At 32.9% G+C, this 57,671-nt stretch carries 45 protein-coding genes (1 of these 45 running past the window's edge); 11 read left to right on the top strand and 34 right to left on the bottom strand.

The window, feature by feature from the left end; all coding sequences use genetic code 11:
- The 6 genes from BUA03_RS14000 to BUA03_RS13975 all read right to left on the bottom strand — a co-directional run.
- Positions 1-154: the beginning of a Fic family protein gene (locus tag BUA03_RS14000; protein WP_066076194.1), read on the bottom strand. Its footprint begins 1,334 nt before the window's first position; 154 of the gene's 1,488 nt are visible here — the first part of the coding sequence; the start codon lies at positions 152-154; the stop codon falls past the left edge of the window.
- A 365-nt stretch (positions 155-519) separates the two neighbouring features.
- A complete protein-coding gene (locus tag BUA03_RS13995; protein WP_066076191.1) occupies positions 520-804 on the bottom strand; it encodes a DUF6922 domain-containing protein in 285 nt (94 codons plus the stop codon).
- A gap of 354 nt (positions 805-1,158) precedes the next feature.
- Positions 1,159-1,710, bottom strand: a complete 552-nt coding sequence (locus BUA03_RS13990; RefSeq protein ID WP_066076188.1) for a hypothetical protein — start codon at positions 1,708-1,710, stop codon at positions 1,159-1,161.
- Between the two features lie 117 nt (positions 1,711-1,827).
- Positions 1,828-2,325: a hypothetical protein gene (locus BUA03_RS13985; RefSeq protein ID WP_066076185.1), complete on the bottom strand. Its 498-nt coding sequence runs from the start codon at positions 2,323-2,325 to the stop codon at positions 1,828-1,830.
- A 77-nt stretch (positions 2,326-2,402) separates the two neighbouring features.
- The gene (locus tag BUA03_RS13980; RefSeq protein ID WP_066076182.1) at positions 2,403-3,278 is read right to left on the bottom strand and encodes a hypothetical protein; all 876 of its coding nucleotides are present in this window, start codon (positions 3,276-3,278) and stop codon (positions 2,403-2,405) included.
- Between the two features lie 2 nt (positions 3,279-3,280).
- Positions 3,281-5,086 carry a DUF3696 domain-containing protein gene (locus BUA03_RS13975; RefSeq protein WP_066076179.1) on the bottom strand — a complete coding sequence of 602 codons (1,806 nt, stop codon included), beginning with the start codon at positions 5,084-5,086 and terminating at the stop codon, positions 3,281-3,283.
- Positions 5,087-5,197: 111 nt separating this feature from the next.
- On the opposite strand from BUA03_RS13975, the gene BUA03_RS13970 reads away from it, so the two are divergent.
- Positions 5,198-6,211 carry a helix-turn-helix transcriptional regulator gene (locus tag BUA03_RS13970; RefSeq protein WP_066076176.1) on the top strand — a complete coding sequence of 338 codons (1,014 nt, stop codon included), beginning with the start codon at positions 5,198-5,200 and terminating at the stop codon, positions 6,209-6,211.
- Here BUA03_RS13970 and BUA03_RS13965 read toward each other — a convergent pair.
- The 18 genes from BUA03_RS13965 to BUA03_RS13875 all read right to left on the bottom strand — a co-directional run bounded on the left by BUA03_RS13965 (position 6,208) and on the right by BUA03_RS13875 (position 31,906).
- Entirely contained in the window at positions 6,208-7,140 is a 933-nt protein-coding gene (locus tag BUA03_RS13965; protein ID WP_139255672.1) for a DNA-processing protein DprA, read from the bottom strand. The two genes, BUA03_RS13970 and BUA03_RS13965, sit on opposite strands and share 4 nt — an antisense overlap.
- A complete protein-coding gene (locus tag BUA03_RS13960) occupies positions 7,140-8,396 on the bottom strand; it encodes a hypothetical protein (protein WP_066076171.1) in 1,257 nt (418 codons plus the stop codon). Before BUA03_RS13960 ends, BUA03_RS13965 begins: the two co-directional genes overlap by 1 nt.
- Before the next feature lie 15 nt (positions 8,397-8,411).
- Complete coding sequence (locus BUA03_RS13955; protein ID WP_082854261.1) at positions 8,412-9,734, bottom strand: McrC family protein; 1,323 nt, start codon at positions 9,732-9,734, stop codon at positions 8,412-8,414.
- Positions 9,727-12,408, bottom strand: coding sequence for an McrB family protein (locus BUA03_RS13950; protein WP_066076164.1), 2,682 nt, complete (start codon positions 12,406-12,408; stop codon positions 9,727-9,729). Before BUA03_RS13950 ends, BUA03_RS13955 begins: the two co-directional genes overlap by 8 nt.
- Before the next feature lie 26 nt (positions 12,409-12,434).
- Positions 12,435-12,719 (bottom strand): hypothetical protein, encoded by a 285-nt coding sequence (locus BUA03_RS13945; protein WP_066076161.1) that lies wholly within the window; start codon positions 12,717-12,719, stop codon positions 12,435-12,437.
- 11 nt (positions 12,720-12,730) lie between these two features.
- Positions 12,731-15,709, bottom strand: coding sequence for a type I restriction endonuclease subunit R (locus tag BUA03_RS13940; protein WP_066076158.1), 2,979 nt, complete (start codon positions 15,707-15,709; stop codon positions 12,731-12,733).
- Positions 15,710-16,310: 601 nt separating this feature from the next.
- On the bottom strand, positions 16,311-17,183 hold the full coding sequence (locus BUA03_RS13930; protein ID WP_066076152.1) for a hypothetical protein: 873 nt from the start codon (positions 17,181-17,183) through the stop codon (positions 16,311-16,313).
- A 15-nt stretch (positions 17,184-17,198) separates the two neighbouring features.
- A complete protein-coding gene (locus tag BUA03_RS13925) occupies positions 17,199-19,088 on the bottom strand; it encodes a phospholipase D-like domain-containing protein (protein WP_066076149.1) in 1,890 nt (629 codons plus the stop codon).
- A gap of 49 nt (positions 19,089-19,137) precedes the next feature.
- Positions 19,138-20,394: a restriction endonuclease subunit S gene (locus tag BUA03_RS13920; RefSeq protein ID WP_066076146.1), complete on the bottom strand. Its 1,257-nt coding sequence runs from the start codon at positions 20,392-20,394 to the stop codon at positions 19,138-19,140.
- A complete protein-coding gene (locus BUA03_RS13915) occupies positions 20,394-22,133 on the bottom strand; it encodes a type I restriction-modification system subunit M (RefSeq protein ID WP_066076142.1) in 1,740 nt (579 codons plus the stop codon). The genes BUA03_RS13920 and BUA03_RS13915 overlap by 1 nt, the downstream gene beginning before the upstream one ends.
- A 71-nt stretch (positions 22,134-22,204) precedes the next feature.
- Positions 22,205-23,158 carry a hypothetical protein gene (locus tag BUA03_RS13910; RefSeq protein WP_066076139.1) on the bottom strand — a complete coding sequence of 318 codons (954 nt, stop codon included), beginning with the start codon at positions 23,156-23,158 and terminating at the stop codon, positions 22,205-22,207.
- Positions 23,155-24,795: an AAA family ATPase gene (locus tag BUA03_RS13905; RefSeq protein WP_066076136.1), complete on the bottom strand. Its 1,641-nt coding sequence runs from the start codon at positions 24,793-24,795 to the stop codon at positions 23,155-23,157. Before BUA03_RS13905 ends, BUA03_RS13910 begins: the two co-directional genes overlap by 4 nt.
- Before the next feature lie 45 nt (positions 24,796-24,840).
- Positions 24,841-26,103, bottom strand: coding sequence for a DUF2130 domain-containing protein (locus tag BUA03_RS13900; RefSeq protein ID WP_066076133.1), 1,263 nt, complete (start codon positions 26,101-26,103; stop codon positions 24,841-24,843).
- A 295-nt stretch (positions 26,104-26,398) separates the two neighbouring features.
- The gene (locus tag BUA03_RS13895; RefSeq protein WP_066076360.1) at positions 26,399-27,025 is read right to left on the bottom strand and encodes a hypothetical protein; all 627 of its coding nucleotides are present in this window, start codon (positions 27,023-27,025) and stop codon (positions 26,399-26,401) included.
- Positions 27,026-27,226: 201 nt separating this feature from the next.
- Positions 27,227-27,850, bottom strand: a complete 624-nt coding sequence (locus BUA03_RS13890; RefSeq protein ID WP_139255671.1) for a P-loop NTPase family protein — start codon at positions 27,848-27,850, stop codon at positions 27,227-27,229.
- Between the two features lie 199 nt (positions 27,851-28,049).
- Positions 28,050-28,991 carry a transcriptional regulator gene (locus BUA03_RS13885; RefSeq protein ID WP_066076129.1) on the bottom strand — a complete coding sequence of 314 codons (942 nt, stop codon included), beginning with the start codon at positions 28,989-28,991 and terminating at the stop codon, positions 28,050-28,052.
- 79 nt (positions 28,992-29,070) lie between these two features.
- Positions 29,071-29,358: a helix-turn-helix domain-containing protein gene (locus BUA03_RS13880; protein WP_066076127.1), complete on the bottom strand. Its 288-nt coding sequence runs from the start codon at positions 29,356-29,358 to the stop codon at positions 29,071-29,073.
- An 886-nt stretch (positions 29,359-30,244) separates the two neighbouring features.
- Complete coding sequence (locus BUA03_RS13875; protein ID WP_066076125.1) at positions 30,245-31,906, bottom strand: helix-turn-helix domain-containing protein; 1,662 nt, start codon at positions 31,904-31,906, stop codon at positions 30,245-30,247.
- Between the two features lie 372 nt (positions 31,907-32,278).
- On the opposite strand from BUA03_RS13875, the gene BUA03_RS13870 reads away from it, so the two are divergent.
- A complete protein-coding gene (locus BUA03_RS13870) occupies positions 32,279-32,920 on the top strand; it encodes a hypothetical protein (protein ID WP_066076122.1) in 642 nt (213 codons plus the stop codon).
- A gap of 590 nt (positions 32,921-33,510) precedes the next feature.
- Here BUA03_RS13870 and BUA03_RS13865 read toward each other — a convergent pair.
- The 7 genes from BUA03_RS13865 to BUA03_RS13825 all read right to left on the bottom strand — a co-directional run bounded on the left by BUA03_RS13865 (position 33,511) and on the right by BUA03_RS13825 (position 42,115).
- The gene (locus BUA03_RS13865; protein WP_066076357.1) at positions 33,511-34,356 is read right to left on the bottom strand and encodes an RteC domain-containing protein; all 846 of its coding nucleotides are present in this window, start codon (positions 34,354-34,356) and stop codon (positions 33,511-33,513) included.
- A gap of 1,125 nt (positions 34,357-35,481) precedes the next feature.
- Complete coding sequence (locus BUA03_RS13855; RefSeq protein WP_066076355.1) at positions 35,482-36,015, bottom strand: hypothetical protein; 534 nt, start codon at positions 36,013-36,015, stop codon at positions 35,482-35,484.
- Complete coding sequence (locus tag BUA03_RS13850; protein ID WP_066076117.1) at positions 35,999-36,748, bottom strand: ImmA/IrrE family metallo-endopeptidase; 750 nt, start codon at positions 36,746-36,748, stop codon at positions 35,999-36,001. Before BUA03_RS13850 ends, BUA03_RS13855 begins: the two co-directional genes overlap by 17 nt.
- Complete coding sequence (locus BUA03_RS13845) at positions 36,732-37,073, bottom strand: helix-turn-helix domain-containing protein (protein WP_066076114.1); 342 nt, start codon at positions 37,071-37,073, stop codon at positions 36,732-36,734. Before BUA03_RS13845 ends, BUA03_RS13850 begins: the two co-directional genes overlap by 17 nt.
- A gap of 1,445 nt (positions 37,074-38,518) precedes the next feature.
- A complete protein-coding gene (locus BUA03_RS13835; protein WP_169807428.1) occupies positions 38,519-40,567 on the bottom strand; it encodes an ATP-binding protein in 2,049 nt (682 codons plus the stop codon).
- Positions 40,568-40,804: 237 nt separating this feature from the next.
- Complete coding sequence (locus tag BUA03_RS13830) at positions 40,805-41,473, bottom strand: hypothetical protein (protein WP_066076104.1); 669 nt, start codon at positions 41,471-41,473, stop codon at positions 40,805-40,807.
- Between the two features lie 387 nt (positions 41,474-41,860).
- Positions 41,861-42,115: a helix-turn-helix transcriptional regulator gene (locus BUA03_RS13825; protein ID WP_066076101.1), complete on the bottom strand. Its 255-nt coding sequence runs from the start codon at positions 42,113-42,115 to the stop codon at positions 41,861-41,863.
- A gap of 1,072 nt (positions 42,116-43,187) precedes the next feature.
- On the opposite strand from BUA03_RS13825, the gene BUA03_RS13820 reads away from it, so the two are divergent.
- The 3 genes from BUA03_RS13820 to BUA03_RS13810 all read left to right on the top strand — a co-directional run bounded on the left by BUA03_RS13820 (position 43,188) and on the right by BUA03_RS13810 (position 50,102).
- On the top strand, positions 43,188-46,124 hold the full coding sequence (locus BUA03_RS13820) for a SusC/RagA family TonB-linked outer membrane protein (RefSeq protein ID WP_245792674.1): 2,937 nt from the start codon (positions 43,188-43,190) through the stop codon (positions 46,122-46,124).
- Between the two features lie 188 nt (positions 46,125-46,312).
- Complete coding sequence (locus tag BUA03_RS13815) at positions 46,313-47,527, top strand: RagB/SusD family nutrient uptake outer membrane protein (protein WP_245792672.1); 1,215 nt, start codon at positions 46,313-46,315, stop codon at positions 47,525-47,527.
- Positions 47,514-50,102 carry a S9 family peptidase gene (locus BUA03_RS13810; RefSeq protein WP_066076091.1) on the top strand — a complete coding sequence of 863 codons (2,589 nt, stop codon included), beginning with the start codon at positions 47,514-47,516 and terminating at the stop codon, positions 50,100-50,102. Before BUA03_RS13815 ends, BUA03_RS13810 begins: the two co-directional genes overlap by 14 nt.
- A 46-nt stretch (positions 50,103-50,148) precedes the next feature.
- Here the strand turns inward: BUA03_RS13810 and BUA03_RS13805 are convergent, their stop codons facing one another.
- The 3 genes from BUA03_RS13805 to BUA03_RS13795 form a co-directional block, all read right to left on the bottom strand.
- Positions 50,149-50,400, bottom strand: a complete 252-nt coding sequence (locus BUA03_RS13805) for a hypothetical protein (RefSeq protein WP_126564146.1) — start codon at positions 50,398-50,400, stop codon at positions 50,149-50,151.
- 116 nt (positions 50,401-50,516) lie between these two features.
- Positions 50,517-52,025 carry a MauE/DoxX family redox-associated membrane protein gene (locus BUA03_RS13800; protein WP_066076085.1) on the bottom strand — a complete coding sequence of 503 codons (1,509 nt, stop codon included), beginning with the start codon at positions 52,023-52,025 and terminating at the stop codon, positions 50,517-50,519.
- A gap of 100 nt (positions 52,026-52,125) precedes the next feature.
- The gene (locus tag BUA03_RS13795; protein ID WP_066076083.1) at positions 52,126-53,031 is read right to left on the bottom strand and encodes a helix-turn-helix domain-containing protein; all 906 of its coding nucleotides are present in this window, start codon (positions 53,029-53,031) and stop codon (positions 52,126-52,128) included.
- Between the two features lie 347 nt (positions 53,032-53,378).
- Here BUA03_RS13795 and BUA03_RS16555 point away from each other — a divergent pair, with 347 nt between their 5' ends.
- The 6 genes from BUA03_RS16555 (at position 53,379) to BUA03_RS13765 (ending at position 57,522) form a co-directional block, all read left to right on the top strand.
- Positions 53,379-54,023, top strand: a complete 645-nt coding sequence (locus BUA03_RS16555; protein WP_139255669.1) for a hypothetical protein — start codon at positions 53,379-53,381, stop codon at positions 54,021-54,023.
- A gap of 356 nt (positions 54,024-54,379) precedes the next feature.
- On the top strand, positions 54,380-54,583 hold the full coding sequence (locus BUA03_RS13785; protein ID WP_066076077.1) for a hypothetical protein: 204 nt from the start codon (positions 54,380-54,382) through the stop codon (positions 54,581-54,583).
- Between the two features lies 1 nt (position 54,584).
- On the top strand, positions 54,585-54,941 hold the full coding sequence (locus tag BUA03_RS13780) for a hypothetical protein (RefSeq protein WP_066076074.1): 357 nt from the start codon (positions 54,585-54,587) through the stop codon (positions 54,939-54,941).
- Between the two features lie 322 nt (positions 54,942-55,263).
- Positions 55,264-55,842: a hypothetical protein gene (locus BUA03_RS13775; RefSeq protein ID WP_066076071.1), complete on the top strand. Its 579-nt coding sequence runs from the start codon at positions 55,264-55,266 to the stop codon at positions 55,840-55,842.
- A gap of 180 nt (positions 55,843-56,022) precedes the next feature.
- Positions 56,023-57,003, top strand: coding sequence for an alpha/beta hydrolase family protein (locus BUA03_RS13770; RefSeq protein ID WP_245792670.1), 981 nt, complete (start codon positions 56,023-56,025; stop codon positions 57,001-57,003).
- Positions 57,004-57,327: 324 nt separating this feature from the next.
- The gene (locus BUA03_RS13765; protein ID WP_066076068.1) at positions 57,328-57,522 is read left to right on the top strand and encodes a hypothetical protein; all 195 of its coding nucleotides are present in this window, start codon (positions 57,328-57,330) and stop codon (positions 57,520-57,522) included.
- Positions 57,523-57,671: the final 149 nt, after the last annotated feature.

Raw genomic sequence — 57,671 nt, 5'->3', positions numbered from 1 at the left:
TTTCCTCCGATTCGTCAAAATTTGAGGTATAAATACGAGGTGCAATTTTTTTTATTTGGCCTTCTGCTTCCAGTTGACTTAATTGTCTGTTTAAAGCGATATCGCTTGTTGCAAAAATTATCTCTTGAAGGTGGATTGGGATGTTATTTTCCATTATAATTGCTTTTGAGAGTCAAAATTAGTTGTTATTTTCCACTAAAAAGCAATTTAACGCAAAAATTTTCCATTATAAACTATTTGTTAGCTGATTTTAATTTCCACTAAAAGCGACTTTTACCAGAAAATGAAGTGTTATTTTCCAGTAAAGCTTTATTTTTCGCAAAAAATTTCCAGTAAAAAATGGCTGTTGTTTTTTAAATTTGTAACAAATGAATTCTAAATTAGTTGCGAAACTAAATGACTGCCCGTGATATTTAAAGGGATTATTGTTTTGACTTGCTACTTTTTTTTGGAACTATTCGAAAAAGTGTTTGAGGGATTACTTTATTCTGATACCTGTTGGGGCAGGGAAATCTTTACCTATTTGAAACGTGCAAAAGTGGGTACATTGTATCTTTTTGCGACCATTGCGCAAACTTCGTTACTAATACGCTCCTTTGTGGTTTTAAGGTACTTAAGGATTGGTGTTTTGGAATAATACTGTTCTAGTTTAACAATATCTGTTGCAAAAGTTTCTTGGTTTGTGGCAAACAAAGCTCTTGGAATTATAATATCTTTATCTCTGGAGAGATTAAGTTTACTATGATCCATATCCCAAAATAAGTGTTTTGGAAAAATTGTCGCTATGTTAATTGATTGTTTCACAATACAAAATTAGTCATTTTTTTTAATACCATCCGTTAATAAATGCTCAAACTGGTGTTAATTCACGTATTCAAACAATTATAAACTACTAAGATCGCGTTTATTATACTAATTTTAATATGCGAATGTATCTGTAATTATCTCTTTCAAATCGATGTCGAGAATTATTGCATTTTGTTATTGAGATGGGAATCTTCGCACTCAAAATCATAGCGGATCGTAAAATAATATTAATAGGATTTTTTCTAATTAAAATGAAATTAGCGAAATGAAGCAAACGGCAGTCATGAGTTAGGAATACTTGGAATAAACGAGGATTTGTATCAGCTGAGTGAGATAATAATAATTTTAGTTCTAAAATAATGAAATATCATATTTATATTCTGGTCTCAATCCTTGAATTTTATAATTATTTAATTCATATTCTAGATGTTCATTCATAAACTCTTCTCCCAGATCTTCATATAGTTTCATGAATTTAAGAGCAATTACGTTTAGTGAATTTGCGGGTATGTGTTCTTTTCTTACTAAACTAGCTTTTCGGAAAGATGTACAAATTAAAGTGTAAATTTCAATAATCATTTTATCACTACTTTTTTCTGTTGGTGCTATATTATTATACTTCCCGATTTCTCTAAACCTAATAACTACACTTCTATCAAACTTATCTAAGAATGAGATTGGTTCTATCGGTTTGTTATTTAAAATATATACATTAAAAAAAAACAACGGATAAATTATGGTCATCAGCAATCTAACAACAATGATTAGTAAATATCTATAAAACCAATTTTTATTCTCATTCTGTTTTAAAGCGTATTTATCTTCTTTTTTTAAATATATGGCAAGAGGGCCATTAAAATTAAGGATTAAACCTAGAGTTATATATAGCAGAAATATTATCATAAAATCTTAAATGTCAATGTTGAATCTAATTACATTATATCTACCATTATTCAGTTATATTGTTGTACTATCAGAATTCATATTATGGCTGCGAATTTGTTCATGATTTGATTAAATTTAAAATGGCATATTCGATTTATCTATTTCTATTTGAATATTTTTATTTAGGCCTTTTTCGTTACATTTGAACTTTGTACATTCATAAATATCATTTACAATTCCTTCTTTGATATCAAAAATTAAATCAAAATAATTATTGGATTTATTTCCAATAAAGGTATAACCCTTGCACTTAAAATTACATTTTTCAGAATTACAGTAGCCGCTATGCATATGCAAAAAAGTATCTCCATATTTTAGAAATTCATCCATTGCATCATCTAGTTTGCTTATGAATTTTTTCTTATCAAAGTTCTGATAAGTACGGTTATCTTCTAAAATAGAATTTAACATGTCGATATCTAAGTTTTGTAAAAAATACAGAATTGCATCGGCTTGTGTATTTAACTGTCGTGGCTCTTCAACAGTTATTAGATATTTTTTATTATGAGTGACATAAGTAACATCACCCATAAGGGCAAGCTCTTTTAGTATTTTTAGTTTATCTGGATCCATTTAGATAATTGTAATTGACGTGAAAATTTAATTAATAACATAAGTGCCGCTCGTCGATTTAGACTTGCCTAAATCATTTAAATTCTTTTCTTTAGCTCTATCAAATGATTGTTGATCCTCTTGTAACTAAACTTATCAAAAATTGAATCAACCGTTATAACTGAATTGGATTTTCTTTTAGTATTAAAATTAAAACCCACACCACATCCCATCAGGAAAAAATTAGAATATAAAATCCTGTCATGTGAATGATATTGTATGTATTCAAACGATAACTTGTAATCACCTTGGAATACATTTAGTAGCTTTCTTTTAATTTTTTCAATATCAAATCGCTCTGATTCTCGTTTGAAATTAAGATAATTCGTGAAAAATTCAATTTTCGTTTCAGTATCTGGTTTTATTACATTCTTCAATAGCGGAATTATATTTTCTTCAATAGGTTTGTTTCCTGAATTTTCAGCAAATAAATAGCCGTCATTTATTATGATTTTATTTTTTGGAATTGTCTTCAATTCTTTAAAATAATCCCAACTTCTAAAACTTTCACTTAAATCAACTTTTAAATTTTCACAAATAGAAATTATGGATTCTATGGTTTTTTCATAATTTTCATAACAAAAACAAAGAGCTCCTTTCTTTTCCGCTTCTTTAAACCATGTTTCTTCATTGATTGTAAAAATGAGAGTTTGTTCACATTTTGAGTGTGCAAAAAAATGTTCTTTTATAGAAATTATTGGTATTACAGGGAAATCTTGTGACTTTAAAGTAATTAAATTAATATTATATAATTCGAGTTCTTTGGGAGTTTCAAATACGTAATCAATATACAAATTTACATCACCATAAGTTTTTAAAATCGAAGTTAAAACCGTTTTTCCTTTTGTTACAGGTGTTTCAGCAAACTCTGAATTAAATTTATCCAAGAATGCCTTCTCTACATATAGCTCCATACTTAATTGTTTTGTTCCTGATTCAGTTTCATTAAGTCAAATTGCAACTGTGTAGCTTCATCATAAAAACCTGGTCCAAATGTATCACTTAGATTACCGTTTTCTCTGATTTCAATAGGCTTCACCTTAGGCTCATTTGCAGTCACATATTTATCAGCATTGAAATAATAAATAATCGATTTGTCGATTCCAATTGATTTTTTAGCTGTTAAAAACTGCAGCTTACGTATCATGTATTCACTATGAGTTTCAATTATGAAATTCAATTCGGGGTAATAGTTGATAATCTCGACAAAAACATCTGCTAATTTTGATTGTAAGTTAGGGTGTAAATTTGCTTCCGGCTCTTCAATAATTATTGTTTTTTCATCAGTAGGAAAACTAATTGAAAATTCATTGCTTTCGTCACAATTCTCAGAAGTCTTTGCTTTTATTTTCATTCCTTCCTTTGGTTCTGTCAATGTAACTATTTTAAGAATGATAGGGATAATTTGTGAAAATCCAAATCCCACATCAGATAATGCTACTTTACGGTCATTAATAGTCAAATAGACTATAGATATGATATTTTCAAAACGCTCAACTGATAGTTCACCAGGAATCTCTAAAATTTCAAATATGATTTTAAGAAAAGTGATGTTTTTTTGTGACTTATTAAAAAAATCAACTACAATGCCGTCAATATCATAGTCTGAAGTATTTGCTAAAACTCTTTTTTGACTTGCTCTATTTGCGGATATATATTGTAGTTTATTAAACTCGCTTTTTAAATTTGATCCGTATTTACTAAATTGTTCGAAAAATGTTTTTTGATAACCAGTTTCTCGAAAAGGAGGTTCACTATTGTTGTCAAAAAGTTTAATTTTAAACAATAACTTCCCTAACTCTGTCTCCCTAATTTCGATAAAATCATTCCCGTGGGTTGCTTGAAAATGAGTTTTTATTATTTCTTTTACAACATTATTTGCACGTTTAAGACAATACTCTAATGCATTGTTAAAATCTGTTGGTATTCCGGTTAATTTGTGATTTCCATCAAAATAAATATCTCCAAATTCTTTTTTCTGCAAATCTATTAGTTCTTCTTTATGATAGGCAGTTGCGTTTATACTGTTGATAATGATATCATAAAGCAAATAATTTTTTTCTAATTTATTTATCGTATTTTTTAAGACAATAGTTCCTATAGTTGGTGTTTGAAGGTTTGTTTGGTCAGAATCAGAAAATCTTTCAGGATTTTTTCTAAATATTTCTTCAAAATTTTCCAGGTTAATTATGTCTTCATTTGGTGAATTTTCAAAATTAACAAGTAATTTTGTCTCATGAGTTTCCCATGGGTCTATCGTTCGGTATGTAGATCCTAGTAATTTATTATTATAAATTAAAGAAAACATAATGTCAATATTAAATTTTAATCTACAATTGGTTCCATCACTTTTGAATACCAATAGGTTTTCATTAGAATTTGTAATATCTATTTGGAATAAGTCACCGTTATTCTTCATATCATTAATGAAATAATTATCAACAAAATAACTGTCATCTAAAAATTCTAAATTATTATCAAAACGAATTTTTATTTTTTTATCATTCAACTCCCAATTCGTGACTTTAGCAAAACTTTCAAGATTGTGTGATCCCCCATTAAAATTTAATTTAGAAACACCGTTCTTCAACAACAGCAATAGTTTTGTAAAAGAACTTTTTCCAGCATTATTTGGGCCAACAAGCAGCGTTATTGGTCTGATTTCAAATTCAGTAAATTCTTTGAATACTCTAAAATTTTCAATTCCTATTTTCTTAATCATGTTCTGTTGATTTTAATGCAAAATAAACCTATATCTACGCAGCTTTACTGCATAGTAAAATTTATTCCGTAGTATTGTACCAAATCTAAACAATTTAAATCATTTTATATTATGGCTGTTACTAAAAAACCACTTATTCGCTACAAAATTTTAGATGCTTGTTTTAAGAATCCCTATAAGAATTTTACAAAAGAATTATTATTGGATGCTGTTAATGATAAACTACTAGATTTATTTGATGATGAAACCCAATGTGTTAAACTTCGTCAATTGCAAGATGATATTGCCTTTATGAAAAGTGCTGAAGGCTGGGGGATTGAATTGGCAGATATAAAAGATGGTAAAAAAAGGATTTACAGGTATGAAGATTTAGATTACTCTATCAACAATGCTCCCTTGAATGAGGTGGAAATGGATCAATTTCAGTCGGCTATACAAGTGCTTTCGCAATTTGAGGGAATGCCACAGTTTGAAGGGATTCAGGAGATTATTGCAAAGCTTAAAACAGATTTGAAAGTGTCAACTAATGAGAAGCCGTTTATTGGTTTTGATCGTTCGCAAGATTTAAAGGGAATAGAATATTTCAGTACGCTGTATAATGCCGTACAAAATAAAACTACTTTAGAAATTACCTATAAAGACTTTAAAACGGAAGAGCCTTACACTTATATTTTTCATCCACATTACCTAAAAGAGTATAATAATCGCTGGTTTTTGTTTGGTTTCCATCCCGAAAGTTATAAATGGGACTGGAATGTAGCTATTGATAGAATAGTGTCAGTAAGGCCAATTGTTATTCCTTTTGTGGTTAATGAAACTATCGATTGGCAAGAGTATTTTTCGGACATGATAGGTGTTAGTAAAGGAGTAAATGCTGTTTTAGAAAATGTTGAGTTGCATTTCAACCAATTGACTGGAAAGTATATGGAGAATAAATCCATACACGAAACCCAAAAGCATAAATGGCTTGATGAGTTTACTTTAGAACTGAAGATAAAAGTAATGCCCAATTACGAATTAGAGCGATTGATTTTGTCTTATGGTGAAAGTGTTAAGGTTATAGAACCTCAACATTTGAAAGACAGGATTAAGGAAAGATTATTGAAAGGATTGGATAATTATTAATTTATTGAATTTTCAAAAATTGTATAATCTGCTACGTTGTTGATTTTAATAATTTCTGAAGTTTTTAGGTTTTCAGGTTTCTTAATATCACATATTTTAAGCAATCCTTTTTTTCCGTCTAGTACTAATAAGCGATTGGCGCTAAACTCTTCCGATATTTGGTATTCTGAATTTGGTTCAAAAGCAATGACACCAATAGGTCTTTTTAATTCAGAAAAAGTTTTAAGCGTGTATTTGGATCCGCCTGTTATAGAGCTTTGAGCTAGAATTAATCCATTAGACAAACCAGCCTGAATTCTACTTGCTTTGCTGCCAGAAAATTGATCTTCTTTTTTATTAGGCTCTTGTTCTGATATGAGCAATCCATTATTTGCCAAAACCATCGATGCAAGTTCTTTAGTAACTTTTGAAGATGTTTTTTCAAAATTTAACCCGCCTGATAGTACACCTATGACATTTGGAGCAATTGTATTGTTAATTAATATAGCACTTTTATCAATTCCGTCAACCAGACCGTTACAGATAGACCATTTATCGCTGAAGTACGTTCCTAATTTAGCTGCAATCTTATTTCCTAAGTCAGTTGATTTTCTTGTGCCAATTATGGCAATCACCTTTGAAAGTAAATTAAGATTTCCTTTCAAATAAAGAATAGGAGGAGGGTCTTTTATTTCAAGCAATTGTTTAGGATAATCTTTGTCGATAATGGTTCGTATTGTAATATCAAGTTCAGTACATTCCTGTATTATTTGTTCAGCATATATAATATTTTCTTCAAGATCATCTAAAGTGATTTTGTTACTGATACCACAAAGCATTTCATGATTGTTTTTGTAGCTATGTATCAGATGAATATTTTGCTTCATAAAAGCCGCTCCAATACCTTTAATCAAAGAAATAGCTATTATATATTTGGTTTCAGTTTTCATCAATTTATTTTTGTAGATAATCCACACCCAGTTTTATAGGAACAATTATGAAATTTAACTCCGTCTTCTTTTCGAATACTTATTTTCATGTCATTATTGCAACGAGGACACTTTTTAGAATGGATGGGTAAAATTAAATAAAACAAAGCGATAAATAGAATGTTTTTTGCTCCTCTAGCTTTCAACTGTGTTACAATTTCATATGCTGTTGCAGATGATGTAAATTGATCATCAATAACAATTATATTTTTGTCTGTTAGATCAAATTCTGTTTTAGTGGTGAGGAACTTGGAAATAAATGCTCTTCTAGAAGTATAATCAGGTCGGTTTCTTAAAGAGCCATCGACCTCATCTCTCCATTCAAATAGTTTTATTTTAGTAATTGCACTACCTATTAAGTCAAATATTTCTTTCATCTTATTAGGAGGAGAGGTCGTTTTTTTATCTGACACATAGGTTAAGTAATCCCATTGATATTGTGGTAAACTTTCTAATCTCGACAAATATGAATTTAAACCATTAACTAAGGTATTCAAAAACTCTTGGCTTCGTTTAGGATTGTCTATTTGATAGTATTTATCGGCTCTTGCATATTTATCACATTCGCCATCTTCTTGTCTGGCTAAGCATCTGAAAGCAATAAAACCATTTTGTGTTTTAATATCTTTAAACGCAACCGACCTATATGAATCACTTCCAGTAAATGCGGCTTCAATTGCCAATAAACGACTTAAAGGGCTATCAATTATTTTATTAATACTCGAATAGCTTTTAGCATAAAATGTAGGTCCCATTTTTAACGGTTTCCAATCTTGTCCAATACCATCACGTTCGTCAACTTCTGAAGCTTTATAAAACTTTGTGTGAACTGTTCTGATGTTTAACCTTCTGCCTAATTCTATATCTAAAAAACTATCTCCAATGAGAATAAAATTGTCTCTGTCGATATATAATTCTTTAAGTTCTTGATTTGTTTTTATGAATTCTAATGTTCTGTCTGGGTTCGGTTTATCAGCAAGAAACACAAATTCAACATTAAATATTTCGACAGCTATTTTTTGAACATATTTTGGATGAGAATCAGAAACTATAATCACTCTATTTCCTAAACTTTTTTGTTGATTGATAAATTCAATTGCACCATCAAATACTGGGATAGTATTAAGAATAGTATCGTCAAGCCCGTCCTTCATTCTTTTGAATTGGGGATGAGCCGTGTTAGTTAAGGTTCCGTCTAAATCAATAAGTAATATCATCCTCTATCTTTGTTATTAAGTCTTAGTTATCCAATTTTCAATATGTTCATTTATTTTTTCTTGCCATTCTCTTATGTCTTTCTGAACAGGAATTTTTAACAAACTGCACTCCTCGTCTTTTTTATCATGTAACCTATGATGATAATTACCTGTGATTATTTTTTCATTCTTGTCTGGATAGAGTAGAGCTGTTTTCTTTGCATTATAATAATGTAAATAGGCAAACATTTGACGTAAATCATCATTTGATGGTTTGTCGTCATTCATATTTTTCCATTTGGTATCTAAAACATAATTTTTAGTTAGGTACTTAATGAAAATATCAGCCTTAAAATATGACTTTGTCTGATTGTTGCTCTTCCAGAATTTCGCAACTTTCTGATCTTCAATCTCAAATAAGGGATTTGACTTAATACTGTGAAAAACGAATTTTTCCCATAAAGCGTTCATGTCAAACATTAAAGCAACGACTTCATCAACACCAGTTATTACATCAGGATGAAAATTTAATAGGATCATTTTTGAAATTAGTAACGATAATTTATAAGGTTGAGTTTTTCTGTTTAGATTAATTTTATCAAAAGTACTTTCCATAACATTTACATTATTAAGTTCAGGAAAATTCATTAATAATCGATTAATTCTACTTTTCAGAGCCTGTAAACCGTTTGTTTGCTGTAAAACCTTTAAGGTTTTATATAAAATGGCATGTAAATGATGTTGCGTATCATATTCTGTAGTATGTACATAAAACCGTTCCTTATGGACCAAGTTATATTGTATTTGTTTAGAAAAAATTAAGTTTCCAGATAGCGATTTTTTATTATCTTCAATCTCGCGGTATTGCTTGATTAGACCTTTGTGTAATAATGTTTCTATTTCAATTATAAAAAGTTCATAATATATGTCTAAAAAGCTATTAGGTAATAATTTTAGCGAACTAAAACTCGTTGCATTGACATCAAAAGCATTGACCACTTGAAGCATTTTTATTAATAAGTTTCTCCAGCTATCTTTCTCTTCTTTTTCAGATTCTACATTCCAACTTCGATCTGCTTTTGGCAAAACCTCTATTACAAGATCTTTTAATTGTAATACGCCAACAAACTGACAAAATCGCACTCCATTTCTAACCAAAGTATAAAATGGGAATGAGTTTTTGTCTGCGGTTAGTTTGGTTAATTGGCTTAAGTTCAGAAAAGTATTAGGTTTGTACTTTCCGTCTCCAAAATAAATTTCTAATGCATCTAAATGTTTCTTTTCAAATAGAATACCATTATATTTTTCATTAACTATTAAACTATCGTATTCAAATATTGTGATTTGTTTCCTATTCATTACTTTCAGGAATACTTACCTTATTCATTAATATATTTAAAGCATTGTAAAAAATTGCATCATCATTAAATTCTGTGATACTATAATTATAAGTTTCTCTGCCCACATAGTCGTTCCCATTAAACTCTTTATCGTTAGCAAACAAGTCCTTATGGTTTTCTACTTTTATTTTTGTCACAAAACCAGACCCCAAAACTAGACCTATCTTATTGTAATCACCATAGAAATACTCTTGTAAGAGCGGAATAATGTTTTTATAGAATGCTGATTTTACCTTAGTCTCTATAATTTCTTTTTCATCCAAAATAAAAAATGAATGACCTATTAAATGATCCCTACCCAATAAAACTTCAATTCTTTTATTTATAGTTTCAAGAATATCATAAGCAAACATTCCATTGAACGAATATCTCGATTTGTGTGTGTCAAATAATTCATATTTAGGCATCATTTCTACAAAATCAAATCTACGGCGCAATGCAGTATCTAAAGCTTCGACGCTTCTATCTGCGGTATTCATTGTTCCCAAAATATAAACATTCTTAGGAACGCTAAATTCCTGTTTGCTGTACGGTAAAATTCCTGTTATGGCCTCGCTATTACCTTCTCTTTTACTTTCTTCTACAAGCGTGATTAACTCTCCAAATATTTTGGAAACATTTCCTCTATTAATCTCATCAATAATTATAACAAAATTTTTATTAGCGTTATCACTATTCTCTACTTTAAACGGATAGTTAGCTTTAATGTATTCGCCTATCGCGGTAGTATATGGTTTCCAGTCTCTGATTAGATCGTTAATTACATAATCCCTTACCATTTCTTTGGTAACTCCCATTTTTGTAGCTTTTTCGGTTTCTGGTATAGCTACAGCAGTTTCATTACTGTTGATTATTACTTTAAATTTCTTCTTTTGTGTGGGTGTTTCTAACATAATAGATCCTTCATTTAGAACCTCTTCTACAAATTTAGAATAGGAATCTTCAAATGTTTGCGACGCTTTCTTTTCCGACGCTTTTAAACAAAGCTTTTTAAAAACGCCATTTTCAATCTCATAAACTACTTTTCCTTCATTTGTTTTTTTAGGTTTTATTCCTTCAATAAAATCTTCATAACTCATGTTTTGATGAAAAGTAGTAAATACAATTTGGCCTTCTTTTACTTTCTTGTCGTATAGTCTTTTAACTTCCAATCTATCGTTCCAATCCAAGATCTTTACTTCGTCATCGTCGATTATTTCTAGGGCTTTGTTAATAGAATTATAGGTTTTTCCAGTTCCTGGTGGACCATATAGTATTTGATTGAAGGACTGTTTCATGTAATTAGAATTATTATTTGTATCAAAAGGAACTGTACTGTGCATTTTCTCAATGATATTTCTTATTTCGTCACCAATATTTTCGTCAATATATTTAAGAGCTGCAGTTACATTATCTACTATGTCATCCTCTCGTAAATTGTAGCTTTTACTGTAACCTATACTTTTAGAACCTTGCCAATCAATCCATTCTAGTTTCTCTGGTAGTTTTTTTATCATATTGAAGAAAATTTCTTTTTCTGTCTTCATGCCTTCGAAATGAACATCAACAAAAACTTCGCTTCCTTTTTTTCCTCGTGTGCTAACTTCATAGTGAGCAATTCTATCACCAATAATTCCTTTCTTATCAGTAACCCAAACGAAGGTTTGTTTTGGTTTATGTTCTAATATTTGAAATTCAACGTATTCTGTCTTAAAATGAATTTTAAGACTTTCAACTAACTGCTTAAATGTCATTTCTGATTTATTTTTATTTAATTGGTTTATAAATTTTAAATAATGGGAATTAATCAAAGAATTTGGAATTCCCCTTTCAGTTCGATCATTAAAATCTATATATTCCTTATTTTGATTTTTTAAAATTTCATAATCTTTTTGGACTTTTTGAGAAAGTGCTTCAATATCAGAATAATCAGCATTAACTTCAAATAAGCTATAATCAAAAAACTCTTCTATTCTTCTAATGATTTTGTCGAATTTTCCTCTTTTAGCTTCAAAGTTATATATAGATTCATGCTCTTTATTCTTATTTCTAATAGCACATAAGAAGTTATAAAATGGTTCTTTTAAGTTTGTTTTTTCTAGGATATCTGTTTTAAAATTATTTCTCAAAATAGCATATTCTAAAAAATTTGATAATAAACCTTGAAAAGCAGAATCTTCAAATTTATAACCACTTTCTAAATATCCTAAATCAATGTTTTTTTTGTCACCTTCTAATTTTATCAGTTGAGGAGCTTTTTTTTCTATTTCAACAATACAAGCCTCTTTGGTTTTTCCTGCACTTCCGGTTGTCACACCATCATGTGTAAATTTAATTTTGTTATCTTCAAGTTGAAGGAATTTGTCTAAAACATATTGAATAAAATTGCTATCTGTTTCCCCATTTCTAATTCCAATTGTGTTGCCATTGTCCCTGATATAATTAAAAAGGCCCAATTCATATTTTACACCATTGTAATTTAGATCTATTTTGCGACATATATTTAAACCCTTAAACTTGACCAAGCCGTGATCTGTTATGTTTGTGAAACCATTTAATTCTGTGAAATTTTTATTTGGATCAAACAAACACTTATAAAATTCAGTAATTATTGGTATTAATTCAGGCGTTGTTGTTTCTGATAATTCATTCATATCTAATTGTCAATATTATTTTATTATTACAAATAAACCCAGAAAGTCACAGGATTTATAATTGATACATTTAGGATTTGTCTAACTTCACAATTTTGCAGAAACCATTCAGACATAGTATTTCCTCCTCTAATTCTCGGTGTATTTATTGGATTTGCTGTATATAAAGTTCCTGGAATAGGTTCTCTATTATTTCCTAAATAGATGGTAATTGGTTCCAAATGATTTCCAACTAGATCAATAAATTGATTGGAAAGATTTAGAAAACCTTGTTCAAATGGAGCTGTAGTTAGAGTAGTAGTCGTGTGCATATTTATAGTTTTTAAATCCCCCTAACTCTCTTATCATACAAATCCGTAAACCACATTTTTTTGAACATGATATTGGCACGATCTTCTGATAGTTTGTTGTAGAGTTCCAGCTTGGTATTGATAAAGTTTAATAACTCGTTATCTATTTCCTCACTGAATTTGTCTTGGATGTTGTCTTTGGAATTGTTTTTATTAAAGAAGCCCATCAATTCTTCGTTAGAATAGATTTTATCTTTCATTTTAAGAAATTCTATTTTGTCTTCCTCTGTGAGTTCTAGTCCAAAAGTATCATTGAGTACTTTGATGATGTTTGTCAGTAAATCCAGTTCATCTTCTTCTTTGCCGGCAACTCCTCCTGGAGTCATTCCGTAGGCTTCCCCGTTCTCGGATACTAAGGCTAAGTCCGTCGTGTACATATGTTGTATTTTGTAGCTGTCTAATTCTACTTCGCCTAATACATCCAAAGGCAAATTAGCCTTTACATAAGGCAGCATTTTCATCAAAGCAGTCAGGAAGACATAGTATTTCTCCAGTTCTACATCTGTAAAAGTGATAATTTGACTTAAAAAGCGATACAGTTTTAAAAAGGTTTGTGCATCTGACTTGAAGTTTACTTGGTCTTCTTCGTTCAGCGTATCCACGAAGCGTTTGCTAACTGTTTTTAATAATGGATTTAGCTTCTCGTAATTATTTCCTTTACGGAAAAAGATCTCAGCAAAGGCATTAATTTCATTTTCATGGAACACATTGAAGTCATCAATTTTATTTTGTACAGTATATAAACTATTGGGATCGGTTTGATTGTCTTCTTCCATGAAGTTCTCGCCATAGAAATGCTGAAAATCAGCTTGCACCATTTCAGGGTCATTTACAAAGTCTAGCACCATTGTACTTTCTTTACCACGCATAGTTCTATTCAACCGGCTTAAAGTTTGAACCGTAGCAGCACCGCCTAATTTTTTATCTACAAACATGGTATGCAATAAGGGTTCGTCAAAACCAGTCTGAAACTTATTTGCCGCAATTAAGAATCTAAACTGAGGTAGTTTTAAGGCTTCAGGTATCGATATTTTACCCTGCAATTGATTCATACTCGTTTCGGTATATTCCTCATTGGTTTCGTGGTCTTTTACTGTTCCTGAAAATGCCACTAAGGCTTCGTACGGCAATTTCATTTCCCTCATGATATCATCAAACTTGACTTTGAAACGTACGGCATGTAATCTCGATTTGGTTACGAGCATGGCACGTGCTTTCCCTTGAATTTCATTTTGGGTTTGACTCACAAAATGTTCAATCATTATTCGTGCTTTTCGTTCAATGGCATGATCTTGTAAATCGACATAGGAACCTAATAAACGTACTGTTTTTTTCTTTTCGTATTCTTTGTCGCTGATCTCAGTACGCTTTATGATTTTATAATAGCGTTTGAATGACATATAATTTTTCAATACATCGCGAATGAAACCTTCCTTAATGGCTTGTTCCATCGAGTAGGTATCAAAGGCTTTTATTTTACCATCTTTTTTTGTACCAAATAATTCCTCGGTTTTTGGTTTTGGAGTAGCGGTAAAAGCAAAAAAGGAAATATTAGGTTGCTTTCCTTTTCGTTTTATTTCGTCTGCAACAATATCATCAATATCTTGGGAAACATCCTGTTCTTCAGCTTCTTCAAGCGACAATGACTTTTTTAAATGTCGCGCTGCCTCTCCAGATTGTGAGCTGTGGGCCTCATCAATTAGTACTGCATACGTTCGATTAGGAATACTAGCAATAGTCTCTGAAATCACAGGAAATTTTTGAATCGTGGTTACAATTATTCGTTTGCCTTCCTCTATTGCCTTTTTTAGATCTTGACTTGTTTTATTTTCATCTATGTAAGCCACCAATCCCGGCGTATTATCGAGTTGACGGATGTTGTCTTGTATTTGCTTGTCTAAAACTCTACGGTCATTGACAATTATTACCGAATCGTATAAGGCTTTGGTATCGGTATCTTTTTGATAAAAACCACTCAAGCGATAGGCTAACCACGTGATGGTATTTGATTTTCCTGAACCTGCAGAATGTTGAATTAAATAATTTTTACCCACACCTTCTTCTTGAACAGCATTCAATAAGCGTTGCACGGCTCTTCGTTGGTGAAAACGAGGAAATAATAATTTAGTTGATTTCTTTTCCTTTAAACTTTTGGTAACGCTGTCATATACTTTTTCTACATCCGTTTGTACATTGATGTAGTTTTGAATTAAATCTAATAAAGAATCCTTCGTTAAGACATCTTCCCATAAATAAGAAGTGGCAAAACCGTTTTCATTATAATTATCTAATTCTTTATTGAAAGGTAAAAAGAAAGTCGCTTTTCCTTTTAATTCAGTGGTCATGAACACTTTTTCAGTACCAACTGCAAAATGGACTAAACAACGTTTGAATTCCAAGAAAGGTTCTCCTTTAGGATCGCGATCTTGCATGTACTGTTTGATAGCGTTGTGGTGATTTTGTCCTGTTAATTCGTTTTTTAGTTCTAAAGTAACCACCGGAATACCGTTAATAAACAAAACCAAATCAATAGCATTTTCATTCCTTTTAGAATACTTTAATTGTCGAACTATGGCCAACCGATTTTTTCCATACCACTGCTGGTGTTCTGGTGATTTATCGTTCGCCGGCTGAAAATAAACCAGATCAAATTTCTGACCTCTGTCTATTACTTTTTTACGCAGTAAATCCAGCGTTTTGTCTTTATTGTCTTTGTAGACCTTGGCAATATTTGCAATGATCTTTTCATCTACTTTATCACCATATTGTTCTTCTTTTAAAAGAATGTATTTTTCTGGTTGTGTCTCTTGAATAAAACCAATAACCTCAGTAGGAATGAGGCATAATTCCTTATCGTATGCTGTTGGAGCTACTTCGTGAAAACCACCATACTCAGTCAAGTATTTTACAATATGTTCTTCTAGATGAATTTCTCTAATGCCTTGTGCCATATTAATCGTTTAATTTAGTAAGGAGTAGATCGAGTTCTTCTTTCTTATCTTCAATTTATTTCAAGATTGAAATTTACTCCAGTAATTTTTCTTTTTCTACTTTTAAATCCTCTATTTCTGATTCCAATTGTGTATTTGAATTTTCCTGTAATTCTAAAACAAGTTTTTCAATTTCTTGTCTTGATAAGTTTTCATGCTTGTTTAAATAATCAATAACTACTTGAAAATTTGGGTGATAATATCTTTCTAAGTAACCAAAAGAGTTACGCGAGAACGGAAACCGCAATAAAAATGTATATCATTTGACACCAAACGATAATTAATATTTCTTTCATTTGTTATAGTTTTATTTCAATCGACTAATACTACATCTTACTCGTCGATTAAACCTATAACACGGCATCCATTTTCTTTAACGATGCATTTTTCTATATATTTAGTTTTTAACTTGTTGCCATTTCATAACTATTTTACCTCCTCAGAAATTAACGATAGGCTTGGAGTTTTTCTATTTATGATCCAATGTTATTCAAATCCAATTTACTTGCGTGCCGTCAGCTATTTTTTTAAATATAAAAGAGTAGAAATTACTTTTAAAATCCTAATATTTTTTCCATTCTAAACTTTTAAAACCGCTCTCTAGGGACCATTTACGCCATACAGCTTCGAGAATCTCATTATCTCTTTGACCTTGCATGTGTTTATAATTTAGCATTTTATCATCTTTATCTCTCTCATGCGTTTCATAAATATGTAAATTAGTAAATTTATTATTTTCTGCTTTTATTGGTTGTAAACACAATGATTTATCTTTTTCAAGAGCAGTTTTAATGTCTGTTTTATTAGCTATACAATACGCTCTTACTTTTTCAATTTCGGGACTACCAAAATAGAATTGACTATTGCCTTTTTTATTAAAATATTCTAAGTATCCATCTGTGAAGATATAGATATGATTATCATAATTTATATATGTAGTGTCAACACCATCTGTTAAAAACGTTTCTTTTTTGACGATGCCATCATTTTGATTTTTTTCAATCAAAATACTTATTAAATCAAGGCCTTGATTTCTTATTGTAGTGTAGGATGAATTTACTTTATTTTCAAAATCTCTAAGCTGCTGATTCAAACCTTTATTTTTATATTCACCAGTTGAATTAATAAATTGTTGTTTTGCTCCAAGACCACTGATTTTATCAATATCAATTGACGCTATCATTTTGTCAGAAAAAGAAGTGTAGTAAATGGATGATTTGTCTCCAATTTTTTCACCAGGTTTTACACACTCATTTTTAAAATAGGATATTAAATTTTTAATTTCTACAATATCCTTGTTGGGTTTATTGTCAATGCGACTGGACATATCTGATATAATAACTATATTTTGATATGTCAATTTTTTATTTTGGGGTTCAGAGCCACAAGAGGCTAATACAATTAATCCCAAAAGTGTATAAAAAGATTTGTACATGATATTAAAAATAAATTAATTATTAGAAGCTTGGTCAATTTCTTTAACTCTGTAACCCACTTCATTAGATGCGTAAAATTCAGGAAGAAATTCTATAAAACCAGATTTATATGCGGAGATTACACTACTCAAAATCACATCTGTAAATAATTGACCACTTGTTATTCTTGCACTAAAGTCATCAAAAATAGCTTTAATTTGCTTTTGTAATTCTGAATATTTAGCTTCAATTTGTGTTTGAATGGTATTGATATCCGTTTCAATTCGAATACGTTTGTCATTAAGACTTTCAATTTCAATGTTTTTTTCTTTTAATAGATTAGTGATGATTTCTTTATCAGCATTGAGTTCAATCATTTCCATATCCAATATTTGAATCTTCCTGTTTTTTTCAGCGTCAACAATTTCTCTTCTTGAATTTTTATAAGCGTTACTTATGTTATCAATTAAGAAATGTGTTAAAAAAAGTGGAAACATACCAAAAACAAATATCAACCAAAATTCACCATGTTTTACTACCTCCCACAATTGCATTGTGGACACTTCGCCGACTAGTAACGATTTTATTTCATCTGTGTTAATAGCTACCATAGTTGAAACTAAAATATCAAATACTACTAAACCTATCCAAAACATTGCTCCATTAACCCATTTATTAGTACTACCTAGTAATTTTAAATTGGACAGTAGTACGGGAATTAAAAAAAACAAGCTAGCAACAAAGCCGAATAATGGCCCTTGGAGTTTAAATATTTTAGTTATTGCGTTTGCATCTACAAGTTGTGGAAGACCCGGATTTATACCCGCTTCTAATGATTTACGAATTAAATTTCCTTCAAAAAACACTTTGTAAACTGCTGAAGCAAAAAATATAGACAAATAAAAAGCAAATATGGTGAGAGCTATTAAAATAAAAATAGTTCCAACACTCCAGAATTTTTTAATTATAAAAGTTTGTTCCAGATTGTTTCTTTCTAGTTTATTTTTTTCAATATCCTTATTAATTTGCAGCAATCCTTTTTGGCCTGTATTTGGATTTCCTGATTCAAAAATTGATTTTTCCTGTTTTAAATCCTCAATTTTTATATTTAATTGTTTGTTTTCAAGTTCATTATCTCTTTTTGCGACACTAATTTTTTCTTGTTTTTCATTTTCTAGGTTTGTTTTGTTGCTTTCATAAGCAATTGAAATGTTCGAAGCTAAAACATTTTTAATATTTCCAAGTCCTTCGTCTGTAGCATAAGTTCTTATTCGCTCTTTGATAGTATTGTACTCTGTTCTAAAAATATCGATATTACCTTTGTTTTCTCTCGATTTTTCGTAGCCATCAGCTTTGTATTTTTCAGTATCAATTTGAGCAGCAGAATATACTAAACTATGAAGCTGTTTTGAAAAGGTATCGATAATATTCATAGGTTGGGCTTCTGGGATTGTGGTTTCGGACATAATAGATTGTTCGCTAACCGCTATTTTATGATCAATATTATATTTTAGGCGTTCAAACTCTGACAAGAATTGGGAATAGATAGCAATATCATCTGAAACTTGAATGTTCTCAACATTGTTATTGCTTGCATTCAAAGAGTAGTTATAGGAACCATTAATTGATATTTTACTGTCAATTAAACAAAATTTATGATGCATTATTCCACGAGTGTCACCCGTGTCAAATGCATGAACACTAATACCAGCACCTTTAAGCATTAATTTAACAGTTTCGTTTTGAGCATTTGAAGACAAGATAATATCGACTACCACCTTGCGATTATTTGCTTCAACAATAGCCATTGCAATTTCTCTGTCAGTAAAATATGCCATTGCAAGATAGATGCATTGCCGTGCATTATTAATTTCAGAAATAATTCTTTGCTTTATCTCCGTTCCATTTGTAATTAGGTCGCTCATATTATTTTGTTTTAATTTTGGTAGGTATTATGTCCATTTTCATTCTTATCTATTTTTTTGGCTCCACCCAATCTCTAACATCAATTTTACCAGTAACCGCTTCCGAAATTAATGACTGACGATAAGTTTGGAGGTTTTTAATCTGATCTTTTATTTTGTTGGAAAGCGAATCGTTCTTCTCTAAAATTTCAGTTAATTTAATTCCAATAGAATTTTGTTCGTCGAAACTAGGAAAAGGAATTTGAAGGTTTAATATTTTTTCAACTGATAACCCAGGTTGTGCTGAAGCTTGAGAATATTGATTAAGATTCATTAATCTTAAAAGTTCTCCAAGCCAAAAAACATTCAGTTCTTTCATTGAGGATACCACAACTGCATGTTCAGTAGCCCAAAATCTTCCAGCAGCATAATTTATATTCCCACATAAATTTCCTTGTCTACCAATAAGTGGAAAATAACCATCTTGATTATATTCAGAAATAAAACCTCTTACTCCATTTCCACCATAAACAGGGTAAGTTCCTTCTTCTTCTATTATTTCTGCAGAAATGAAGTTGCCACTTTTCATTACCACAATATGTTTTAGTTTCACAACACCCCAATGCTCCGGAATATCACCCAACCAATCCACACCGCTATTTTTCATTTTAGCGTTTCGTTTGAGTCCTTTGGTCACGGCTTCGTTAATTACGGCTTGGCGTTTTTCTTTGAGTAAAGTAATAAGCTGTTTTTTCTTTTCGATAATTGCATCGATAAGATTGGTTTTGTAGTCTAGGAAAGTGGCTATTTGGGTTTGTTCTTGGACTGAAGGTTTTAGTAAATATAGATTTTTAACATCACCATCATTAACGCCTGCTTGAGCGCCGCCGGTTTGGTGTGTCAAAATTTGACTTCTCATATTTAAAAACATATAATACAAGTATCTACTATTTGCTTTACTTAGATTTTCATCAATTGCAACAACTGATTGATTTGCACAAGCTTGAAAAGTTAGATAACCAATGTTTGCACAAGTTGCACCAGTTAAGGCGATTAATACTGTATTTGGTTTAATCCACTTTGCCGAACTATTAATTAACCCTTCTTCAGAAATAAATTTCTCCGCAGTGGTAATTTCACAATTTTGTAATTTTCCTGACGGAAGCCATGGAATTTCTCCCTTTTCCCAATAACTTTCAACAACTGTAGATGGAGTTCCTCCTGCATAAGTGTTAGCAACATGCTTAACTTTACAATAATCCCAATTTTTTGGAATTTCTGGATACCAAGTTATATCAGTGGTTTTATAATTTTCGTAACTCTTCATTAGGCTAATAATTCTTTTAATAAACTGGTAATATCACCCTCCAAAGTTTGAATTTCGGTTTTTACTGCTGCCGCTGCGCGCAGTCCTTTATATTCGTAAAAATTCTTGGTAAAGTTTATCTCGTAACCAAGACGTGTTTTGTCAAAATCTATCCAAGCATCGGGTACATGAGGCAGTACTTCTTTTTCAAAGTATTTTTCAATATCAGAACCTATAGGCACGTTTTCTTTGTCTCGTTTTTTGCTGTCGGCTTTTGGATTTTTATTTTTGTCCAATTGTTTCTTGCCTTTGGCATCGTACAAAGGCTGTTCTACCGTGAGTTGGTAAAAACCAAAATGGTCGTTGTCAAAGATTTTGGAGTCTTTGGTCGACGAGAATTCAGTATATAATTCTAAAATTTGGGCAATATGGTTGTCGGTAATTTCATTACGCTTGTTCCCTAAACTTTTTTTATTCGAACGACAAAAATCGACTGCATTTATTAATTGCACTTTTCCTTTGCGTTGCTTTTCTTTCTTATTGGTCAAGAACCATATGTAGGTGTTAATTCCAGTATTGTAGAACATGTCCTTTGGCAAAGCCACAATACATTCTAACCAGTCATTCTCGATAATCCATTTACGGATATCGCTTTCGCCACTACCAGCATCACCAGTAAATAGAGGAGAACCATTAGTTACAACTGCAATGCGACTGCCTTCGCGTTCCATTTTGGAAATCATGTGTTGTAAGAATAATAATTGACCGTCAGAACTACGTGGTAAACCCGCATAAAAACGCCCTGCTGGGTTGAGTGATTCGTTGGTAATAAAGTTTTGGTCTTTTTTCCACGTAACACCGTAAGGAGGATTTGCCATCATATAGTGAAAATGCTTTCCTGGAAACTGGTCTTCAGAGAAAGAGTTTCCGTGTTTCACGTTATTTGACTCTTCACCTGTAATCAAAGCCTCAGATTTGGCAATTGCATACGATTGCTCATTGAGTTCTTGCCCGTAGGTTTGAATCGAAGGTTTTTTGGCTTGTTCTGCCAGTAGTGTATCTAAAATATATTTTTTTCCAAGATTCACCATACCACCTGTACCACAAGCTGGGTCAAAAATCGTGCGGATGATTCCTAGTTGTGATAATTCGGCTTTTTCATTTGCAAACATAATGGCATTCATCAACGCAATTACATCTCTAGGGGTAAAGTGCTCTCCAGCGGTTTCATTGGATTGCTCGTTTGAGATTCTAATCAATTCTTCGAACACATAACCCATGCCGTGATTGTCGATTTTATCGGTATGCATATCAATCTTGCATATCGCATCAATCATTTCATACAGCAGTTTATTTTTGATCAAACGTCCTACGATTTTATCAAACTGAAAGTTTTCTAAAATATCACGTACTTCTTGATTGAAGCCGTTAAGGTAATTGTTGAAATTGATTTCGATATTACGAGCATCATCCTTTAGGGAATGCAACGTATGATTAGAAGTGTTATAAAATTTTAAGCCACCCGCTGCTTTACGCAAAATAGGGTCTAGTTTATCGTCGGCTACTTTGTCTTTGAAATTTTGGTGGGTAGAACGAACGTTTTCGTTCACCCCATCCAAAATACAATCCAATCGACGGATGACTACAAAAGGAAGCACAACATCACCAATTTCATTTTTCTTGAAGGCATCCCGCAATACATCGTCGGTGATTTGCCAAATGAATCCTACTTCTACTTTTTTGTTATTATTGGTACTCATGTTTTGTTTTAAATTTTGTTACGCAAATGTAAGGTGTTGGTGTGCGGGTTTAGTGCGGTGGTTTTAGAAAGTTATAATTCTTCAAATAAACCATTTTCCAGTATATTGCCAAACTTATTAGTTATTAATCCTATTTTAGTCGGTACCGCATTATATTTATCTCTAATATTTTCTAAGAGTTTATTTATTCTTTGGAAGCTATCTTTAATGTTATGATCGTATAAAAAATCGCATGAAATTGACGCATTATCCCTATCAAAAATATGTTGTAAATCAATTATCGAATAATCTGTCATGATATGCCTATTATTATCAAAAAGATTTTTTTTGTGAGCATAAACGCTTATAACTAGATTTGGATTATTAACTCCAGCTATAAGTAAATTTGTTTTGGCAATAACTTGATTATCATTATTTAAATTGTTTACTAAAAGCGATAAATGGCAAGTTGCATTACTATTATTTAAATACAATTCATTTAACAACTTTATTAAATTAGGTATTTTTGGTTCCATTTTATCTTGGTCTTCAAATAAATAAGGATCAATAATCAACACATTTTTGCATCGGTGTTTGATTACGACAATTCCATTCATTTCTTTATCAACAATCTTACTAGCAAAAGATTTTGGGATTAATGGATCTTCAAAATTGTAATTAACTCCTGCACTAATTGAGTTGTTTAATTCATTAAAACTTAAAATATCAGCATCGCATTTATCTAATAAAAATAAAGAGTATGGTTTGTTTCCATTGATTGGACCTAGTTTTAATCTGTTATTTTTAACAGCAAGAAATATATAATATTCTCTAAAATCGGTTGGAACATAATTCTGTCTTAATTTTTTATGAATTTTGATTACTTCTCTTTCAGATATTGGAAGATGAATTTCAGAGTTTTTTAAAACATCAATTAGCCGATTTTTATTTTCTGTTTTGTTATCGCTTTCAAGAATATTTTGGCTTACTTGATAATTATTAAATGCATTAAAAAAATTATCTTCTAAGTAGATACGTGGTTTCATGATTGCTTATTGTTTTTTAGAAAAATTTCTAATGCAATATCATCAACAACATCTAAAAATCCTTCTCCAAACGGTTTGTTGAAACTACCGTCATTTTCATATTTCATTTCATAAGGTCCGTCTTTATCAAAATAATAGACTACGAAGGGATTGTGCTGTATTTGCATCGCGGGAAATAAACTATCGTCAGGATTAGAATAATTTAGAAAAAGTAATTGTGAATTTCTAATTATGTATTCTGAATGCGTTTCTACAATAAATTGAATTCCAAATTCTTTCCATGTTTCAAAAAATAATTCTGCTAATTTGGATTGAAACGCTGGATGCAAATTAGCTTCTGGTTCTTCAATAAGTATTAAGGGAGTTGTAGTTCGGAATCTTCTAGTTCTTTTTTGATTCTTCAAGAGATTTTCTTCGTTGATCACATCAGCAATACGAAGTAAAATGGTGAAGATTTGTCCTGCTCCAAAGCCTTTATCTACAAGGTTAATCCAATCGCCATTTTCTTTTATTTCTATTTTAGAGGCCAAACCTTCAATGGGTTTAATATTGTAGTCTTCCCCAATATCAAAGAAATTTTTTGACATCCAACGTTTAATAAAATCATCTGCTTTACTTTTTTTTCTAATTGGGTTTTCAGATAAACTTTTAATGATATCATAAATATCATTGTTTCTACTGTCGTTTACATACAAACGGGTTTGTGTATTGCGATTAGGGGTTAAATGGGAGATGTTAAGTTTCAGTGCATCAACAATTATATCTGAAAGATTTAAAATTCTAGCCATCTCTCTATTGTTGTTGATTAAGCCAATTTCTTTTTCATTTTCTCTAAAATATCTACTTAATGTTCTACGTAGTACTTTGTCGATAGATTCAGATCCTTCAAAATCATTTAGATTAAAAATAGGATTAAATTGTTGATCGTCCCCTTTTTTATTGCTTTCTAATGCTTTTAATTTTTTGTTAACTATTCTTATGTTTAATTCTACCCTTTTTATTTTCTCTTCCACTGAAGGAGTTTTCAAATATTTTGGATAACCAGTAAGAATTGACTCATCTTTTATGATTTTAATTGAAGCTTGCAATTTTTCTAATTCCTTTTCATTTTCAAGTAAAATTTCTTGCAATTTTGTAATTTCATCTTCCTCATCATCTGAAATATCAGAGTGATTATTTCTAAACCGAATAAAACTATTGTCTATTGTTAATTGATATTCATCGCCAGCTAAATTAGATATGATGAATATTGAATTGTCGTGTTTACTAGTAAACTTTATAGATTTAAGTTTACCTTTTTCAAATCTATCGTCAAGGCTTTCCAAGGGATAAAAATGGTAATCAATAAAATAATCATTATTTTCAATCGAAAAATGAATATCCCAAAGTTTTTCTTTAAAATTTTGCCTGTTTATAGCATTAGAAAAACAATCAACTTTGTGATTTGTAGCATGTTTCGAATTAAAATTTAATTCAAAATGGTTTTTAGAATTACCAAAACCATCCAGTAACATCAATGCTTTCATTACACTTGATTTACCAGAGTTATTTGTTCCAGTTAAAAATGTAATAGGAGCGAGATTGAGTTCCCAGGTTTCTTTAACCTTTCTGAAGTTGCTTATTGTAATTTTTTCCATTTTATTCTAATAGTTTGTAGCTAAAATCTACGTGCAATATACTATTTATTCTTCTATTAAATCAACCTCAGTCCCAAGCTCCAGGGCCTTTATAGTTTGCACCGCATTTCCAGCAATGCCACGAATCGAACCATACATGCCAAGGGTATTGTTGATTACTTTATTAATTTGTTTTTCGCGTTGGTTCCAAATTCGTTTCATAGCATTTTTTTCAAAGGTCAAATCGGTTTGCATTTGAGTAAATCCTTCAACTATTCCTTCAATCTGCAAACGAAACTCATTGCTAGTAAGGAAGTCATAAAGCATTACCATTTTGTCTCCTTTGTTTTCCTGAGATTGTACTGCGTGGCTAATTTGAATAAGCGACTGGCGTAAAACTGAACTTAACCCCTTGAATTCTTCAAAAGTACAAATCCAGATTCCGTCTTTCATTCCCATTCGATCCATATCTGTAGGCATGACCTCGGTTACCAAAACGCCTAAATTAGCCTTTTTATCTCTAATATCATTCTTGAATTTTTCTATCCAAGCCGGCTGAAAGGCTTTGGTACGTTTGCTTTCATAATAAATAGTACCGCAGTTTTGTATTTCTCTAGTGTTAACCGTTTGTAAGCAATCAGCCCCGGAAGTTCCTTTTTTAATTTCATCGATGGTATCTAAAGGAAATTGAGCTGCTAACCATTCTTCCATGGCCAACTCCAAGACTTCACCTTGCAGTTGCATAGAACCTTGTTCCTGTTTGCGCTTCATTTCTTCAATTAATTTTTTCTGATCATCCGCTTGTTTTTGGTATTCTTTTATTTTTAACTCGTTTTTATCTTCCTCTTGCTTACGAATTTTTTCTCTTTCAACTGTTAGCGTTTCGTTTAGTTGCTTTTGGGATTCGGCTTCTATGGTATCTTTCATTTCCATTTTTTCACGTTGCAACTTGGCATTCTCTGCTACCATTTTGTTGAAATCAGAAAGTTTATTTGATTTTTCAGCTAATTCTTTTTCCATAGCAGCAATTTGCTCTTTGCTCTCCTCTTCTAGTTTGGATTTAAGTTTGGCAGTAATCACTTTTTCAGCCACCTTTTTTTCCTTTTCTAAGCGATCAGCAAACATTTCATTTTCTTGCTTTTTCTTTGCTTCGAATTCGGATTTGGCCAGTTCAAACTCCTCCGTTTTAGTTGTTAACTCTTTAATCTGTTCTGCTGTTTTTTGCTGAAATTCTTTACGGATACTATCTTCTAACTGGTGTTTTAGAATATCGTTCACATCGATAGTAGTTCCGCAATTTGGACATGTAATAGAAGTTTGATCTGCCATGATATAAGTTTTATTGGTTTACATTGCAAATTTATAAGCCAAGTGTGCATTCTTGCTGCATTGTTAGTTTTGGATTTCATAATTGATTTATCATTGCACTTTTGTAGATAAGAGAACTATGATACAAGCAAAATTAAACTTTCTCCATTATTTTTCATTACGGTTTTCCTCATTGTTATACTGCCAGAACCATTTTTTAATTCCCATTGGGGTTTATTAACGTCTTTTTTGTTGGTCGATTGTAAATGAACGAGGATTCTGGGTATTTGGCAATACCCACTTTTAGTGATATTTCTTATTTTAAAAAAGAGTCTAAATACCGTTGTAATTCATACAACTGAATTAAGTCCTCTTCCTTATTTGTCATTTGTGCTAACTGGACTAAACTAATTTTTTGATGTAATCTTTCTTCACCCAGTAACTCTTGCAAAATAACGTAGATAGCCTGTTTCAATGTTTTGGTATCACAAAGGAGGTTGTAGTTTTTGAGAAAAATCATAATGTCCATCTTTTTAATGTTTTCATCGTACAGAATTGGTTTGAATTTGAGTTCGCTAATTTTTAAAGTAATGTCTTGAAAAATGTAAGGATCGTCTAAGCCCTTCATCATTTTGTCTATTTCAGTTGTTGGTTGAATAAAGGCGGTGAATTTCCAGCTGTTTAGTAGGGGAGCGTTATCGACTAAAGTAATTAGCTCGTGGAAATAGTTTTTGTTTCCATTGGCTGTGATAATGAATTCTGCTTTGCTATTTTCTTTTTTTGGGAAGACAATTATAAAGTCAATTTCCCTGCAGTAGTAGTTGAGGTTTTTGTTTATCCAAAATGCGATATGCTTTTGATTTTTAGGAGTTTCATTGATAAGGTTTTTGATGGTTTGATTGTTATCTTGGAACCAGTTCCAGAAGGTGTTGATTTTTTTCATGGTTTGTTTTTTAGTTAATGATGGTTCTCGATACATTTTTTGTTCCGTTTCACTGCACAAAAAACACTCGAACTGACGGAGAAATTATTATGATTCACGATAGTATTTTTTGTTTCGTTGTTCTACAGGAAATACACTTCTCGAAACAAGTTCTGGATAAACCGGGCTGAAGGAAACTTATGGAAAGTGATTTTTAAGCTATTACCGTTTGTCTTTAGCGGTTTTGTCATAGGCAATTAAGTTTATCATTTGGCGTAATCGACTGCGGACTCGATTGCCGTAATGAGTTTCTATTTCGGACGCTGATAGGTTAGTGGTGATGTGGGTTTGTAGTTTTTTAGAAGTGAATAAATCATAGCGAGATAATAGTATTTCTGCCATTACATTGCATTCGTTGCCAAAGTATTTAAGATTATTTTCTGTTCCTAGGTCATCAAAGCAAATTGTTTTGGGTTCAGATACGTAGAGCTTTCCTTTGCTGTATTTGTGGATAATCTCATAGCCATCCTGGATAAATTCGAAACTGATATCCCGACAGGGTTTTACATGAAATTTATGTTCTATAGGGGTGAGGTATTTCATCACGTTCATTAGCGATGTTTTACCACAGCCCACTGGGCCGCTCAACATTATTCCTTTGTTGAGGTTGATGTTAAATTGAAAACAAGTTTGTTGATCTTTGAGAAAATAGGCTATGAGTTTGTAGATTATGGGATGATCGCTTTCCAAGATTTTGAAATGATTTCCGTATAATTCCCCGCCTTTTTTTTCGAGCCAAAGCATTACTTGTTCGTAGTTGTATTGGGACTTGATTTCTTGCATAATTTAATTTTTTCCTCACCCTAAATCCATCTCCGAAGGATAAGGACTTTGAGTTGCTTCGTTTTTAAAATTACTTTTGAGTTGTCATAGAACTTATCCTTTCTAAAGCTCAGATCGTGAGTATGGGTTAAAGCGGTTCTCGATACAATTTTATAAAATAGCTTGTCGCAATTTTATAAAATCACTCGAACTGACGAACGGCTTACAAAGGCTCGGAATAGTCTTTGTCGATTGTTGTATTGAGGTGTTTTGCTCTGTTTGGCTGATTTTGTTCATTTGAGTTAAATTTGTTTGCGTTTATCATCCAGTTTTGTGCTGCGGCTTTCCAGTCGACCATTGGGGTTTTGCCGCCTACTAGCCATCCATTGCTGGAGAAGTAATTGAAGAATTTTTGTGCTTCGATTTCTGGGAAGATTTGTTCTAGGAAATATGTTTTGACTTCTTCGAAAGGTGGTGGTTCTTTACCGACTAATTCTTTTTTGCTTATTTTCTGTGTCGTTGAATCCGAAAAGGATTTCTTTTTTTCGCGCAACTTTTTTTCTTTCTTTTGCTGACCGCTTTCAGTTTGATTTTTATTGGTGTCAGCGAATGCCAAAGGCATTTCAGTATCTACTTTTTTAAAAAATGATTCGCCATCTTGAAAATTTTGTGCTTGCTCATTCCCGTTTACAATCTTTATAATGTTTTGATTGTTTGTATTATTTGTATTGTTTATATAAGGTACTAGCGCTTGTTCAGTGCCTGTACCACTACTAGTACAAGACTTGTTCACTAGTTGTTCATCAACTAGTTTAAAAACAGGTTCAGTATTTGAACTGGTGTTTCTTTCACTTTTGGGCATTGGTTTTAGTTCATTAGCTAAATTAAATAGGTATACTTGACTTCCTTTGAATGGATTATACGATGGCTCGTAATTGATGTAGCCCAAAGAATGCAAGTTTTTTAAGCATTTGTGATAGGTTGCTTTGGAACTAATTTTGCTGATTCGCATCACCTCATCACGAGAAATACTGATGGGGTTTTTGAATCGATTGCAATTCCAGAATTGGAATAATGCAATGTATAAACTAACGTGTGTTGGATTGAGAATTTTGTCTTTTGATACTTTATCAAAAAACCCGGTTAAGTGTTTTATGTAGTTCATACGGAAGTAGTAAGATTGGAGTATTAAGTATTAAGACTTTTAGCTAGATAATGAGATTTTCTTTTCCCTCACAACAACATTATTTGAAGAGTGTGGGTAGCGCATTAACTTTGTTGCCGTTTAGTACTTTTTCAATATCAGAATTGTCGTAATACACTGTCCCACCAATTTTAGTATACGTTAAGGTTCCATTAATGCGAAGGTTTTGGAGCGTACCAGGGGAGATGTTAAGAAGCTTTCTGACTTCTGTTGATTTTAACCATTTTTTGGATTGCTCATTTTTGCCTTTAAGTATTTCTTTAATATCTTCTAAAAGAGATTTGTGAAATTGATTTAGGTCTTCTTTGGTAAGGATTTCGATTGCCATAACTTGTGTTTTAAGTTGTTATGGTGCAAAAGTGTAGGTTTTGGATGTTTTTATATCACAAGTGGTTCACAAGTTGTGAAAGAAAAAAATGAGTTTTTGTTTTTAATTGGCGGTGTTTATTGACTTCTTTTAATATAATAACTATTTGGGTTTTATTTAATGTTTTCTTTTGCCTTGATGCAAAAGAAACAAAAAATCAAGCCTGAAAATAAAAAGCTTGAAAACTACCTCAAAGTTCCATTCCGCACCCCGAGCCGTTCGCCCTATGGGCTCAACTCGCGGAGTGCTGCCATTTCTCTTCTTCGTTGTTTTTCTATGCTTTTTATTTAAGGGCGAGGAAAAGTTGAAGTTTAGTTGGATTTTACTCTATAACTTGACTCTTAGATTACTCCCGCCGGCCAAAGTAAAAATCAGCACTGTGATTTTTTGGTATAAAATTATAAGGGCGTTTTTAAGAGTCTTGAATAGTTGGTAGAATATAGTTTTCTTTAAGAGATTCTTTTCTATTAGACCACTTGACTTTTATTGGTGCTCGCTAAATTCTAAATGTCAAGCCCGTAGTAGTCGTGCTGGACACTTCCTAAAGTGAACGGTAAAATCTTTACCATGATATGTAGTTTTAAAAATAAATAAGCCCGTTGGTTGTAATTAGTTTTTAGTCCTAATTTTCGTCAGTTTGAGTGATTTTAATTGGAAAATTGTTTCGGAAATAAGATAATTTTGAATTAAAAACGGTTCTCGATACATTTTTTGCTACGTTTTACTCCACAAAAAACACTCGAACTGACGTTTTGAGTAATTATACCTAAAGGGTTATATGAGTGATTAGAGCTGATTTTTTCTAGGTTTTTTTGTGTATATAAAAATCACAATAAAAAAAATATTTTTAAGTATTTACGGATACTGATTTGTTTAATTCCGTACAGAAGTAGCTAGGGGATATGCCTGTACGGGTTTTAAAAGCTCTTGTGAAGTTTTGAGTAGAACCAAACCCAGCTTCGTCTCCTAGTGCTTTGTTTTTGTAATTACGGTATTTATTGTCACTTTTAAGCAGTTCTATGATATGTTCAATCTTAAGATCAGTGATATATTCTATGATTCCTTTGTTACGGTATTTTGCAATTATTTTTGAAGCATATTTGGTATTTGTATTTAATAAAGAAGCCAATTTGAATAAATTCATCTCTTTTTCGAGATACTTTTTACTGAATTCGAATTTTTCCAATTTTTTTAGAATTGCAGCAACTACTTCGGGATTGATATCGAGTTCGGTTTCCTTGCTTCCGTTTGCTAAAAATAATTTGGATTTTTCCGGTTGGCGATTCATCAACTCTTTAAATAATTTTTTAGCTCTAAAATGTCTGTAAACAAGGAATGAAATTATTGATATCAAGACTGCTGTGGTACTAATGGCAATAACAGTTATGGAATTATTGGAGTTTTCTAAATTACGTTGCGTTTGAAGTAGTTTTTCGGTATCGTATACTTTCGTTATTTTTCCTGAAAGATATTTGTAATTGTGTTCTAATAATCGATCTATTTTTAAGAGTTGTCCTACGTAAAGTAAATGTGCTTTTTTATCATTTTTAGTTAGAGAATAATCAATTAGTAGTTCATAAGCCTCCCTTAATTCCGGACTTATGTAGTTTTGTTGTTGGAAAATTATATCTACTTTTTTGAAATAGAATACCGCTTTTTCTTTTTGATTTTGAGACCAATAATTTTTACCAATATAAAAATAAGCAAGAGTTTCATTGGCAAAATCTTTATTACTCTTAATATCCGGTAATGCCAACGATAATTTTTTTATAGCATCAACATAGTTGTGTTTAAAAGATTGGTTTATACCTTCAGAAAATAGAAAGTATGATTTCATTCTAAAAATTTCAAATTGAATTGACGCTTTTATTCCTATTTGATTTATTTGACTGCTTAATTGATATTTATTAACTCTGCTATAGCATTGACCCAATGAATATAATGAATTGACATAGGCATGATCATTTTGCTCTTTAAAATAAGTAACGCACTCTGTGAATAAAGCTATTGCTTCGTGATAAAATCCAAGATAATATTTAGTTAGCGCTTTGCAATATTTTAATTTGTAAATAAGATAATCGACGTTTGTTTTGGAAATATAATCCTCGGCGATGAGGTAATTATCCAATGCTTTCATCATCTCTTTATCATCATAATATACTATTCCTTTTGTCATGTAAGTGGATCCAATCAATTCAGCACTGTTTGTTCTTTTAGCAGCAGTAACCGAACTGTCAGCATATAGGTGTCGGAGTTTTTTATCGAATTTATAGATTAAGGATTTATAGGCGAGCGCCATTTGCGTATCGTTTCTTTCGGATTTGGCTTTAGCTAACCAAGCCTGTGCATATAAGCGCTCTTTTAAACTATCACTTTCCTTATAATTTATTTTTTCATTGAAATAGTTACAGCTTTTATTAGAGAGACTATCTGGAATTATAAACTTTTTTTGAGCGTTTAAGCTGATAAAAAAATAAAATAAAAATAGGATTAAGTAGTTTTTTTTCATGTTCTAAAATGGGGATTACAGCGTTTTAAAAATAAAATAAAGGAGTGGGACATGTATTTATCAGGAATAAATGTAGCTAAAAAACTTCAATATAAAGAATATTAACACTGAGAAACTCTAAATGTATTTTTTGAATGTTAAGTTGTTGATTATGTACAAATTGTTTATGAATTTACTGTTATCAATTCGGGAATTACACCTATTAAATTCCCGAATTGAACAGCAGTAGCGTTGTGTGTTACGGACTACACATTTAGTTTTGCCCTGAATTCAAATGGTTTTGTTATGAGCAAAATCACCACTGTTCCCATTACCCCGGGTGAAAAGAACTGATGAAAAAAGTAGTCAGTAACATTTAAAACATTTACAATAATGAAAAAAGTATTTTTATTCCTAGCCATTTTAATGTGCTATTCCATTTCGTTTATCCTACAGTCTTGTAGTACCGATTCTTTATCTTCTCAGGAGAATTTGCCCACTGGTTTTGAAAAGGCGGAGCCGAATGCTACTAAAAATTCTAAAAGTAGAGTAGAAATCCCAGCCAACAGCGCTAATCCCTTTGATGATGAAGGACAAGCACTTTATAAACAAGGATCTTACCCCATTTTGAAAATCTCACGTAAAGGAAGTGTAACTAGCAAAGTAAAGAGTAGTGATTCCAATTCTGTAGCGTCAAGCAAAGTATTGGTTATTCTTTCGGATAGTTTGTCTGAAATAATTGCTAATTGGGATGTGTCAGTAGAAGCCAAATTAAGTTTTAGTCGGTTTATTAATTCCTTGCTGTTTCTTTCAAAAACGGAAGAACACTATGAAGTTCTATATGATTTTATAATCCATTATGAAGCGAGTATTTTGACTAGTGAGACGTTTTCGGATAAGGATAAAGAAGTTATCCTAACGAATTCATCCGTTGTTCGGTATGAAACTTATGAAGAGTCAATAACACCTCCAAAGAATAAAGATCCTGATTGGACTATACTTTTTAGAGAAGTAAGTTCATCAAAAAAGTATTAGCTATTGATTTGTAGCAGAAATTTTATTTTTAGATAAGTAGGTTAATAGGGCTGCCCAGATTGGGCAGCCTTTTTTTGCATTTGACTCTTTTAATTTAAGGGCGTGTTTGCGAATAGTGGATATTTAGTGAGAGTAGTTTTCATGAGAACATTCTTTTCTTTTGCCTTGATGCAAAAGAAATAAAAGATCAAGCCTGAAAATTCAAAACTTACGAAACTGTCTTTTGTAATTTACCTGACAGCCACTGGCTGTCCTCCTTTTAATTTCAAATGTTGTTTTTGACGTTATTAATTTAAGTGCGGGTTTAAGGGTACTGAATGGCGAGTGGTTTTCTTGAAGTTATTCTTTTCTTTTTTGCTTGATCAAAAAAGAAACAAAAAAATCAAGCCTGAAAATTAAAAACTCAAAAACTACTTCAAAACTCTGTTCCGCAGCCCGAGCCGTTCGCCTTTCAGGCTCAACTCGCGGACTGCTGCCACTCCGTTTTTTTATTGTTTTTTTACGTTTTTAATTTAAGGGCGGATCTAAACTGGTGATTTTAGAGATAAAAATAGTAGGGCGGGTGGAAAAACTTAGAAGAAGCTTTGATTTTAATTTTCATCTGCTTCGTCCATGCGGGTGATGAGTTTGTTTTTGAGGGTATTTATGAATTTGGTTTTTTCCGTTTTTCTGTTTCGGATTTCGAGAAAAACGCGGTGGAATTGACCTAAATCAATATCAAAAGCGGATTCGAAATAGCTTACGACTTCTTTTAGTCCCGATTTTCCATTATTAAAAACACCTTCTGTATGTAATGCGTATATTATTTCAATTAATTCAACTTTTGAGCCTGTCCATTTCTGTTTTTTGGAAGGTAGATTAGCTGGCTGTAGCTGGTCGTGGTTATGCTCTAGTTTTGTAATTTCTGATTCTATGTAGGATTTAATTAAATCATTGGCCAGAATTTTTGCCAATTTATAGTCATGTGAAGTAGAAAAACGTTGGTCTGCTTGGAAGTAAAAACTATCGAGTGTCAGTTTAATGTCATATTTGCCTCTTATAAAATAGGTAGCATCGAGACATCGATTATTTGTACGGTAGTAGCGGTAAAATTCTTGATTTTCGTCGAAGAATGATTTTAATTTTGAGATTTCAGTAGTATAGTATTTGCGTACCGTTTTCTTCGAACCATAAGGTTTACTAGTTTCAATAGTATAGATTTCGTTGTAATAAATAAGTTTTGCTGCAAACTGCGGCTTGATATTCCTGAAAAATTCAATCTCTTCATTTCTATCTTTGAATTTGTATTTTAGGCAATATGTTTTTAGTTTTTCTAAACCTGCAATCAGGATTTTTATCGCCTCTTCGTAATAATGAACTGTAATTGTCCTTTCTACAGGTATCAATTCTAATTGTCGATCTAATTCCGACTGGAGGGATTCAGAAAATAATTTCATTGCAGGTTTTTTAGATTTAGTATTCTTGATTGAATCAGAAACAAATCTATAGGCTGATTGTATTCGATGCAAATTATCTAGTGTTTGATTCCCGAATTGAATAGTGAAATTCCCGAATTGCATAGTTAGAATTTGTGTAAAATGGTAGCTAAAACCATTGACTTTCCTTTTAGTTTAATGCAGGGATTATATCTCAAGAAGTTAGAACAATGTAATTTTATCTAAATCCTGTTTTTATGATTTAAAAAGAACCTTTTTAAGCTTACTGATTGGTAGTGGGGTCAATTTTGTAAAAAAACCGTATTTAAATAACTTAAACGAGGTTGTTTTACGATTTATTTAGAACTTTAAATTTTTTGTAATAGCTCAAAAGTCACCTTTGTTAGTGGGCACAGAATGCAATTCTGTGCTATTTCAACCAAGATATTTAGTTGTATATCAAGGAAGTTCGGGTATTCCAATCGAGGTATTTAGTTACATATCATGAGCGTTCAGGATGCGAAGTCAGGAGACTTCGGACAGCATACCGTCTTTTAATAGTGTTTTTGTTAATACTTCGAGCAACGGGAGTTGATACACTTTGATTTTATCTTAAATTAGCACCGTATTTCTTCAGGCAATTGCGTTTGGGATGTTCCGAATGCAGTTTTGTACTCTCTCAATCTTTGTATTTATAATAGCTTTTATAGTGCAATAAATACCTACAATAGCTAGAGCACAAATTACACAGGGCCATAGCTTATTTAATTTATAGTCAGAGCAAAACCAATGATCTATGGCTATACAAAAATAAATTATTGTAAATAAAAGCATTACCGATAATATTGCTATTAAAATTGCGAAAAAAATAATCTCTAATTGAATATTTGCTACTATGTTGTTGAATTGTATGGTAGTAATGAAACTTTGAAAGACTGGAAAAAAAAATAGTAGGGTAATATGATATGCTTTTTGTTTCATGGCGTTACAATGCTTTATTATCGCTAATGAGGTTATGGTGCGATTTGATAATTGCTGAATTAAAACGTTTTGTCACAAATATTTTTTTGTTTTGTAGATGAGAAACGGAATTAATATTTCAAAAAACTGCAACTAGCAAAGCCTCCTTTTTAATAAACTAATTTTTTATTTATTATTGTTTTGTTTTTCATAAGCTGTAATACTGTTAATATTATAGATAAGCTTGCTCTTTTTATCCTTAACTTCCTTAATAAAGTCATCACATTCGGCTTCGTCCATTACACCTGTTGAATATGCCTTTAATAGAATATCCATTGTTGTTAGATATACAATACCATGTAATTGACAATAGTCTTCAATATCTCTAAGGTTGCTGCTGGCAATATAATCTTTAGTATGTCTTGCTACAGCCATACATGCTGCTTCACCATCACCTTTTGTCTTTTTTAGAAAACTATATTCTTTTATAATCTCTAAGTTTCTAGGCATTGGAACAATAGGAATCTTTGACCATGTAATAAAATTTGTTATTGATGTTTGGCTTCCTTTATGCTTATCCAGTTCCGCTTTTACCTTGTCTAGTATAACAAAGCGGTCCGGGAATATCTTCTGTAACAGCAATTGTTTTCCTGCTTTGATAAAGTGAATAATGACATCACAATCCAATAATATTTTTGGGTCACTAGATTTCTTTACCATCTTCATCAATTTTTGGATCATCTACATCGATCCCAATATCAAACATCAATGAGTGATAATGACTTTCCGAAATTTTATCCTTGTCAAATAATTCTTTTGCTTTACTGCCATAATTTCCAACCACATAAGGGGTAGTGTCTTTTGGCGTATCATATAATACGGTTGAATATCCATGTTCAACGGCACTTTTCTTAATATCAACTCTATATTGAGAGTAATCACCACGTAATAGCCCTATTTTGTCAAGACGAATAAGCATCGCAGTTCTCGATACTCCAAAGTATTGTTCCAAGCTTATGATTGTAGCCAACGATATTTCTCCGCCCCAAGCAAGTTCTTCTTCCGGTATTTGCTTAATAATCCCTGCTTCCGGCATTAAAAAATAGGAGCTAAATATGTCAGCATTGTATTCTTCACGGTTTTTTTTATCAAACTTACCAGCATTACACATTTGAAAACTGAAGCCTTCCTGAATAAAAAGATGATACAGCTCATGACCAATAGTGAAATGTTGCCTGCCGGGTGAATTATTGGTATTGATAAGCATGAAATTACTGTTCTTTGTCTTTAATGCCATGCCCGAAAACTCTCCATCCAGTGGTCTAAAGTATGTCAAAACATCTAAAGACCGAAGCAACTTTTCAAAGTCTATTGCATTCTCGTTTTCGATACCACAAAGACGCCTGAATTTATTAGCTCTTACCTCAAGTATTTTATCATTTACTGTTACCATATAGATTATTAATCTTTAAATAGTTTTTTACAATTCTACCAAAATCTGCCATTGCATCCATATCGTTGTTATCTAAGTCATTTTTTCTAAAGGCAAAAACGACTTCTGCTAAGGCTTCATCAACATTGTCTATAAAAAAGACATCTAGGTCGACCCCAAATAAATCAGATAATTTTTCTAATATTTCCAATGGAACTTCTCTTTCCTCAGTTTCATAAAAACTGATCATTTCTCTTTTTATCCCTAGAAACTCAGCTACTTTATCTTGCGTATACCCATATTTATCTCGTAATCCCTTAATTATTAATCCAGTGTTTGCTTCCATGAGTACATTTTTTTTAAAAAGGTTATGTAACTTTTATTCTTTAAGTGAGCTTTAAATATGTTACAAATATACGTAATTTTTTAAAATTAAATAAAAATGTACATTTATTTTATTTGTATTTAAATTGCGAAGCTCTTTAATAACAGCTAATCCTAAATAAGCTAGCTATCATTATGATAGATTTAGTCGCTAAAATTATAGCTTAATTGAAATTTAAAAAAAAAGAATCACTTGTGTAGGAAGGTGTTTAAGCAGCGGAGTTATGAACCGCGTTGCAAACGCTCCGTTTTTGCATCCTAATGTAAGTAGGCATTCGCCACAGGCAAGCACCAGATGGTAGTTGCAAAAGAGGACGAGAGGGGGGTTTGCAATTCTTTTTTTAAATTTATTTTGGGACGAGATAATCTTTGTGGGCACAGAATGCAATTCTGCGCTAACGAACCGAGCGATAACTAACATATCCGAGCGGTCTGGGATACCCAGTACTTTGCTCCGGAATAAATGGCGACCTTTCCAGCGGAATCGTGGCGACCTTTGCAGCGGAATATCCAGTGTGTGATTCCGGAATTGAATACTATTGTTTGAGTGTAAAAAGGGTAGTGATATCCACGCTTTTTAAGAACTCTCTTCGTACGAATCCCACACGAAAGGATTTGTGCGGTAGCGGGGCTTCTTTAAAGAATGATTTAGCGATTCTTTTATTAGATTTATTTTAGGACAAGACAATCTTTGTGGGCACAGAATGCAATTCTGCGCTAACGAACCGAGCGATAACTAACATATCCGAGCGGTCGGGTAACGAACCGATCGATAACTAACATATTCGAGTGGTCGGGTAATTTTGCATGTATTCAATGTCAAAAGATTCTCTTTTCTTAATGTAACCTCTTTTGTCTATATCGAATTCAAATTTCAAATTTCATTTTTTAAATTTAATAAAGAAAGGCTGGTTTTAAGCAGCCTTTCTACTAGCAGCAGACCGAGGAATCGAACCTCTACCTATCCCTAGGATTCATAGATGTTGGAACTTTGCAAGAGATTTCAGTTTGGACAAGTCTGCTGGATGGGAAGGTCTGCCCACCAAAAAGAAATAATCCGTTAATAATTACTAAAACTATTATGAAGGTCGAACCTTCAGCGATTTGATTGTTTTGTTTATTCATATGCTCTATTTTTTTAATTATATATTCACACAGAAGTCCAACAACAACATCTTGCATTAAGTTAATAAACCAACTCTCTACTACTCCAAGATTTTAAAGAACATTTTTAAAATTATATTTATGTACTGTCTTTCTTAATATATCGCCTAACGGTTAGTATATGAAAAGTAGGCGATCCCGAAGCACTAAACTTTCGGTTAGGCACAAAGTTTGACACGTGCCAGAAGTTTTGATTCGACTACTATTTCGACTATTTTTTATATACATTGTTACCCCACGTACTTATTTCACAAGTCTTAATTGAGCCGATATTTTTTCATCAATCAATTCTGCATATTCCTTTTCAAATTTGATTTTCACGGCCTTATCTTTTATATCTAGTTTATTTGCCAAATAACCTAATTTTCGATTGTTTTGCTCAATAAGTTCTGACCATTCCATCACATAAACCTCAATATTCTTTTCAGTTTTTTTGTCATACAAAAATGGATTGTCTGGAAAGTTCAATCTTCTTGATTTTACTTGAGATTTTGCAAATTTTGTAAGACGTGATGAAATTAAAATCAATTTGTACTTTACTTTTTCATTTGGTAAAGCTGAATTTTGCTCAATAGTAAATGCATATTCATCAATTTGATTTAACTCCTTTTTGCTTATCGCACATTTAGGCGACTTTAATTCAACAACCATTATTTCTTTAACATCAGAGTCGGTAATTTTTTCATTGAAAAAAAACAAGTCAGTTATATCGTTTAAACCTCCCTTGTCCAATTCAATTAAGTTATCATCTTCTTCCGTTGGCTCATAGTCAAAATATTTCTTCCGTAATTCAATCAATATATTACCAATCTTTTTGTCCGACCACAATTTAGGTGCGGCATTGTAGTTTTCTCCAAACAACCACAATTGATCTTCAACGATTTTATGTAGTTGACTCCGTTCTTTTAAGTGTTTAGAGATTTCGCCATACGTTAACTCGTGAAGAAACTCCAGAAACTCTGTTTTTTCTGCTATTACGCTTGCAAAATGAACAACATCTTCTAAATCTGTTTTCTCTAAAAGATTGTGAAATTTCTCCAAACTCTCTTCTGACAGTTTTAATACCTTTTTAAAAATATATTCAATGTTTCCATTGCCAATTGCTTTGTCAAGTAATGGATAAAGAAAGTTCCTTATTTTATCGTCCTTTTGGATAAGTCTGTGTTCATCTTCTAATAAATAGGCAATCTTCTTAAATAGAATTTCTTGCGATTTCGATGCAGGATATTCATTGTTTTGATAAGGATAATATCTGTCTTTTTCCAAATTTTTGAGAAATTTTTCAAACCTTTTATTCTTGGCTTTGAAAAAATCATTGATTGTTTCTTTAATTGTGTTTTTTAGATTGTTTATTTCTGCTTCACCTAATGTTTCTAAATCCAGATTTCTAAACAAATCTGTATTTAACATTGGTGATTCTATATAAATAAACCAAGTTCCTAAATCAGGGGTGTACCAATCTGAAGAGTAGGTGTATTCGTGAGCTACACTTTTTAAACCTGCATTATCAGTTTGGAAAAATACTTTCACTTTGTTTAAAGCTGAATTGATATTATAGAAGTAAAAGTTTAATTTATGTGTTTTACCTTTTTTGTCAGTATAGTCTATCGTTTTTTTGGAAGGTTTGTCTATTACAAAATGTTCCCTTTTTAGGGTTTTCCCATTAACTATAAAGTTTACAGAATTGTGAAATATCTCGAATGGGTAATGTTCGAATATTGCTTGATCAATGTTGTTCTGTAAAAAGTTCTCGTGTATTTTATTTCTTTTGGCGAGTTTTTCTTGCTTGTTATGATGAAGTTGTTCAATTATAACTTTATAATATGGATTTCGTCTTTCCGTAAAATATTCGTAGGCGACCTTAAATTCAGTTTCTTCCAATTGAGCATCATTAAAATCCAATGTGTCCATACTGAATTTAGTTTGAGAAAATTGTTTTTTATCACTATCAAAACCTACGGTCTCAATGTGCATTAATTCTCCGATTTGTAAAGAACTAAATCTCCCGATTCCTTGACCGAGTGCCTTTGAAGTAGTTCCAATCTCTAAAATTCTGTTATCAAACTCGTTGAATGGCACACCAATTCCGTCATCTTTAATCTCAATACTTTTGATAGGAGACTTAATATTTGCTTCGTTGACATACTCAATATTAATTTCAATATTTTTCGATTCAGCTTGTAAAGAATTGTTTATTAATTCACGAAAAGCCTGAAACGTATCTCTATATCTAGTCAAAAGGTCTTTTATTACCCGTGTGTTAGTAGTTATTTTTTTTGTCGTTGATTTCATTTTTTTTGTATGTTGGGTAACTTGCATATAACATCAAATGTATACATCTTTTCACAACTTTTGCAAGGAATAAATAGGGTTTTTCTCGTTTATTATGAAATGACTCGAGATGTTTAGGTGGGAGAGGTCAAATAAGCTGCGTTGCAAACGCTTTGTATCGTTTTTAAAGTAGGTAGTTACTCGTTGTAAACGAGCACCATAATGGGACCTCAGCTGTTGCCAGAAGTAAATTTTCGATTATACTGTGAAATTTTCATTTATATACTCTTTTATATCCAAAAGAAATATATCATAATCGTTTAGAAATTTTTTAAGTTCTATTTGTATAAAATTCCCTTGATTTTTCAAGTCATTAAAATGTAAGTTATAAGCAAAGACGACAGGATATTCAGAACCTATATACGCCATAATTTGAGGATTAATAAATGAATGTTTGAATGTGTTTGAAATTTCATTTAATAATTTCAATAGATCCTTATGTTTTTCTATTACTCCAATAAAAGGCGTCTTAAGTTTTAAGAATTCACCTATTGAACTCACTTTAATTTTTTTTGGATAAGTACCGTTGTTTTCAAAATCTGTACTTAAAGAAGTTAAAGAAATTATTTCATCAGTAGTTTTTCTCAACCAATAAAAAATCTGTTCTGTTATCATTATATCCATGTATGATTCGTCCAAATTATTAATTGCAAAACCTTCGCTTTCTCTTTTGGCTTTTTCTATATAAAACGTTTGATATAAATCTATAATTTGTGTATTTACACATTCAATTCGAACGACAATTTGAGTCCAAATTAAATTTAAATTTCCAAAATCACTATCTGGATTTAAACTTATAAATTGTTCTGCATTAAAATGAGTTTTGTACTTTTTTAATGATTCTAAAATCGGATATTCCATTTTCATTTTTTGGGTGGTTTATTGCCGCTAATTTGTTTATGTTTTTGACAAAATCAAACTTATCTATCTTTATTTGGGTTTATATATTTAATAAAAGTCAGACTAATTTATAAATAATTATTTACAAATTACCTATTTCCTCCTATTCCTCCAACTATCATTAAGATGCCTGTTTCTCATACGCTCATAAAATTTACCTCTCAAGTAAAGTCCTACAATCCATATGACAGCCAGCCCTATTATTTCATACCATTCCATAGATACTATAAATTTGATTAATTGTCAAACCTATAGCTTTATTGAGATAGCTACAAATAGTATAGTGTGTGATTCGCGAATTTACTACCTAAAGAATGGTATTAATAATTGAAAAAAACGCTATGAGGGATCTTTCTACTTTACTGAAAAAGTATCGCTGTCAAAGAAATCTTTTATTGTAATATTGATCATATCACAAAATTTATTGATAGAATATATAGTTACTCCTCTTTTATTTTTGATACTTTCCCATCTATTAATTACCTGACGATCTATATCATGTTTTTTTGCAAAATCTGATTGCGATAAACCAGTTTTGATTCTTAAAAACTCGATCCTTTCAGATATTTTTTTCTGTAGTATAGTATCTTCTTTTGTCAATTCAGCCATACTGCAATTTTCATAATATTTGATAATATTCTGTAAACCACTTGGATTACAAAATATATTTTATATCTTTGGTTATCATTTGATATTTATTAGGAAATAATACATATCATTTATTAAATTTGCGTTTCTTCATATAGAAAATATTTGAAGCATTCGCTTTGAATCTCGTTATCAAAAACTGGTAATTTTAGCACACGAGATGATAAGTACGATGCTCACGTCCCATGGCGTGGGCTCACTTATTCGTGTGCGGGTATACCAGTACCTTGATAACGTTTAAGCTGAGTTCCATGCCATTTTTTATGGCTATACCTAAGCTGCCATTCTTAGCCAATCTTACTTCTTATTTAAAGTCTCGCACACAAATTAATTTGTTGAATTAGTTAGTTTGGAAATGCACTGCCTGCGTCAGGCTGCAACTGCCAACGGCAGTGTACTTTCCTTTTAAAAAAAACTTTAAAACCCAGCTGCCTATGCAATAAAAACACAATAAAAACACAATAAAAACACAATAAAAACACAATAAGAATAGCAATGACAATAGCAATTACAATGACAATAGCAATTTTAATAGCAATGTCAATAATAGAAAATAGCCAACATTGGTCAGATTGCAGTGATCAGATAACCCATTACATATAAAAATTGCAAAGATGAAATACTATAAACAAATACAAATTACATTAATAGCAGCATTAATAGCAATTATATTCTTGTGGTTCAACGGTTGCAACTGTTTTTAAAGATTTAAAAACAGCTAAAGCTTATTTAGTATTAACACCAACTCATAACTCTAAAAATCGCCTATGATCAAATAAAAAAACAAAACCCTTCGTGGCTAAACACATAAAAAAGGCCCTCTCACCGTCTGGACAACTGTATAGAGGACCTATAGCTAACAAAAAAATTCATTTACATTAACTAAACCAATATTATGAAAAATATTTCATTAAACAAGGGTAGGCGGGCATGGTATTTTACTATTTGCTGCTGCCTTTATTTCACTGTTTCTTTTGCTGAGGTAAGTAAGAAGGAAGAGAGTGGAGATTGCTCCGCCAATTCGCTAACGCTTGTGTCCTCCTTCGTCGGGATGACAAGTCAACAACAACAAATTACTGGAACTGTTACTGATAATCAAGGGCAAATGCCGGGAGTGACCGTTTCTATTAAAGGAAAAAGTACGGCAGTCATTACAGATTTTGATGGAAAATACACAATAGCTGCAGTGCCTGCAGATGTATTGATTTTTTCCTTTATGGGTTACAAAACTATAGAAATGCCAGTAAATAGTAAAACCGTAATTAACGTGGTACTGCAAGAAGATGCCACCAACTTGCAAGAAGTAAAAGTCAACGCTGGTTATTACAGTGTAAAGGAAAGTGAGCGTACTGGCAGTATTGCTCGAATAACTTCAAAGGATATTGAGACGCAGCCTGTAACGAATGTACTCGCAACGATGCAGGGCAGGATGGCAGGGGTGAATATTACACAGACTACGGGAATGCCTGGTGGGGGATTTGATATCCAGATACGGGGACAAAACAGCCTGCGGTTTGATGGTAACAGTCCCATGTATATCGTGGATGGCGTGCCTTATGCTTCTGAACCCATTGGAAGCCTTTTTACCTCTGGACATTTGCCGCGAAGAACGAGTCCGTTAAATAGCATTAATCCTGGGGATATAGAAAGCATAGAAGTACTGAAAGATGCTGATGCAACCGCTATTTACGGGTCGCGCGGTGCTAATGGTGTTGTGCTCATTAGCACCAAAAGAGGAAAAGCAGGCAAAACTAAATTCACGGGTAGTGTCTCTAGTGGTTCAGGCCATGTCACCCGATTTATGAAGCTAATGAATACCGAAGAGTATCTTGTAATGAGACGTGAAGCGTATGCCAATGATGGCGTTACGGATTATCCGGCTAATGCCTATGACATTAACGGAACATGGGATCAAAAGCGATATACGAACTGGCAAAAAGAATTATTGGGAGGGAACTCCAGTATCAGTACTATGCAAACCTCATTGTCAGGTGGTTCAAAGCAAACGCAATTTGTATTAAGTGGTACTTATAATAAAGAGACTACTGTGTTTCCGGGTGACTATAAGTACGAAAAAGGCAATGTTCACCTGAATCTTAATCATGAGTCGGAAGACCAACGGTTCAGGATTAATTTTACCACGGGGTATGTGGTACAAAACAATACCATGCCGACAGCTGACTTTACGGGGACAGCTCTAAGCTTAGCGCCCAACGCACCTGCTCTTTATGATGCCTTAGGGAATTTGAATTGGGAAAACGGTACTTTTGACAATCCGTTGCAATTACTTGCGACGGACTTTAAAGGGAGAACTAATGACCTTATTGCTAACTCATTGCTTTCCTACAGTCTGTTTAAGGGATTCGAAATCAAATCGAGTTTTGGTTATAGCAATTTGCGTTACAAAGAATTAAATCTGTTGCCTTCAACGATGTACAACCCCACATATGGTTTAGACAGTTCCTCATCGTTGGTTTTTGAGAACAATACCAGCCGCAATTCGTGGATTATTGAGCCACAGGCTAACTACCAGTTGACAGCAGGCCAAGTCAAGATAGATCTTCTTGCCGGTAGCACTTTTCAACAGCAGATGTCGAATCAAGTTGTGCATATGGGCTATGGATTTTCGAGCAACGGTCTAATTGAAAATCCAGCATCAGCATCCTTATTCTCCATTATGAACAGCGATGCAACGGTGTACAAATACCAAGCTTTTTTCGGCAGGGCAAATTTTAACTGGAAAGGCCGCTATATTATCAATATGACGGGAAGGAGAGATGGATCAAGCCGTTTTGGGATTGCTAACCGGTTTGCAAGCTTTGGGGCTGTTGGGGCATCATGGCTTTTCAGTGACGAACCGATTGTAAAAAAACATGCAGAATTCCTCAGTTTTGGAAAGCTACGAGCCAGTTACGGTACCACCGGAAATGATCAGATAGGAGACTACCAGTATCTTGATACCTACAGTACATCTGGCAGCAATTATGAAGGCATAAGCGGCTTGCAACCTACAAGATTATTCAATAAGGATTTTGGATGGGAAACCAACCGAAAACTTGAAGTAGCACTAGAAACAGGATTTTTGAAAGATCGTATTTTTTTGACTGCGGCTTGGTACCGAAATCGTTCAAGCAGTCAATTACTAGGTGTGCCTTTACCAGGAACTACCGGATTTAACTTGATACAGGCAAATCTTGACGCAGAAGTACAAAACAGTGGTTATGAATTGACCTTACGTACGCTGAACCTACAAGGCGATAAATTGAGTTGGACAACGAATTTCAATTTTACTAGTGCTAGGAATAAACTGCTCTCTTTTCCAGATCTGAAAGGTTCGTCTTACCAATCTCAATTTATCATTGGTCAACCTTTGAATATTGTTAAGGTATTCCATTATATTGGTCTTGACCCGCAGACTGGTACTTATCAGTTTGAGGACTTAAACGGTGATGGTGTACTATCGGCTAATGACGACAGGGGTTTTGTAAAAGAACTGAATCCGAAGTTTTATGGGGGATTGCAAAACCAGTTGAAGTACGGAGCTGTGCAAATGGACTTGTTGTTTCAGTTTGTTAAGCAGGAAAACTACACTGAAGCATTTGGAACCGTTTTGCCGGGAACCATGTCGAACCAGCCGGCATCGTTTGTGTCTCACTGGCAAAATCCGGGAGATAGTGGTCCTAATCAGCTTTATAGTACAGGAATCAATCCTACTGCCCAGCGTGCAAACACTCTTTATTCCCAAAGTGATGCGGTTATAGCGGATGCTTCTTACATCAGGCTGAAGAATATTTCACTGACCTATGATTTGCCGAAACAATGGACAAAATCCTTTAGTTGCAAGCTGAGCGTGCAGGGTCAAAATGTACTTGTCCTTACTTCTTATAAGGGAGGGGATCCTGAATTTAAGACTGCAGGATTTATGCCACCTTTACGCGTTTATACTTCTACATTACAAATCACTTTTTAACTGAAGCCATGAAAAATATACTATCAAAGAAAGCAATGTTACCTATTTTGATTCTAGGTATTGCTATACTGTTTACAAGCTGCGATAGCTTCACAGAAGTTGACCTTCCAGATTCACAGCTTACTGCTGATGCTGTTTTTGAAGACCGTCTTACCGCTAATGCTGCGATGACTGATATTTACACAAAAATGCGCGACAATGGACTATTTACAGGCCTATTTACAGGATTGTCGAACCAGTTGGGGCTCTACAGTGATGAACTTAACTCTTATTATAATCCAGGTAGCTTATCATTTAATTTCGGTAATAATGCTTTGCAAGCATCGGGAACGGAAATAGCTCAATTATGGAGCAGTAGTTATAGCCAAATTTATGCTGCCAATTCCGTGATTGAGGGTGTAGATCATTCTGTTTCTCTGCCAGAACCTGACCGTAACCAATTGAAAGGAGAAGCTCTTTTTGTACGAGCACTGATTCATTTCTATTTGGTAAATTCCTTTGGTGGTGTGCCGTATATCAGCACTACCAATTATGCAGCCAATCGTATTGCGCATCGTACTGCTGAAAATGATGCACTACTCTTAGTTAAATCTGATCTTGAACAGGCTATTACTCTTTTACCAGAATCGTATAGTAGTCCAGAACGTGTCAGGCCAAACCGCTATGCGGCGTATGCGATGCTGGCGAGAGTTAATCTTTATCTCCATTTATGGGATCAGGCTTCCAATGCTGCTTCTGCTGTTCTGAACCAAACAGATGTTTATGTTTGGGAGAATGATCTTGATAAAGTTTTCCTCAAAGAAAGTACAACTACGATTTGGCAATTGATGCCTGCTATGATGGGAGACAATACAAAGGAAGCTAAAACTTTTGTGTTTTTTAACGGACCGCCACCTTCATCATCACTCTCACCGACCATTCTTAATGCGTTTGAGGCTAATGATCAAAGAAAAGTGCACTGGACAAAAATGATTACAACGGGTGTTAATAGTTGGTCTCACGCTTATAAATATAAAGAGTATTCCAACACGGGGAGCTCTGTAGAATATTCGATTGTGCTCCGACTTGCTGAGCAGTATCTGATTCGTGCTGAAGCCAGAGCGCACCAAGGTGATTTGATTGGCGCTAAAGAAGATTTGAATAAGATAAGGAATACAGCAGGTTTAGGGGATACACCAGCATCAACTAGTGCAGAAATTATCACTGTCGTGCTAAAGGAACGCCAAACGGAACTTTTTTGTGAATTTGGACATCGCTTCTTTGACCTAAAAAGAAACGGCTTATTGGATATTGCATTGTCTCCTGTGAAATCGGGTTGGAATACTACAGATAGATTACTTCCGCTACCTCAAAAAGAATTGTTGTTAAACCCAAATCTTGCACCGCAAAATGATGGTTACTAGAATAGTTCAGACAAAGAAAAAACTTCGTCATTCTTTTTTCTTCCGCTTAACTACATATTGTTTTTTGCTAGTGGGCTGCTCGGTAATAGGGCAGGTTTTACAAAAGAAAACGGTACCGGAAGAAGATTATCATTTATGGAATGATATGCTATCGCACAGTATTTCTGATAGTGGAGGTTGGGCAAGTTACAGCCTGCAATACGATACAGCTGATACATTATTTGCTATATCAACTAAAAATAGAAAAAAGTACCTGTTTCCTCATGGTACAAATGGGGAATTTAATGGTGAAAATTGGTTTGCTTGCAAGCAGAATGATACATTGGTTTTGCAAGACTTGATATCAGGAAAAGTGAATTACTTCCCGAAAATTAGCAGCTATTCATTTTCGGGTAATGGTAAGCACTTACTACTAATTACTGATGATCAAAATGGCATCCAGCACTTAACAGTGAAAAATAGGCTGGGACAAACCGTGGCTATGGTAGACAATCTCAGCGAATGGGCATGGAATGCACGCAAGGATGCGATTGCCTACGTTACTAGAAAAGAGAAAGTGGAAATACTTAAAATCTTTGATAATTTTATAAAAAAAGAGATTCCGGTTTTAACCCAGGGGGAGCTTAAAAACCTGAGCTGGCTTAATCAGACTATTACATTTATTCAAAATACCGGTTCGAGTGGCAAGCTGTATGCTTATCGATTAGATACAGGGAAGCTTTTGTCATTTGATCCGGAAAGCTGTTCCAATTTTCCTAATGATATGAGCATAGCCTCTAGTTTTGGTTCGATTAAGATTTCAAATGATGAAAGACGTATCTTTTTTATGTTGAAAGAACCTATATCAAATAAAGACACAACCGAAGTAGTTCAAGTCTGGAATGGAAATGACAAGCAAATCTATCCTCATTTAAAAATGTACGGTGATTTTACATTACAGGATAAGGTCGCTGTATGGTTTGTAGATACTGGGCGGTTTTTACAGCTTAACGATAGGGAAGAGCCGTCTATACTAATGGGTAGCGCCGGAGATTATGCATTGACTTGGAATGAATTCGAATCTGAGCCACATTTTGATGGTATAGGATTGAGAGATATTTATGTAACTGCAATTGAGACGGGTACAAAGCGATTATTGCTCAAAGGATATCCAGGGACGGGAATGGAGCCGGCATTTTCTCCCAAGGGCAATTACTTATCTTATTCAGTAAATGGTGACTGGTGGGTGTATGATTTCAAGAAGGACGAACACCGAAATATTACTCGAGATTTGGGCGTTCCGGTTCGTGATATCGATTATGATCGTGCGGGGCAAGTTCCTTTATATGGTATTGCGGGGTGGAGCATAGACGATAACTCTCTTTTCATTTATGACCAGTTTGATATTTGGATGATTAGTGCTGACGGAAAGACAAAGAAACGGTTGACCAAGGGGCTTGAAAATAAAACTACTTTTCGTTTTACAACTGCCCAACGCAGGCTACCTTCTAAGTCCGATTATATGGATCGGACCAATGCTATCACCAGTAATTCATTGCAGTGGATTTTATCTGCCCAAAATGCTGCGACAGGGTATAGTGGATTTTATAGATACGATGGGACAACTGGTACGCGTCCAATTTTTTGGGAATACAAAAGAAGTGACCGTGTGGTAAGGGCGAAAAACAGTAACGCTTTTACTTTTATCTCGCAACATTTTGATGCTCCCCCTGAGTTGCTGTTCGTCGATGCTCTAGGGAAATTAAATGAACTACATCAAAGTAATCCACAACACAAGAACTATTTATGGGCTAAGACTGAGAAGGTTTCGTATGTTGTAGATGGAAAACCCTTATCGGGTGTTTTAATTTATCCTGCGGATTTTGATCCTACGGTCAAGTATCCTATGATTGTTAGCATTTATGAAAGACAAGGAGGTAGTTTACATCGGTATGTTAAGCCGACGCTATTGAACGAGAATGGGATTAACTTTTCGGTATTGTCGTCAAAAGGTTATTTTATCCTGTTGCCCGATATTGTTTATGAAATGCGGCAAACAGGTGAATCAGCAAAAAAATGTGTATTGGCTGCAGTTGATGCGGTTCTTTTAAAATATAATGTTGACCCTATTAGAATTGGATTAACAGGGCACTCCTTTGGCGGATTTGAAACAGACTACATTATAGCAAAAACGGACCGATTTGCAACCGCTGTATCCGGTGCGGCTATTACAGATTTGGTATCAAGTTACCTTTATTATAACACTGATTCTGCCAGTCCAAATTTTTGGCGATTTGAGCACCAGCAGCAACGGATAGGTAAGTCGTTATTTGAAGATTTATCAAGTTACCTCAACAATTCACCAGTGTTACTGGCTCAAAATGTAACGACACCATTATTGGCATGGACAGGAGAGGAAGATAAACAAGTATATTATTTTCAAAGCATCGAGTATTATCTTGCTTTGAGAAGGTTGAAGAAAGAACATACTCTACTTATTTATCCAGAGGAATCTCATACGATAGCTGACAGGGAGAAACAGGCTGATCTCACAAAACGAATTGAGGCCTGGTTTGCGAAATATTTAAAGCCTTAAATTGAAAAGCCGTCACATTTTTTTTGTGGCGGCTTTTCTTTAATAATTAAGGATTACTTCTAAACAACATCGTTGGACATTGGTTGTCGCTTATGCGACGATACAACTGCGAGTTATCAATGCTTGACTTACAAAGCTGACCTTGAACGTTATCACACGATTCTACAGGTTGACAAGGTTGGGCAGCACCAATTACCTTTTTATAACCCGTTTCACTAGCTAGAACGGTTGCCTTTTTTTCCATCGCATTTGATGATAAAGCACCAACTAATCCGAGAGCAACAAATGCTACCGGCATACCGAATTTAAAAATTTTAGTTTTCATAATCGTAAAAATTAAAAGTTTTGATCTACTCTTTTTTACAGGTTTTCGATCTTGTCCTGCTATTTGGCCAATAGATTGCTTAGTCGGGTTTACGACCGACTCTGTTTTTTGTAATTAGCTGTAATTATGGGCTGTAGTTTGTAGCTTATAAGGTGATTTCCTACTAGCGCGTAAAGCTTATCACCATGTACTATTATATCACGTAACTTTTGTTTGTCGACATCGTAGACGTAGAAGCTTTCGAGATAGCTATTTGAAGAAATAGTATAGATGTCTACAATACTGGCTAGTTTCCACATTTCTAAGCTTTCATACCGACCGGGGATATTACTGTTTACAAAGAGTAAATTATCATATACCGCGGCAACTTTATTAACAAGTAATGGCCTTTTTGCAAATTTTCGCTCGCTACGTTTTTCTAAATCTACCAATTCAATATTTGAATGCGCAATCGTGTCTATTGTATTTCCCCTGAAATCAATATTTAATTGTGGATCGACGACGATGAACTGGTTGCGATAGGCGTACAGATAAATTATTCTGTTTATGCCATTACTATACATTAATGAACCATCAGTATCGAACAAGCCATCAATCTGTTTTTGCAATAGATTTTGATTTAATTGTGTCTTTTCATTAAAGAGCAAATCTACTTTGCCTAGTACACTTTCACCACTACCCCGTTTTTGTATGCGAACTGCCATCGAAGTTGAGTCAATTGCTTCTGCAAAGGTAAAGTACTCCGAGCCACTTTTGTATAACTTCGCCTTCCAGTCCGAAATTTTCCCTCTGAATATGCAAGGAACCATTCCATCATAAATGTAAAAATAGGGTGCACTTACTCTAATTGTCAGTGAGTGAAACGGCAAGTCGATTCTATCAAGTGTGATATCGTGTGTCGTAGTTTCATTTAAGGCAGTATCGATAACTGTCATTAATAATTGTGAAGTTGTGTTTCCCAAGTAAACTTGATCATCATCTGCACCTGCAAAATAGTATGACCTTAATTTTAAATTATAGTCCTTGATTTTTGCTACAGGAGCACTCGATAAACGCCGCACAAATTTGTTGTGATAGCTATGAATATTCTCCGAGATTAAAAATAAAGCAATTACGATACTAATACCCGTTAAAGCAGAACTGGACATCACAATTAATTTCTTTTTTGTAGTACTATATTGCGTTGGTTGCAACCATATTCCAATCAATGCCAAGAAAACAAACCCGATATTGAAAATTAAATGCTCATGCCAATCCATTTTTTCTAAAATACCTCCGCAGGAACAGGGAACAAATACGCTGTGATTTAAAATAATATAGATGTAAGTCGTAAACATTAGCATTAACACGAAAGTTGATACTAAGGCTGGATATCTAAACTTTGGTAATACCAAATAGATGACAATTAAAAATTCAGCTAACGGTACCGCCCACGCTACTTGGTCGGCAAAAGAACTCAACAGCGGTGATTGCCCCAGCTGTTGTTTGAAATTCTGGTAATCAAGTACTTTGTTGGTTGCTGCATAAGTAAAGAGCAAAATAAAGAGCCAACTTATTAAATTCACTATTGCACTTTTAATTTTTTCAGAAATTTTCATAATTTGCTTTTTTGGTCTTGTAAAATTCTACAATATAAAATTGTAACATTATGCAAATCAGGCATTTCGTTATTCAAAAAAATAAAACAGGGCAAAAGTATTAGGGTGGAAGATCTTCTACGGGTCTTGATAGATCACTTGGTTTGTAGCCAAATCTTTTTTTGAAGGCTTTATAAAAATTGAGATAGCCCTTAAAGCCATTCAGATATGCTATTTCTTTTAAAGAAACAGCTGTTTGCTGGATCATTAGATTTGCTCTTTTCAAGCGTTCTTCTTGATAAAAGTTATAGACACTGGTTTTAAAAACGGTTCTAAAACCATTTTTTAATATGTGTTCTTCAACAACAAACATTTGAGCCAAGTAATGTAAAGTGGGTAATGGTTCATCCAGATGACTTAAAATATAATCATGTAAATTTTGTACCGCAGTAACTTCATTCTGTCTACGGATTTTTGAACCAGAGAGACGGTCGTTAATGTTTTGCATGTCTTCAAGTAGGGTTGATACTGAACTTACAATTATTTCATCGCTATATAATAATCGAGATATTGTGCAAAATGACGGCAGTAGGTGATTATCACCAGTAATGAAAATTAATTGCAAAGTAGTGTTGTAATTGGAGTTTTTATTTAATTCATCAAGAATACCGTTCCAAATATCTTTCGATTGCTGGGCAATTAATTTAGCAAAGTCGGTATTGATAATTGTATCCGGATTGTATTTAAGAGTGAGCGGCACTTCATTATTAAAACTCAATAAAACAAAATCATTATCCAATACAAATGTTAACTGAATTAGATTTTGGTATTGGTAGCAAGCGGTTATATATCCTGATTCCAGATTTATTTTTTGGAGTTCTTCAGCAATTTTATTTAATGCTTCAGCAGTATTTTTTAATTCATCATTACTATTATCCTGGATGCGGAAGGTCATATTTCCAGTTGCCATTTCGAACAGCATTTGGTAAATACGTTTAATCCGAACCTGATTAAATTGTTCTGACATAATATATAATTTGAAGTGATTTGCTACTGGAAGAAAAGGAAAAACTTTTGCAAACCTATCAAAATAAATTATTTGAAGCTAAAAGTATAGTGTTCAATTCGGGAATTGAATAGGGGAAATTAGGTTCGATTATGGTCTTAAATTAGTTTTAGGAGTATAATTTTAGGATTGTTTGAATTTTAAGGAGATGAATTGAAATTGAAAATACTTCTATATTTTATCTTGTTACTACTTAGTGATATAGTTGTCAATTTGGGGTGATCTGTTGTTATTTCGGGAGAGGAGTTGTCAATTCGGGAGTATTTATTGTCGATTCGGGAGTACTTGTTGTCAATTAGGGAGGGGAGTTGTCAATTCGGGAGCATTTGTTGTCAATTCGGGATCATTTGTCAATTCGGGAGTATTTGTTGTCGATTCGGGAGCTGACTTGTCATTTCGGGAGCGGACTTGTCATTTCGGGATCATTTGTTGTCAATTTGGGAGTATGTGTTGTCAATTCGGGAGTATTTGTTGTCATTTGGGGAGAGGAGTTGACAATTCGGGAGCATTTGTTGTCAATTCGGGAGGGGGAGTTGTCGATTCGGGAGTATTTGTTGTCAATTCGGGAGTATTTATTGTCAGTTCGGGAGTATTTGTTGTCGATTTGGGAGAGGAGTTGTCAATTCGGGAGTATTTGTTGTCGATTCGGGAGCATGTGTTGTTATTTCGGGATAAAAACTTGTCAATTCGGGAGGGGAGTTGTCATTCCGGGAGAAAGAGTTATCAATTTGGGAGTATTTGTTGTCAATTCGGGAGAAAGAGTTGTCGAAAACGAAGTTTCTGAGTTGCTCGTAAAAGGAACCATACTTACTCATTTTACATTTGAGGTATGGAATGAAATAATAGGGCTAGTTGTGATGTACTTACTTGGAGTTTTCATAAGGGGTACCCTTTATAAGTTTAGGAAGAATTATTTTTATAATGATAGTTGGAGGAGAAAGAAATGGAAATAGAAAGATGCTGTGAAGTGTCTTTTTTTATGCACTTTTTTTTAAAGTGAGGAAAGCCGTAAAAGATTAAAATTATAATGGAATACTTTTACTTCATAAAGATGTATCAATATCACTAAAATTGGGTATTGTAAGAATGATTTGAAAAGCTTTTATTTACAACCCTAGAAATATTGCATGCGTTATGGTAAAACTTTAAAGAAAGGGGATACTTCCGGATGTTATTTATTAGTTAGGTGCAATATTACCGCAGAATCGGCGAAAAAGATGTTGATAACTCGTTGATAATTAACAAGAAGAACTATTATAAATTATTTCTATTGGTTTTAAATTAACAATAACATAAACAAATTTATAAAATGAGTGATTTAAAAGAAATGTCTTTTGCTGACTTAAAAGCTGCAGCAGATTATTTAGAGAAGTTGAAAAGTGAAAGAATAGAAGATTTGAAAAGTCAAGGAATGGATACCAAAACAAATAAAGGTTTGGAAGATATGGGAAAGTTGGAATATGATATACATTCAGCTTTATTTTCAAGATTAATGAAACTTAAAAAATCTTAAAATGTCTAAGAATAATTACACGGAAGCGATGAATTATGAAATGTTAATTCGAAATGCTTTTAATTGTCAACGAGGAACAAGAAATGGAGCAGATTTGTGTTATATGAAAAATGTAATGACAATGGAAAATGGGGAAACTTTTGCAAAACATTTAGGTTCTTATGAAAAACAATTTGAGAAAGTTAAAATCTATATTTCACAAGCATTATTAAAACTTACTAAAACAAAACCATATTCAAAAGAAGTAGATTTTTTTAATAATCTCATTGAAAAATTAGATTATTCAAGCTCAACAAACTCATTAATGGAAATTGTGAATATTGCGCTTGAAAAAGTTATTGAATTGAAACCTAAATAAAAAACCTGCGTACAACAGATAAGGGTTTGTTGGGCTTGAAAAGCCAACACCCGAGCGATAGCGAACGGCCGAAGTAGTGAACCCCGCTCACCGCAGTATGCTTGTGTACCACGTTCGCTGCGCAAATGTCTCCTGACTTTACGCCCGTTACTATAAGTCAGAGCATTAACTCGTTCCTATAATAAGCCGGAGTAATAATTTGATGGGATCAGTTTTATAAAATCTGAAACAATATGTATTCGGTAACCCCGACAGCGCGAAAATATATGGAGTTTTTTTTTTATTTACTTACGTTATCTGCAATTTTAAAAAAATAAGAAGAATGCCAGAATTATCTAACCCAATTTTAAAGGGAGCACACGCAATTTTTAATAATATAACGCGAAATGTTGTACTCTATTCTTCAGATATGATTCCTATTGATCACCAAGGTAGAATATTTTCAAATGAATTGAAAGAAGCTTTAGGTATTCCAATAGAAATTAAAAACTTTTATGAATATACAATTTCTTTAGGATCTGATTATTCACGTTTAAAAATGCTAACAATAATATCAGCTTGTAGTGATGTAGAGTTTTTATTAAAGCATTTTATTGAAAATTATTACGATATAACAGAAAATAAAACCAAAAATTTTTACCAAAGATTAGATGATGTGAATCGGAATGTTTTTATAAAAAAAGGTGTCGATTTAAACAATGAAGTTTTTTATAAAAAAATTAAGTTAGCTTTTCAAGTTAGACATATTTCAATTCACAATATGGGATTTATTGATGAAGGCTTTAACCAAAAAACAGGTTTAAATTTACCTATAAATTCTAAATTTGAAATCAATAATATTTTTATTAATGAATCATTTGATGCAATTGAGGAATTAATCTTATTTTTAGATACATTATAAAAAAACTACCGCCAATAAGTAAGACTTCATGCGGTCCGCAACCTGTCTTCTAATCCCGAAGCTTAGGGACGAAAAAATCATCTGATTGCGAGGAATTCCTTTGATGTGTTACATTATCTACAAGACGACTTTTCTTGATTTAATATTATAAATATACAGTATATTTGAAAGAATAAAACGATGGTTTTTTCACAGACTGGCGTTGTAGCCAATGCTAACGAAAATCCGGTCACTGAAAACAATTTTTGTACTAAAATTAAAATGAACCGCAACTTTTTTTCTTACTTATTTCTTTGGGTATCATTAATAATTTTACCAGAAATGGTGTTTTCTCAATCTGCTGACTTTACCATTCAAGATGTAAAGTTTGAAAGTCAGGGAGTCACTCTTGCTGGCTCAATTTTAAAGCCCAAAAATCCATTTGCAGCAGTTGTAATTGTTCACGGCTCTGACCCAGTAAAAAGAGAAATGGAGTTCGCAAAGCGTCTTGCTAAAGAAGGTATTGCTGTTTTGACATATGACAAACGTGGAGTTGGAGAATCTGGTGGTGTATATGTTGGACCATCTGTTGGCACAAATAATATAGACACTACTAATCTTAATTTATTATCTCACGATGCAAATGAAGCAGTAAAAACATTTCGAACCTATTTGAAAGATAAAAAAATACCAATTGGGTTAATTGGCTTCAGTCAAGCAGGATGGATAATTCCAATTGCTGCAAGCAAAAATCCACAAATAGAATTTATGGTTTTATTTAGTTGCCCTACAATTACAACTTTAGAACAACTCCGATTTCAGTTTTATACAAATGGAAACAATAGTTTTTGGGAAAATCATACAGAAGCAGATGCTCGTGAACATACTAAAAATGACACAGACAAATATCAATTTGTGGCAACTGATCCAAAAATTTCTCTGAATACTCTTTCAATTCCTGGACTTTGGCTCTTTGGAGAAAAGGATATACAAATTCCCGTAAAGTTGTGCATAGAGCAATTAAATACATACAAAGTTCAAGGCAAACCTTTCGAGCACACTCTATTTTCAACATTGGGACACAATACTGTATTTGACAGTAATACAACACCATTTGACATTTCAATTCAATGGATAAAACAGAAAACTTTGAATATTAAGAAGTATAAAGTATCAAAATAAAGCACTGCCTACAACAGCAAAGGTTTCGTTGCGTTCGCAGAACGAGTAATGAAGCCTTGGTTGAACGGAACCGCTCTACTTCCTGTCCTACTGAGTTATCGTAAAACAATGAAAGGGATTTTGAGAGGATTTGGAGTCCTCTTTTTTTATGATAATTAACAACACACTTGTCAATTCCGGAGAAAGAGTTGTCAATAAAGTAGTTTCTGCTTTGCTTGTAAAAGGAATCACATTTAAGCATTCTATATTTGAGATATGGAATGGTATGAGATAATAGGGGAGTTGTAATATGGATTTTAGGACTTAACCTGAGAGGGAAATTTTATGAATATTGGAGAAACAGGCATCTTAATGATGGTTGGAGAAGGAGGGATAGGAAATAAAGATGCTGCGAGGTGTCTTTTTATGTTTTTTTTGATAATGAGGAAAGCCGTAAAGGACTGGAATTATAATGGATTACTTCTACTTGATAGAAATGTACGAATATCACTAAAAGTGGGTATTGTAGCAATGATTTGAAAAGCTTTTATTTACGAGCTAGGATCAATAGGGTAAATCTTATTATACTTTAAATATGCTGCGACCTATTCACGATGCAACTTTTTCAAAAACTTAAGATAGTTTTTAAGTTTTAATTTTCTGTTGCGCGGCTGAAATCGGAAATAACT

Origin of the sequence: Flavobacterium fryxellicola (genome assembly GCF_900143245.1) — a bacterium.
GTDB classification, from domain to species: Bacteria; Bacteroidota; Bacteroidia; order Flavobacteriales; family Flavobacteriaceae; genus Flavobacterium; species Flavobacterium fryxellicola.
Note: the sequence above shows the minus strand (reverse complement) of the source record. Positions and strands in the feature narration are given on the sequence as shown.

Bases quoted from the DNA above. Each gene is read 5' to 3' on its own strand.
- BUA03_RS13785 (WP_066076077.1), top strand. From the start codon at position 54,380: ATGAGTGATTTAAAAGAAATGTCTTTTGCTGACTTAAAAGCTGCAGCA.
- BUA03_RS13930 (WP_066076152.1), bottom strand. From the start codon at position 17,183: ATGTACAAATCTTTTTATACACTTTTGGGATTAATTGTATTAGCCTCT.
- BUA03_RS13825 (WP_066076101.1), bottom strand. From the start codon at position 42,115: ATGGCTGAATTGACAAAAGAAGATACTATACTACAGAAAAAAATATCT.
- BUA03_RS13900 (WP_066076133.1), bottom strand. From the start codon at position 26,103: ATGGCAGATCAAACTTCTATTACATGTCCAAATTGCGGAACTACTATC.
- BUA03_RS13950 (WP_066076164.1), bottom strand. From the start codon at position 12,408: ATGAATGAATTATCAGAAACAACAACGCCTGAATTAATACCAATAATT.
- BUA03_RS13835 (WP_169807428.1), bottom strand. From the start codon at position 40,567: ATGAAATCAACGACAAAAAAAATAACTACTAACACACGGGTAATAAAA.
- BUA03_RS13975 (WP_066076179.1), bottom strand. From the start codon at position 5,086: ATGATTAAGAAAATAGGAATTGAAAATTTTAGAGTATTCAAAGAATTT.
- BUA03_RS13980 (WP_066076182.1), bottom strand. From the start codon at position 3,278: ATGGAGCTATATGTAGAGAAGGCATTCTTGGATAAATTTAATTCAGAG.
- BUA03_RS13965 (WP_139255672.1), bottom strand. From the start codon at position 7,140: ATGAAAACTGAAACCAAATATATAATAGCTATTTCTTTGATTAAAGGT.
- BUA03_RS13885 (WP_066076129.1), bottom strand. From the start codon at position 28,991: ATGAACTACATAAAACACTTAACCGGGTTTTTTGATAAAGTATCAAAA.
- BUA03_RS13910 (WP_066076139.1), bottom strand. From the start codon at position 23,158: ATGAAACCACGTATCTACTTAGAAGATAATTTTTTTAATGCATTTAAT.
- BUA03_RS13955 (WP_082854261.1), bottom strand. From the start codon at position 9,734: ATGAATAGGAAACAAATCACAATATTTGAATACGATAGTTTAATAGTT.
- BUA03_RS13870 (WP_066076122.1), top strand. From the start codon at position 32,279: ATGAAAAAAGTATTTTTATTCCTAGCCATTTTAATGTGCTATTCCATT.
- BUA03_RS13775 (WP_066076071.1), top strand. From the start codon at position 55,264: ATGCCAGAATTATCTAACCCAATTTTAAAGGGAGCACACGCAATTTTT.
- BUA03_RS13985 (WP_066076185.1), bottom strand. From the start codon at position 2,325: ATGGATCCAGATAAACTAAAAATACTAAAAGAGCTTGCCCTTATGGGT.
- BUA03_RS13845 (WP_066076114.1), bottom strand. From the start codon at position 37,073: ATGGAAGCAAACACTGGATTAATAATTAAGGGATTACGAGATAAATAT.
- BUA03_RS13880 (WP_066076127.1), bottom strand. From the start codon at position 29,358: ATGGCAATCGAAATCCTTACCAAAGAAGACCTAAATCAATTTCACAAA.
- BUA03_RS13920 (WP_066076146.1), bottom strand. From the start codon at position 20,394: ATGAAGAGTTACGAAAATTATAAAACCACTGATATAACTTGGTATCCA.
- BUA03_RS13815 (WP_245792672.1), top strand. From the start codon at position 46,313: ATGCGCGACAATGGACTATTTACAGGCCTATTTACAGGATTGTCGAAC.
- BUA03_RS13795 (WP_066076083.1), bottom strand. From the start codon at position 53,031: ATGTCAGAACAATTTAATCAGGTTCGGATTAAACGTATTTACCAAATG.
- BUA03_RS13765 (WP_066076068.1), top strand. From the start codon at position 57,328: ATGAATATTGGAGAAACAGGCATCTTAATGATGGTTGGAGAAGGAGGG.
- BUA03_RS13970 (WP_066076176.1), top strand. From the start codon at position 5,198: ATGGCTGTTACTAAAAAACCACTTATTCGCTACAAAATTTTAGATGCT.
- BUA03_RS13940 (WP_066076158.1), bottom strand. From the start codon at position 15,709: ATGGCACAAGGCATTAGAGAAATTCATCTAGAAGAACATATTGTAAAA.
- BUA03_RS13770 (WP_245792670.1), top strand. From the start codon at position 56,023: ATGGTTTTTTCACAGACTGGCGTTGTAGCCAATGCTAACGAAAATCCG.
- BUA03_RS13855 (WP_066076355.1), bottom strand. From the start codon at position 36,015: ATGGTAAAGAAATCTAGTGACCCAAAAATATTATTGGATTGTGATGTC.
- BUA03_RS13945 (WP_066076161.1), bottom strand. From the start codon at position 12,719: ATGCACACGACTACTACTCTAACTACAGCTCCATTTGAACAAGGTTTT.
- BUA03_RS13810 (WP_066076091.1), top strand. From the start codon at position 47,514: ATGATGGTTACTAGAATAGTTCAGACAAAGAAAAAACTTCGTCATTCT.
- BUA03_RS13990 (WP_066076188.1), bottom strand. From the start codon at position 1,710: ATGATAATATTTCTGCTATATATAACTCTAGGTTTAATCCTTAATTTT.
- BUA03_RS13915 (WP_066076142.1), bottom strand. From the start codon at position 22,133: ATGAGTACCAATAATAACAAAAAAGTAGAAGTAGGATTCATTTGGCAA.
- BUA03_RS13875 (WP_066076125.1), bottom strand. From the start codon at position 31,906: ATGAAAAAAAACTACTTAATCCTATTTTTATTTTATTTTTTTATCAGC.
- BUA03_RS13905 (WP_066076136.1), bottom strand. From the start codon at position 24,795: ATGGAAAAAATTACAATAAGCAACTTCAGAAAGGTTAAAGAAACCTGG.
- BUA03_RS13865 (WP_066076357.1), bottom strand. From the start codon at position 34,356: ATGAAATTATTTTCTGAATCCCTCCAGTCGGAATTAGATCGACAATTA.
- BUA03_RS13830 (WP_066076104.1), bottom strand. From the start codon at position 41,473: ATGAAAATGGAATATCCGATTTTAGAATCATTAAAAAAGTACAAAACT.
- BUA03_RS13780 (WP_066076074.1), top strand. From the start codon at position 54,585: ATGTCTAAGAATAATTACACGGAAGCGATGAATTATGAAATGTTAATT.
- BUA03_RS13960 (WP_066076171.1), bottom strand. From the start codon at position 8,396: ATGATATTACTTATTGATTTAGACGGAACCTTAACTAACACGGCTCAT.
- BUA03_RS13850 (WP_066076117.1), bottom strand. From the start codon at position 36,748: ATGGTAACAGTAAATGATAAAATACTTGAGGTAAGAGCTAATAAATTC.
- BUA03_RS13800 (WP_066076085.1), bottom strand. From the start codon at position 52,025: ATGAAAATTTCTGAAAAAATTAAAAGTGCAATAGTGAATTTAATAAGT.
- BUA03_RS13895 (WP_066076360.1), bottom strand. From the start codon at position 27,025: ATGAAAAAAATCAACACCTTCTGGAACTGGTTCCAAGATAACAATCAA.
- BUA03_RS13925 (WP_066076149.1), bottom strand. From the start codon at position 19,088: ATGAGCGACCTAATTACAAATGGAACGGAGATAAAGCAAAGAATTATT.
- BUA03_RS13805 (WP_126564146.1), bottom strand. From the start codon at position 50,400: ATGCCGGTAGCATTTGTTGCTCTCGGATTAGTTGGTGCTTTATCATCA.